Source organism: Phocaeicola vulgatus ATCC 8482, from assembly GCF_000012825.1.
Taxonomy (GTDB): Bacteria; Bacteroidota; Bacteroidia; order Bacteroidales; family Bacteroidaceae; genus Phocaeicola; species Phocaeicola vulgatus.
On sequence record NC_009614.1, the window covers coordinates 1,268,769 to 1,326,439 of the forward strand.

Genomic DNA, 57,671 nt, shown 5'->3' on the forward strand with positions numbered 1-57,671 from the left:
CAAAGGAAACATTACGCCGGCTGATCCGCCGTGAACGTGGGGTGGAATTGGCCGGGGAAGGTGTGCGTCGGGCTGATATTCTGCGCTGGAAAGATGATAATGGAAAGATGGTTGCAGAAACAGTCCTGAATGGTGTTTTGGAAAGGGTTGTCGGAACTGTAAATTATGCCGAGACTGATCCGACGAAACGTGCGGAGATTGACACGAACGCCCCTGCTACTGACAAGAAGATTGAAGACCGTGTATTCAAAGTGCATAATCGATACAATCCAATTCCTCAGGGAGCTATTGATAATAACCCGAATCTTGAGCAAAACCCCGGGTATTAATACAATGACAGTATCGGTCTTTTGTAATTAGAATGGAAATCCAATAAAAAAATGGAAGGTGTGTCGTAATACACGATGCACCTTCTTAATTTTTATTAAGCGCAATACAATTGCAGTGTATTCTCCTATCATTGTATCCGAAATATAACATAAAAAAGAAACTACCATGCCAAATGAAAACAACCTGTTGCCGGAACATGCACAACTTGCAGCAGTTCTGGACAATCCGGACGCAATCCAAAGGATCAAAGAGCCGACAGAAAAAGTACAGATTGCCGCCGTACAGAAAAAGCCGGAACTTGTCCGGCTGTTCACCAACACTACGGAAAAAGTACAGCTTTCCGCCGTAATTGCCTCTCCTGAAAGTGTCCTTCTCATGCAGGCCCCATCCCCCCTGGCCTGCTTCACGGCCGTGGAAAGGATGTTCAAGGCGGACCTGCCGCCCACAACCGGTATTCTGGCCGCAGCCCGGAGGCTGGTATTCCGGATGAAGGGGAACAGGAAACTCGGAGAACCGGATACGGAAGCCGTAAAGGAGTTTTTTGATGAAGTCAAATCCTTTAAACATTGAAAGCCATGCCTACAATCCTGGAACACCTTGCCGCGCTGTTCGACAAGGACATGAGGGCGGTATTGAGCAATCCCCGCGCCATCAGCATGATCGCCAACCCTTCCGCCCGTGTCCAGATGGCCGCGGTCAGAAGGGACAGAAGTGTCATCTGCTTTATTGAGAAACCGACGGAAAAGGTACAGCTGACAGCTGTCAGAAACGCACCGCACAACATCCATTTCATCACTTCGCCAAGTGAGAGGGTACAGCTGACGGTCATAGGCATCAGGCCTTCCTATGTCGGCTTCATCCCAAACCCTACGGAAAAAGTACAGCTGAAAGCCGTCGAGAAGAGACCGGAATGCATCTTCCTGCTGCAGAAGCCCGCAGAAAAGGTACAGCTGACGGCCGTCCTGAAAGATCCCCGGTATCTCTCGGCAATCAGGGAGCCGACAGAAAAAGTACAGCTGGCAGCCGTACAGAAAAATCCGGAATGCATCCGTCATATAGCGGAACCGACGGAGAAGGTGCAGCATATGGCCGTCCAGAGAAGTCCGGATATCTTCCGGCAGATCAGGCAGCCTGAGGAAAGCGTGCGGCTGGCGGCGGTGCAGGCCAAGGGAGAGAACATCAGATACGTGTCCGCCCCGTCCGAGGCTGTACAACTGGCGGCTGTCAGAAACGATCCGATGAATATCCGGTATATAGAAAACCCTACGGAAAAGGTGCAGTCTGTCGTTCTGAACGCAGACCGGGATGCGGCACCGTTTATCAGTTCGCCTACAGAAGAGATCAAAAGACTGGCGATGGAAATGTACGGCCTCAGACTGGAAAATGCCGCCGGCAAGGAGGCGGCAGCGGCCCGGACATCCGAAACCTCCGGAGACTCCGGAAAGAAAGCGGCGGAGGACGTGGCAAAGAAACCTTCGGCAAAGCAGGTCAGAGAGGCGGTGGAAAAACTGGATAGCGAGATCAGGGAAATAAACAGGGAGTACTTCCAGGCCACTTACGAGGCGCAGTACTCGGACAACGCCGCGGAACGGGAAAGCGAGGTCTCGGCTGCCGGGAAAAACAGGGAGAAGAAGCTTGTCAAAGCTTATGAAAAATTCAACTCGGCAGCCGTTCCGGAAAGGAAGGAATGCAATGTGGGGAAGATTGTCAAGGAACTACGCAAGGAAAGGGTGGCCGTGGAAAACATGAAAGCCGGGGAATGGCACTCCCTGATGAAGGGGAAGGCCGTACAGCCGCCCCTTGTTTCCGGCGCATCCGGAGCCGCAGGAAAAGGAAGCGCACTGATGCTTGCCAGAACACCCGCGGGATATGCACTGAAGGCGGCAGGCACCATAAACCAGGCAAGCCGGCAGGCCAATGCGGAAATGTAAGTAACATTTGCATTCTACATATATCACTTGTTTACTTATTTACTTTAAATTTCGGAAATGTAAATAAGTAAACAAGTTTTTTGCTGATAAAACTCTTTATGACTTTATGAACAAGGTATCATATTAAGCCGGCAAACAATGACACATACTTCCGATAAACATGTCACGGACGAAGAACTGGAACTTGTCACACGTGGCAAGGCGGACGGCATATACATGAAAGCTCCGAACGGCAGTCCGACTTCCCTGAATGAGAGGCAGTGGGTCCAAGTGCGCACCAGAGCATTCAAGAACTGGTTTGGAGACTGGGAAAATGTACCGGAGGCAGCTTCAAGGATTGTCGATGAGAATGGCGAGCCTCTGGTTGTCCACCATGGAACACCTTTGCGCAGAGACCAGATTACTCCCGAGAGGGGATGGCAGAGGGACGGGATCACTTATATACCCCAAAAGGCTCCGTTCCACACATTCAAGGGCGGTGAATATTCCGGCCTGATTTTCACCTCCGTCGATGCGGAAAAGGCAAGAGGTATTGCAGAGACGCGTGCAATGAGCATGCCTGATGACAAATATGGCAATGAACAATGGACGGAAGAAGGATACGTGTATGACCTGTATGTAAATTCAAGAAACCCTTTTGACCCGAAAGACGGGCAGGCCGTAAAAAAAATCCTGCAGTCATTGGGCAGCGAGATACCTGTCCTGTCTTTTTATGGAGGAAAAGGAGGTACGGTATCCCCGGAGAAAGCGCTGGAGCTGGCATCAAGCAAAAGAAACTGCTGGATGTTGACGGAAACCCCGGAGTTTTTGTCCAAAATCAGGGAGGCGGGCTATGACGGGCTTGTCGGTTACGACGAGGGAGTGAAATACATAGCCGTGATGTCTCCCGGACAGTTGAAGGACGCTTATGAAAACACGGGCGCGTTTTCCACATCAAATGACAACATCCGCTTCCGTCAGGTCTATCACGGCAGTCCGGCCTCCTTCGGGCATTTCGACCATGCCTTTACCGGAACCGGTGAAGGGGCGCAGGCCTACGGATGGGGGACATACGTGACGGAAGTGAAAGGAATCGCCCGCAAATATGCGGCCATCGGTATAAAGCGGGGAAACCACATCACCTATGACGGGGAGCCTTTATCCCCGGTGCTTGACAACGAATATTATTTTGATGAGGTATGGAGAATATGGAAACGCCAGATCCTTTCTTCCACCGATGTGGACAGTTTGAAACGGAACATTTCTTCCGTGTATATGGACGGGCGTATCGCAAGCGCACACAGCGGACGGAGGAAGGCATTCGAGCGGCAGAAGCAGGAGCTGCTTTCCGACATAGATGCGGGCAGGATACGCATTGAGCCGCCGCGCCACCTCTATACGGTGGAAATTCCGGAAGACAACGGGATGAACTATCTGTACTGGGACAGGCCGGTATCCGCGGAGCAGCAGGGAAAGATATTCCTGCAGCTCCGCAAGGAACGTTTCTTCTTTCCGGAAGCCACGGCGGAGTTCTGGAGCGGCAGGTCGCATGTATGGAACAGCGGGAAAGAGTTCTACGGCTTTTTGGACCATATGTTCATGAATCCGGACCGGGATACCGATTCACAGCGGCTTGCCAGCGGGTTTCTTTCGCGGGCGGGTTTTACCGGGATTGACTATCCGGCGGAGTGTTCAACCGGCGGCCGGGCTGACGGCGCGCGGAACTATGTCATTTTCAGCGAGGCCGACCTGAAGATAACCGCACATGAACGTTTCCGCTTCATCGGAGAGAAAGGGGCCTCCAGACTTGACCGGTCTGAAGGGGCCTCCCTGCGGCTGGAGAACCTCGCCGTCGCCCGCGAAATGGAAAAGTCCGGCAAGGATGCCGGAACAATAAAGGCGGCGACAGGCTGGGAACGCGGGGCTGATAGCAAGTGGCGTTATGAGACGGCGGATTTCGAATACCATCCGGCCGGAGATCTGGGCTATTCACGACTGCTGGAAAAACAGTCCTGGCATGGGGAGCTTGAAAATCTTCTTGACCGGCAGATAGAGGGCGAAACACTCTCTGAAGCGGAGTGGAAACGGTTTGAGGAACTGACGGAGCTGGCAGCCGGACTGAAGGAACAGGACGAGCTGCGTGAACGGATCTATCTTGATGACTATGTGAAAGACGATGAACTGTTCCAGGCCTATCCTGAAATGAAACGGACCCGGCTGGAATTTGTGGACCTGCCGTCGGCCGACTATTGCGGGGGCTACCTCCATCCGGACAACAGAATCGTGATAAACATCTCCCGGACTGATGATGTGAGGTCTGTCCTGGCCCATGAGATACAGCACGCAATACAGACCATGGAGGGCTTTGCGCGGGGAAGCAATCCCGGGGAGTTTAAAAACACGGTGGAGAATGTGATCCTGGACATCGTGCGGGCCACTGACGGAAGGATTCTGGAGGGCGGCGGTTTCGACAATACCCCCAAAGGCATATTTGCCGCACTTGACCGGAAAGTGCCCTACGGGACAATACTGAGACATTATGACTATCCCCTCAGCCTCGTGGCTGAGAAGTACGGATATGAGAACATCTTTGACCTGGTGAATGACATCGGCCGGTTTAAAAGCGGCATACAGGAATACCGTTCCACTGCCGGGGAGGTGGAAGCGCGCAATGTGGAAAGCAGGCTGGATTTTACTTCCGCCCAAAGACGGAACACGCTTGCCGTTTCCACCGAGGATATCGCCCGGGACGGGCAGATATTCCTTTCAAGGGACGTCCGGATGGACGAGCTCGCACGTCATGTGTCTTTTCTGGCCGGGAAACTGCATATTCCGGTGGAAGTGATCCGTCATGCCGACGAGGCAGGCTCTCCCGACATACGCGACCTGCTCTCCTGCGGGAAAGACATCCGGGGCTGGTATGACATCCCCTCGCAACGTATCTGCCTGTATCTTCCACATGCCCGGGGGAAAGCGGACGTCGAGCGTACCCTGCTGCATGAGGGTGTGGCACATTACGGCCTCAGAAAGCTTGCAGGTCCCAAGCATATGGATGCTTTTCTGGATGACATCTTCAACGGATGCGGAGAAAAAGTACGGGATGAGATTCTCCGGATGGCGGCTGCAGACAAGACGGACATACGTGTCGCAACGGAAGAGTATCTGGCCCGGATGGCCGAGGCCGGTACGGACCAATCCTCATGGGACAGGATTGTCACCGCCTTCCGGAATCTCCTCCGAAAGCTGGGCTTCTGCCTGGAAATCGGCACAAGGGAACTGAGGGGCATACTCGCCGCCAGCCGGAAAAATCTCACCGGAATTGCGGAACCGGCCGTAATACAGACGGCAAGAGGAGACCTTGAACTCTCCTGCGGATACGGGCGGGCGGTTCTCAGGCGGCAAGGGGTCGAAACGGATGCGACCTCCCTTCTGGAACGGATGAGAAAAGCGGGGATCAGCCCCGCCTCTCTCGGGCAGGAGGACTGGAAAGCCGTCTTTAACGGCGGCATCATCCTTCCCGACGGCAGGAAGCTCATGGCCGTAAGGGAACCGGCCGGATACGGGATGAGGATATCCGGTGTGTCACCGGGGAGTGCAAGAGAGTCGGGAATGGAAATGTAAAACAGGATACGGAAAAATAAGATATGGACGAGTGCGGTGAAAAAAACACTATAAGCCTTTCATGGGGAAGGCGGGAAATCCGGATTTCCGGAGAAGGGGCCACCCTGTATGTGAACGGTGTCCCCCATGACATGACCATGATGCTGGAGACTATCCGTGGAGCCGGCGCGAGGCCGGAAAGGATATCCCCGGCCAGATGGATCTCCCTGTTGAGGGGACGGCCTACCGTGCTGCCGGGATGTGAAAGCCCCCTGGTCATGGTACGGGTCCCTTCCGGATATACGGTCAGGTGTCTGTTTCCGGCCGGGGAAAAGGGACACTCCTTCCAGGCGGAAATGCAGTAATTGGACCGGATTACTTATAAAGTATGATATTAATAAAGTAAATAGCTGTAAAAACTAAAAAAGTACAATGGAACATTACATTTTCTATTGCAAGCTGTCGCTTCTGGCAGTGCTGTCACTGATAACGGCCTGCTGCATGCTGAGCCGGAGATGGTATGTCAACCTGGTCGCATTTCTTGCATGCCTCTCGGGCGAGACCTTTCTGGCCCACCTGTTCTTCCCCGGATACATGCTGTGTCCGGCGGCCGCCTCGTTCATAATCCTCTTCCTTTCCCGGATATGGGACCTGTCCAGAACCCCGGCAAAGGGGAACGGGGCTGATCCCATCCGGCTGCCGGTCAGGTCAGGAATCCGGGAGTCCCGGCTCGAATTCTATTACCATTACTCCAACTTCCTGGTTTACGGAGGGGCCGGTTCCGGAAAGACGAAAAGTATCGGAAAATGGCTTCTGAGCGAATACATGCGGCTGGGATTCGCCGGATTCATCTATGACTTCAAGGATACGGACTATACCCGTACCGCCTACAACCTCATTAAAAGGCACAGGTATCCGCACAAGTTCTACTATGTCAGTTTCGACAGGCCTGAACGGTCGTACCGGTTCAACCCGCTCAAGGTGGTGAGGGACCGCACGGAACTGATCCAGCTGATGGAGGACGTGCTGCTCGCGCTGCTTCCCAAGAAGGAACAGCAGAACGAATGGGTCGCCGGAGGTCTGGGCATCCTCCGCGGCGTGGCGTTCCGGTTCTGGGACGAGTTCCCCGAGCATTGCACGCTGCCGCATATACTGGCCTTCATCATGACCGCCTCGGCAAGGCAGCTCTCCCTGTTCCTGCAGCAGAACCTCGTGTCGGAAATGCTGGCCGGCGCCTATCTGAAGGCGGAAGGTTCCGAGAAGACCCAGGCATCCTATCTCTCCACGCTGTGTAACAATCTGGCCACCGTTTCACAGAACGAGGAGATCGCCTATGTCCTTTCAGGGGACGATTTCGATTTCAACCTGATCGATCCGGAAAATCCGAAACTTTTTGCCATCAGCAACAACTTCTCCAAGAACTCGGTCTATGCTCCGGTCATCGGCATGCTCATGACCATATCTTCCCGGCAGTTCACCATGCGGAACAAGGTTCCTTTCGTCTATTTCCTGGACGAGATGACGACAGTCAATATCAAAAACTTTGAGACGCTGCCTTCCGTCCTGCGTGAGTATCTTTGCGCCTTTGTTCTTTTAACACAGTCCGGTTCCAAGGTGGAGAACCAGTATGGCAGGCTCGACCGTTCATCCGTGGAAGCCAACTTCGGGAACCAGTTTTTCGGACGGACCAAAGACGTGGAGTCATTGAAATATTATCCCATGATGTTCGGAAAGGAGGAAAAGGAACGGAGATCCCGCAGCGCGGGAAAAAGCGGGGGAAGCACGAACAGGAGCGTGACCGTATCGTCCCAGAAAGAGGACATCTATCAGGGAAAGGATTTTGCGGATCTGGAACCCGGGGAGTTCATCGGTTCCGCCACGCGTGCCAACGTCAGCTACTTCAAGGTAAAGCTGGAGATGTATGACGACAGGAACGAGGAGCCCCTGCCCGATGTTCGGGTCCTTGAGCCGGGAGAGCTGGGCAGGAACTTCGCAAGGATTCTTGAGGAGGTACGGGAGCTGTTCCCGTGTGAGTGAACGGACCGGCCCTCATCTTTCCCTTCCGGTCAGAAGATCGGTCCCCAGCCTTTTCAGTTCCTGGATGATGGCCTTCCTGGGATTCACCACGAACCGGTACAGACGGCAGACATTCATGTACAGCCGCCTTTCCTCCCTGAACTCCCCGTGCAGGATCTCACGCTTGATTCTCGATACAGTCTCGTTCCGCAACTCGTTCCTTACCTTCCATTCCCCGGAATATTCCTTCAGGCCCTCATCCTTGGACCGGCAGTAAGGGAAGTAGCCATACAGCCGGTTGAACCTGGAGGCGCACCGGGCGGACCACTGGGAACGGTCAAAGCCGACCACCACATCCCTGCCGTCGAGAACCTGCCGGTTTCCCCTGCTCTTGGACAGCGGGGAAAGGGACACGGTCTGGGATCTGTCCATGCGGGAGACGATAATATGCACATGCAGCTGCAGTCCCGGCTTCCTTTCACCGGCTTTTGCCTTGCCGGCTTTCACCTCGGGATCATCGCCTTTATAGTGGCGTTCTGTTTCCACACGCCCATACCATACCAGATCGTCACCGGACCTGATCTTCTCCCGGTAAAAATTACGGGCATATTCATCCATGCACTCACGGGTGAGCCGTTTCATTTCAGCCAGGACTTCTTTCTGCTGCTCCGGGGAGAGCTCCGGGAATTCACCGGTCTTTTCCCCGGTCACTTTTTCAATGAGGTGCTGCTGCTCCTCACCGCTGGGATTGATGGTGAGCATATAGAACTTGTCGTCGTTCCGTTTCAGTGTCCTGTGGTTGTTGTCCATATGATGCATGACGGTCAGAGGGGTCACATAGTCCTCTTTCTGTGAAAAAAAATTATCATAATAAGGACGTTCCTCCTTCAGCTCCTTGCTGAGATATTCCACCAGCTGCACGCATTTTCCCTTGTTGTCCGACACGCCCGGAGTATTTACAGGCCGGTGGACTTTACAGTACATATTCCTCGTTGATCTTCTTGATGAGCAGCTGCAGGGTGCTGACGGGAACCTTGACATCATCATTGAATTTCACCTTCGGGAACTTGTCCGGATTGAGCTGGAATTTTATCAGTTCTGCCAGCCTGCGGAGCTTCTCCCGTTCTTTTTCCACATCCGCCGGGGAGCCCTCCCCGTACTCCGCCAGCTGTTGCTGGAGCTTCCTGTTCCTTTCCTGCAGATCATGCATCTCATTCATCAGCCTTGCATAGTCCGGGGATTCATGGAGGCCGCCTCCCATGCCGACCAGTTTATCAAGAATGGGCTTGAAGATGTCACGTTCCTGGGACTTTATGATCTTAATAAGATCCTCAATTCTTTTCTCCACCAAGGCTGTCGGATTTTTGGATGCGTAACGGGGGTTGAATCCCGTTATTTCAAAAAAAGTAATCATTCTGTCCACACAGACACTGACCGTATCGCTTCCCTTAAAGGTGTCCAGACGGGCTTTTACCGTGGGAGTAAGCCTGACCGACTTTATTGAATGTTCTTTCATGTTGTATGCGTTTTAGTTATACATGTAAATAGCTGTCACAAAGCTACTTGTTTTTGTTTTCTCCTGCAAGCGCCACCTGTCGCAGAGAGGTAAAAGTTTTATAACTTGCTGAAAATTAGTAAAATATCGGACACGCATACGGAGATGCCCACAACTTAACCCACTGCGAACCAGAGAGAAAGGAGAAAAGGTGCATACAAATGTATGCGCGACCTGTAACATTGCATATAATTAAACTATTGTATATCAACGCTATGCGTCGATTCATGTTCACGTGTGCGGGAACACCTCTTGCTCTTCCTTATTAGGAATTCACTAAGGGGATGAACCCCTTAGCCCCCCGGTAAGGAAGGGCAGCGTGGCATGTCCGGAACAAGGCGTTTTTAGGGGAGGTCCATCCCATGAAAAGAAATGACATGCAGAAAAGGGGAAAACGTATGGAGGAAATGACGGGCATGTGGAAAAATCCCCATGAAAGAAGGAAAAACGGCTCACAGAAATACCGGATACAACTTTTAGCAGAAGCAAAACAAAGCTAACACGCTGATAAATAGCATGATAAAACTTGGATATTCGAAGAAAAATCATTACCTTTGATATGTGATAATAAAGGAGATAACATCTTATGAATGAACAAATTAGAACCATTTTAGCCGAGGACGGTACAAAGACCTCGAAAATCCGAAAACTTCTGCTGCTCGGACTCACCCACCGTGAAATTGCCGATCTTGTAACCCGTGGAAACCGTGGGTTTGTATGGAATGTCTACAAGAGAATGAGGGACGAGGGGCTGATCGTATCCGCAGGGACTCCCACCGCCACCACCACACCCGAACTTGATTATTCTTTCAGAAGGAAATTCGGTGTCGAGATAGAAGCCTATAACTGCACATGCCAGCGGCTCGTACGCGAGCTGACGGAAGCGGGAATCGAGGTGGCTTCGGAAAGATACAACCATGACCTCCGTCCGCACTGGAAACTGGTAACGGACAGCAGTCTGAACGGGAATGACACATTCGAACTCGTAAGCCCCATACTGGAGGGAGAGGACGGACTGGAGAAGCTGGAGAGGGTCTGCTGGGTGCTGGACTCCTGTAATGTCAAGATTAATGGAAGCTGCGGATTGCATGTGCACATGAATGCGGAGGACTTCAACATCACTACATGGCGGAACCTGCTGCTTTCCTACAAGCATGCCGAAGCGGAAATAGACAAGTTCATGCCAGCCTCGCGCAGGGGCGGCAGCAACACTTACTGTGGCTCCCTCATCCAGTTTCCCGATGAGCGGATACGCTCGGCACGAAACATCAGGGAACTTCAGGGGCTGTTCCCCAGCAGGTATATGAAAGTGAACCTTCAAGCCTATTCACGCCACAGGACGGTAGAGTTCCGCCAGCATTCGGGAACCATCAGTTTTACAAAAATAGAAAATTGGGTGTGTTTTCTCGACAGAATGATTACCTTTGCATCCGTGGGTTCTCTGCCTGCAGGAATCAGACTGGAAGATTTTCCTTTCCTGGGAGAGAAACAAAAGTTGTATTATAAATTAAGAACAAAAAAATTAGCCGTATGAATAATATGAACAAGAAGACATATATGTTGCCTGGTGACGAGCGTATCGTTGCCGGCAACGCCGAAGAGTTTGTGCATGAACTCCGTGTGGGCAGCTGGATGGATTCCGACTGTACCGACGAGCAGTATATGCACAATTTTGCCGAACGTTATGTGGTGCAGGCCGGGGTGAGGATTGCCACCGATACTCCGGAGAAATTCCTATCCGATCTCATACGGACAGGATATGCAAAAGAAATATAACGGACGGCTCTCCTTTATTATTACCGTGTCCCCATTTTCCTTTCAAGGGAAAGTGGGGATTTTTTATAGAAACAAGTAACTTACATATAAAACTTCAGGCAATGATTTACTTTTTCTATTATTATACATATATACTTTTTAAGTAAATTGCAGAATACCGTTCACCTCCCTGCCAAACGTTTTCCCCCGTACATTTCTCAAGGAGGGCGGCATTGTCTTTGGTAAAAAAGGTACGACAGTTCCGGGAATGGCAGTCTGAAGAATAGTACCCGTCCCCGCTACAGTTCACACCCGATAAAAAATAACCTTGTTCTCACTTTTATCCGGAATGAATGTTTTTTCAAGTACGGCCGTTCCGTATATCCCGCCCAATGCGGGGAATTCTTATCCATGCATGTAATTTGTAACTTTACCAGCAGGAAAATGGAAAATGTGAATACAGCACTTTTCCGGGGATGCCTATCTTTGCCGGCTCAAAAAGACAGACATCATTATGATAACAACGAGCCGATTTTTTAAAGAGAAACAGTATATGTGGTACAAGGTTAGAGAGCTTCAGTCAAAAGGATTAAACAAGACACAGATCGGGAAGCACCTGGGAGTGGACAGAAGCACCGTGCGGAGATATCTGCAGATGTCCCGGGAAGATTTTGTAAGGCGGCGGAATTCGCATCGCAAATACACGCTGAAACTGGCAGGATACGAGGAGTATGTGCGGGGGACTCTGGAGGAATATCCGTATATATCGGCCGCAAGGATACATGACTGGCTTAAGGAATGCTATCCGGATTTCCCGGAAGTGTGCGACAAGACCGTATTCAATTTTGTAGAAAAGGTGCGCTGCAAATATGGCATCGGAAAGAAGTCGGAGGCCAGGATACGCAGGGACTATGAGAAACTGCCGGACACCCCCTACGGGGAGTATGCGCAGGCGGATTTCGGGGAGAAATGGATGTCAGCGGGAAACGGCAGAAGCACGAAAGTCTATTTTTTTGCGATCGTCCTGGCACGTTCACGTTACAAGTTCACCTTTTTCGCCCGCCGCCCTTTCGACACGGAACTCGCCATCTATGCACATGAGTGTGCTTTTGAGTATTTCGGAGGGAAACCGGAAAAGATCCTTTATGACCAGGACAGGGTGCTGATCTCCCGGGAGAACCTGGGGGACCTGATGCTGACAAGGAAGTTCCAGACGTTTGTCAGGGAGCAGCATTTCCAGCCGGTGTTCTGCCATAAGGCCGATCCCGAGTCAAAAGGCAAGGTCGAGAACGTAGTGAAATATGTGAAGGAGAACTTCCTGGTGGCACGTGTGTTCCGTGATATTGACAGTCTGAACAGGGAGGCCCTCGAATGGCTTGAAAGGACGGGGAACGGGAAGGTGCACGGGACCACCCGTCTTGTTCCCCGGGAAGATTTTGCCGTGGAGAAAGGCTTTCTCATGCCCTATCATGGGACGCCACAACCACCGCAGGAGGAGATGAGGGAATACCATGTACGCAAGGACAATACAGTGCAGTACAGGGGGAATTATTACAGCCTGCCATGCGGAACTTACCGGAGCGGGCAGACAACCGTCTGGCTGCAGGAAACGGAAGGGAATGTGGAGCTGTACAACAAGGATACGGGGAAACTCATCTGCCGGCATGCGCTCTGTACCAGAAAGGGAAGGACCGTTTATGACGACTCCCACAGAAAACCGAGAAACGCCGGAGTGAAGATAGCCGAACGCATCCTTGTCCATGTGTCGGGCAACAGGGAGGTGGCCATGTGGATGGATAATCTGAAAAGGAGGAAGGAACGTTATTACAGGGATAATCTGGAGGTGATCCTGCGCATAATTCCCGGATATGACAAGAATACACTGATAGAGGCCATACGGATATGTCTGGACAAAGGCATCTATAACGGGGATTCGGTTAAAAGCCTGTGTGAATATGTGTGCAGGGGAAAGGAAAATGGAACAGAAATATACGGACTGGAGGATCGCCTGCCCCGACAAGGCGGATTGATACAGTCTTATAACGAAATACTCAGGGATTATGACAAGACATAAGAAGGAACTCATGGAATGTGCACGTATGCTCAAGCTGGGCAATCTGACCGAACATCTGGAGGAACTGCTGCATCAGGCCCAGGAAAAGCAGCTGACCTATCCGGAGTTTCTACTCGCCTGCCTCAGGGAGGAGGTCCGGACCAGGGAGAACCGGAAATATTTGTGCCGTTTGAAAGCGGCCGGGCTTCCTGCAAGGCATGACCTGGACCGTTACGACTTTACCCGGACGGAAGGAATCGACTCCAGAAAGCTGCGCGAACTGCGCGAGCTGGTATGGGTGGGACAGGCATACAACCTGCTTCTGGCAGGCGGTTCCGGAACAGGAAAGACCTATATTGCCGCCGGACTTGTCCATGAGGCGGTGAAAGCCGGATACAGGGCATATATGGTTACGCTGGAGGACCTTCTGACCTGTCTGAAGACAAGGGATGTTTCCAGGCATGCGATGAAAACCTACAAACGGATCATGAAGGCACAGCTGCTGGCCATTGACAATGCCACACTCTTTCCCTTGAAAAGAGAAGATATCATGTTGCTGTTCAAACTGGTGAATGAGTTTCAGGAAAAGACATCGCTTATCGTTACAGCCAACTACTCCCTTACAGAGTGGCTGGCAATACCGGGAGAGGAAGCTGTCGCAGCGGCATTGCTTGACAGACTGCTCTACTGTTGTGAGATTATACAACTGTCAAGAAGCAGCTATCGGATGGAAAACAGGAAAACAATTTTTAGCAATCGGAGTGAAGATACGGACACTTTAAAAGAGTTAACAACTGTAAAGTAATATCCTGCTAAAAGTGGGATATATTAAATTACATAAAAATGAGGTGTGTAAATTTGCAAGGTACAGTCTATCAACTACTAATGCGCAAAGTTATTTCCGCCAGTGTGGTATCCAACTACTTACCAAACAAAACGGATTGAGCAACAATACATTGACTGGAATTTATCAGGATAAAGCCGGCTTTTTATGGTTAGGAACCGATGTTGGACTAAGTCGCTATGACGGAATACATTTTCATAATTACAATCTGATTGATAAAGAGCCACGTGCCTTAACTCATTTATATGAAACATCAAACAATCTGCTATGGTCTCATATCGCCAATTTAAACCAAATAGCCTGTTTTGACAAGATGCGTGGAATCTATATGCCACTTATCTCACCTACTCCTGAGGTATTGCAAGATATACAGGATATATGTGTACTGCAAGACAAATTATATGCCTTGACCTCCAATGCCATAGTAGAGTTAAATATGGAGAAAAATGCAGATGAAATAAGACTGACTGCCCAACCGCTTATAGATATAAAAACAAAAGTCCTAGGACTTTATAATAACGAAGATATTTTATGCGCACTGACAGCAGAGAATCAAATCTTGCTTTATAACGTTTCCGATAAAAGTAGCGAGCATATAAATGGAACCGATCTAGGTATTGTGAAAGCCGACAACATTGAAAAAATACATATATATAATGATAATGTGTGGATTTGTGACCAAACCGAAGGAATCATCTGTTATAATACAAACACTAAAACATCACGCACACTGAATGATAACAGCCAGTCATCCTTCATTCAAAAAGATATACGCGATATTATCCAAATAGATAAGACCACATTCATTATAGCCACATGGAGTTCACTGTCAGCCATAAGATTTGAAACGGACAACTACCTCCAGTCGCCATTCCACATTGTAGATCTGACCCAACATGATTCTTACTATGCCCCCATCCTCAAAAACAGAATTACCGACATTCATTTTGACAAGTCCAACAATGTGCTTTGGGTAGGAACTTTCGGCAGAGGATTGCTGAAACTGAATCTCAAAGGAAACGATATCAACCGTATCCCGTTGAACGATGAAATAAGATATGTGAATAGTATAGCACAAGATGCCGACGGATACATCTGGCTGGTCACCGAAAAAGATGGCATATATAAAAGTACAGAAAATAAGATCTCTCCTAATCTGCACTTTTCCTTATGGGAGAAAAGTCACAAGAATAATCATTATTGCCTGCACAAAGATCGCAATGGAGGATTATGGTTCGGCGATGACAAAGGAAACATCCTTTGGGTAAATCCTACTACCGGTGAAACGGTGATTCACCAACTAAACCCCGAAACAGCAGACTCTGCTGTAACTGCTTCTATCTTGAAACTATATCTAAACTCACAAAACCATTTATGGATTGCCACCGAAAAAGGAATAATGGTCTATAACCATCAGACACACGAATGCATAGCAGCACAACCTTATACGAAAGAATTCAAAAAAATAACCGCTATATGTGAAGATGGAGATGGAACCATGTGGCTAGGTACTGAAAAAGGAATACACCGTGCCAGCCGTAAAGGAAAACAAATAAAATTCACCGGTGGTTATGAAAAGGCAAGAAACCTGACACCCGGAAAAGTATTGGCACTTTATCTGAACAACTATAACCAATTGCTTATCTCATACACTGATAAAATTATCCAAATAGACGGAAAAGAGAAAACCATATCCTCTATCATGATCTTACAAAAAGACTTGCCTAACGGACACATAAGCTGTATGATAGATGATAAGAACGGAAATACCTGGCTGGGAAGCAATGCTGGTTTTATCACATTGAATAACAAGAACAATGCATCATATACCTACGCATTACCGGAAAGTTATTACGATGTATGTCGGCTGAATGACGGGAAATTGCTATGGGCGAACTCTACAGGATTACTCTATTTTGAACCGCGCACTTTAAAAGAAAGTTCAAGTAACTGCCAATTCCATATCTCCGATATAGATATTAATTACAATAAAGTAGAAATAGGAGAAAAAATAAACGGACAAGTCATTCTGGACAAACCTGCGTACCTGATAGAACATTTATCTTTAGACTACAATAACAACAACCTGATTCTCTATTTAAGTGATCTGAAATACGGAACCTCGCCCAACACAGTGAAATATCGCCTGTTACCCACAGAAGAAAAATGGAATACGAATTATGACGATCATATAAAACTCAGCAATATCCCTCCTGGGAAATATGTACTGGAAATACGCTCGTCTTATCCGTTGGAAGAAAATAAACAAATAACCCGGTTATCTATCAATGTAAATAGATATTGGGCTGCAACCGGATGGGCCATCGCCGCATACATCCTGGCTATTATCATTATTTCTTTGCTTACATGGATGTATTTTAACCGGAAATTACAGAAACGGCAAGTTTACAAGGCCAAAGAAGTGAAACTGAAAGAAAAGCTGGAAGAAGAAACGGAAATAAGAAAAGAAGAAGAGAAAAACCATCAATTGCGTGACCAAATCAGATATATGCTGGCACAGGAATTACGCACCCCGTTATCACTCATCACCGCTCCGTTAAAAGAAATGATTACTAATACGGCCTTCCCGGAATCATTCCTGCAAAAAGCAAAAATGGCCTATCGGAATTCAATCAGCCTGCAAGACATTTGTAACCAGCTATTGAATATTCATCAGCAAGAAAGTTACAGTCCTAAATTGAATGTGGCCCCTTATCCTGCCAGCGTGATAGCCGACACTGTAGTCCGTGCATCTCACGAACTACTGAACGTCAGTCCCATTAACCTGCATTATGACAAAGACAACAAAATAAATACGGAAATATGGATTGACCGGAAAAAGATAATCTTTATTCTAAGCAATATATTATCCAATGCCTACCGGCATATCTCGTATTCCGGTTCCATCCACTTTACTGTAAACACCAGTACTATCAACGGAAAAGATTTCTGCCTTTTTACTATAGAGGATGACGGGAAAGAAATGATAGAAGAGTCCTCTGTCATCTTCCTTGGATCGGACAATTACAATCCTCCAAGCAACCGGCTACATCCCGAATTAGGCATTGAAATTATGAAAACGACAATACTAGCCCACCACGGCGATATCCAAATCACTCAAGAAAAAAACAAAGGAACCCGAGTTGTTCTTTATATCCCTCTAGGTAAACAACATTTGAACAATGATGAAAACGTATGTTTCATCGAACCCGAAACAATAATGGAAGATTCAGATAAAGCAATGATTACTGCAGAGGATAAAAGACAACAGGAAATAGCAAACAGTATAACCGCCAAACCTATTGACAACCCCGAAACCAAATACAAACTACTGGTTGTTGAGGACCATGCAGATATCCGCCTCTATCTGAGAGTATTATTTTCTGCCACCTATAATATTATTATGGCGGAAAATGGGGAAGAAGGAGTAAGAATGGCACGTAAAGAAATACCGGATCTTGTAATAACGGATGTCATGATGCCTGTCATGAACGGTTTTGAATGTTGCCGTATCCTGAAAGAAGATCTAAAAACTTGCCATATCCCTATTATTCTGCTGACAGCTTTGACAGATGATGAAAATATAGTGAAAGGAATAGAATTAGGAGCTGATGACTATATTCTGAAGCCGTTCAATCCGGAGATTCTCCGCACTAAAGTAAAACGTTTAATAAAAAGCCGGACTGAACTGAAACGGATTTATACCAAACTACTAATGCCTTCCATCACCGTCAACGGCTCGCAAGAAGAGAATACGGAAACAATCATCATAGAAGACCCGTTCATCACACAAATTCTGAATATTGTAAATGAGAACCTGCAAAACCCGGAATTCAATGTGAAAAAACTGGCCGAAATGCTGAACATGAGTCAACCTACCCTTTACAGAAAAGTAAAACAACTCACTAATTTCACTATCATAGAATTAGTAAGAGGAGTCCGGTTAAAACGTTCTGCCGAATTACTGAGAAGCCGCAAATACAATGTTCAGGAGGTAGCCGAAATGGTTGGTTATAATGACATCCCCACCTTCAGAAAGCATTTTGTCGATTTCTATGGCACCACTCCCTCTACATTTAATAGTAAAGAAGATACGGAAGATAAAAAATAATCGTTAACAGCCAAATATTTTTTGAATTAAAAATCGTACCTTTGCAGCCAAATATATAGGTATAGTATGCAAGACATTAGAAACATTGCGATCATCGCCCACGTAGACCACGGAAAAACGACTTTGGTGGACAAGATGATGCTGGCGGGACATTTGTTCCGCAACGACCAGACAAATGGTGAACTGGTATTGGATAATAATGACTTGGAACGCGAAAGAGGGATAACTATCCTTTCAAAGAACGTTTCAATTAACTACAAAGGAACAAAAATCAATATTATTGATACTCCGGGACACGCCGACTTCGGTGGCGAAGTAGAACGTGTACTCAATATGGCTGATGGATGTATCTTATTGGTAGACGCATTCGAAGGCCCGATGCCGCAGACACGCTTCGTATTGCAAAAGGCATTACAGATCGGTTTGAAACCTGTAGTTGTAGTGAACAAGGTGGATAAACCCAACTGCCGTCCGGAAGAAGTATACGAAATGGTATTCGACTTGATGTTCAGCCTGAATGCTACAGAAGATCAGTTGGATTTCCCCGTTATCTATGGTTCTGCCAAAAATAATTGGATGAGTACTGATTGGAAGACCCCGACAGAAAACCTGGTTCCGTTGTTGGACGCTATTATTGAGCATATTCCGGCACCGAAGCAGTTGGAGGGAACTCCTCAAATGTTAATCACCTCTTTAGACTATTCAGCATATACAGGTCGTATTGCTGTAGGACGTGTACATCGTGGTACGCTGAAAGAAGGTATGAATATTACACTAGCAAAGCGTGATGGTAGTCTGATAAAGTCTAAAATCAAAGAGCTACATACTTTTGAAGGCTTAGGACGTAAAAAGACAAATGCCGTTTCATCGGGAGACATCTGTGCTGTAGTAGGTGTAGAAGGCTTCGAAATTGGTGATACTATCTGCGATTTCGAAAATCCGGAACCATTGCCCCCCATCGCCATTGACGAACCGACCATGAGTATGTTATTCACTATCAACGATTCTCCTTTCTTCGGCAAAGAAGGTAAGTTTGTGACTTCACGCCACATCCAAGACCGCTTGACCAAAGAATTGGATAAGAACCTGGCATTGCGTGTACGCAAAAGCGAACTGGAGGACGGTAAATGGATTGTTTCAGGACGTGGTGTGCTTCATCTTTCTGTCCTGATTGAAACCATGCGCCGCGAAGGATACGAATTACAAGTGGGCCAGCCTCAGGTTATCTTCAAAGAAATAGACGGAGTAAAATGCGAACCTATCGAAGAATTAACGATCAGCGTACCCGAAGAATATTCCAGTAAAATGATCGATATGGTAACCCGCCGTAAAGGTGATTTAGTTTCTATGGAAACACAGGGTGACCGTGTAAACATTGAGTTTGATATGCCTTCGCGCGGTATTATCGGTCTTCGTACCAATGTACTGACAGCATCGGCCGGAGAAGCGATCATGGCTCACCGTTTTAAATGCTACCAACCATACAAGGGCGAGATAGAACGTCGCAGCAACGGTTCTATGATTGCTATGGAAAGCGGAACAGCTTTTGCATACGCTATTGACAAATTACAGGATCGTGGCAAATTTTTCATTTATCCGCAAGACGAAGTATATGCCGGCCAAGTAGTAGGTGAACATGTTCATGAAAACGACTTGGTTATCAATGTAACTAAATCGAAGAAGCTTACCAATATGCGCGCATCAGGTTCTGATGACAAGGCACGCATCATTCCTCCGGTAGTATTTTCGTTGGAAGAAGCATTGGAATACATTAAGGAAGATGAATATGTAGAAGTTACTCCAAAGAGTATGCGTATGCGTAAAGTGATTCTTGACGAAACAGAACGTAAGAGAGCTAACAAAAGCTAATCAATCTACCTTTAATATAAAAAATCCCGGAGACCATATTATCTTCGGGATTTTTTATATTTAATCTACAAACTTTACTTTACTAACTTCTCTAGGTTTAGCAGCCGGCATTTCATCGGGATAACCGAAAGCAATCGCATAAAGCAACTCATACCCTTCACTGAATCCCAACTGTTTCATATATTCGGCAGCTGCAGGTGATTTCATGAAACGCACAGGCCCTCCCAAACAGCAGGAACCTATTCCCATTGACCAAGCAGACAAAATCATATTCTCACCCAACAGACCACAATCTATCTGTGACATATCATATGCAGGATCGTTAGCAATAAACACTACTGTAGGAGCATTATTGAACATATTCTGAAATCCCGGACGTTCTGCCGCTTTGGGATTTTCTTTTTTGAAAATTTCAGTCAAACCATTGATAAATTCCGGATTATCTACTACACGAACCTCCCATGACTGTTTATTCATTCCATTAGGTGCATTGATTCCACATTCCACTATAGTCTGCATTTTTTCACGTTCCACAGCCTTGGGCTTATACTTCCGTATACTACGGCGGCTCATAATAGTTTCTATTACAGGGTCTACCTGACTCACGGAAACACTATCCGTAACAACTTCCTTCTGTTGAGAACCTTGCGATGTACAGCTGCATAATACGAACATACCTGCACCAACTAACATTAATCTAAATAATTTCATTTGCTATCATATTTGGTTTGCAACAAATCTAGGCATTTTCAAGCATAAAAAAAAGTGGTTCCCGATAGGAACCACTTTTTATATGTTAAATCTGTAAAATTCAGATTACAATTTCGGACCGGCAGCAACCAATTTCTTACCTGCTTCGTTACCAGTGAACTTAGCGAAGTTCTTGATGAAACGACCAGCCAAGTCTTTTGCTTTTTCATCCCACTGAGCAGCGTCAGCGTAAGTGTCACGAGGATCAAGGATCTTCGGATCAACACCCGGCAATTCTGTAGGAACAACGAAATCGAAGTAAGGAATAACCTTAGTAGGAGCCTTATCAATAGAGCCATCCAAAATAGCATCGATGATACCACGAGTATCGCGGATAGAGATACGTTTACCAGTACCGTTCCAACCAGTGTTAACCAAATATGCTTTAGCACCAGTCTTTTCCATCTTCTTAACCAATTCTTCAGCATACTTAGTAGGATGCAATGACAAGAAAGCAGCACCGAAGCAAGCAGAGAATGTCGGAGTCGGTTCAGTAATACCACGTTCTGTACCAGCCAATTTAGCTGTAAATCCAGACAAGAAGTAATACTGAGCTTGTTCAGGGTTCAAGATAGATACCGGAGGCAATACACCGAATGCATCAGCTGACAAGAAAATAACTTGTTGAGCGTGAGGACCTTTAGAGATAGGTTTAACGATGTTTTCGATATGATAGATAGGATAAGAAACACGAGTGTTTTCTGTTACGCTCTTATCAGCGAAATCAATCTTACCGTTAGCATCAACTGTTACGTTTTCCAGCAAAGCGTCACGTTTGATAGCAGCGTAGATATCGGGTTCACTTTCCTTATCCAAGTTGATAACTTTAGCATAGCAACCACCTTCGTAGTTGAATACACCTTCGTCATCCCATCCGTGTTCGTCGTCACCGATCAACTTACGTTTCGGGTCAGTAGACAAAGTAGTCTTACCTGTACCAGACAAACCGAAGAAGATAGCCGAACTAGTTCCTTCCATATTTGTATTAGCAGAGCAGTGCATGGAAGCGATACCACGAAGCGGGTTCATGTAGTTCATGATAGAGAACATACCTTTCTTCATTTCACCACCGTACCAAGTGTTCAGGATAACTTGTTCTTTAGTCTTCAAGTTGAAAACAGTAGCTGTTTCAGAGTTCAAGCCCAGTTCTTTATAGTTATCAACTTTTGCTTTAGATGCATTGAAACATACAAAATCAGGTTCTCCGTAAGCTTCCAGTTCTTCAGCAGTCGGGCGGATGAACATGTTAGTTACGAAATGAGCCTGCCAAGCTACTTCCATGATGAAACGTACTTTCATACGAGTTGCAGCATTAGCACCGCAGAATGTATCAACAACGAACAAACGCTTGCCGCTCAATTGTTTTACAGCTTTAGACTTCAAGTCAGCCCAAGCTTCTTCAGTACAAGGTTTGTTATCGTTTTTATATTCGTCAGAAGTCCACCATACTGAATTTTCAGAAGCTTCATTCTTAACGAAGAATTTATCTTTAGGAGAACGACCTGTGTAAACACCAGTCATTACGTTTACAGCACCCAGTTCAGTAACCTGTCCTTTTTCGAAACCTTCCAATCCCGGTTTAGTTTCTTCAGCGAAAAGCACATCATAAGAAGGATTGTGGAGAACTTCCTTCACGTCGGTAATACCGTACTTGCTTAAATCTAAATTTGCCATTTTTTAATGATTTAATTTGGTTATTGTATAATGTTATTTTTACTCTTTATTTTCTGAAAGAAGATGTTTTTCAACACCCCCTTGTCTAAGGCGCTACAAAATTAGTGCTTTATTTTAAAAAAAAGAAGTTATTAGAGAAAAATTTCCGTAATAATCAAATATTTATATTTGTGTAACAAAAATGCAATTCGTACTTTACAAATCTAGAAATTATTTGTTTCTTTGCAGGTCAAAGTCAACAATATAACAAAAGCATAGATATGAAAATCATCAATCTCAGTGAAGGCAATTCTCTCCTAAACCAATATGTAGCGGAATTGCGCGATGTACATATTCAAAATGATCGTATGCGTTTCCGCAGAAATATTGAAAGAATAGGAGAAATCATGGCATACGAGATGAGTAAAGCACTAACCTATTCCGTAAAGCAAGTACAGACACCCTTGGGAACTGCCACGGCCAGCACACACGATGACAAAATAGTGATCGCAACGGTATTCCGTGCCGGACTGCCGCTGCACACCGGTTTTCTGAACATGTTCGACCATGCCGACAACGCTTTCGTTTCCGCATTCCGTTTTTACAAAGATGATGAACACCGTATTGTAGATGTACACATTGAATACATCGCCGCTCCTTCATTGAATGACAGAACCTTGCTTCTCGTTGATCCCATGCTTGCCACCGGTGAAAGCATGGAACTTGCCTGGAAAGCGTTCCTTACCAAAGGCAAACCAGCTAAATTGCAGATGGCCTGTGTCATTGCCAGCCAACAAGGGGTAGCGCATATGGCAGAACTTTTTCCCGGCGATGATGTCACATTATGGTGTGCCGCCATAGACCCTGTCTTGGACGAGCACAAATACATTGTTCCGGGGTTAGGGGATGCCGGTGATTTATCATTCGGCGAGAAACTCTAAAGCTCAAACTATAAGGACAGTTTCAGGTGTGTTCTCTTACACACTAAAATTCTAAATTAAATGGTTAGTAACCGGCAATTATTCACTGCCTATTACTAACCATTTAATTTTTAGAACAACTCTGTAGATCCGGTTCCTACAGGGAAAATGAAAATATTATTTCACTTCCCAAATATCATTTGTCATCAGTAATTCCTGGAAATTATGATATTTTTTCTTTGCGGCCACTTCTTCAATCTGTGCATTAACGGCGTCATCATAAGTAGGCGCTTCCACATCACGGATCACCCCTAATGCAACCGGAAAATCCGGTCCTTCCATCAATGCCAGTTTCAACTGCAAAGTATTATCCATACAATGAGCATCGTGCACTAAAATGTCTTTTTCCGTCACACCATTCTCGCCAATCTTTACCACTTTCAGCCCGAAACCTTCCTGCATCAGCCCGTATTCTTTATCTACCCCAAACAACATCGGTTTACCGTGTTCCAAATAAATGGCATTCTTTGAACGACCTTCTTTCGTATATACTGATTCGTGTGTTCCATCATTAAAAATGACGCAGTTCTGAAGAATTTCACATACAGCCGCACCTTTATGATTGGCAGCAGCTTTCAGAATCTCCACTGTACCAGGACCATCCGTAGCTACCGCACGGGCAAAGAAACGCCCACGCGCACCAAAACATAATTCAGCCGGATGAAACGGATCTTCCACAGTGCCGTAAGGAGATGATTTGCTAACAAATCCACGGGGAGAGGTCGGAGAATACTGTCCTTTGGTCAAACCATATATACGGTTGTTCAACAAAATCATATTCAAGTCGATATTACGACGAACGGCGTGTATAAAATGATTTCCACCAATAGCCAGCCCATCACCATCCCCTGAAATCTGCCAGACAGTAATCTTCGGATTAGCCACCTTGCAGCCTGTAGAAATAGCAGCCGCACGACCGTGCACAGTCTGCATGGCATATGTATTCATGTAATAAGGCAGACGGCTGGAACATCCGATACCCGAAATAACGGCAGTATCATGAGGAGCCACTCCCAATTCAGCCATCGCTTTGTGCAGCGAAGCCAAGAAAAAATGGTCACCGCAACCCGGACACCAGCGAGGTTGTCCCTTTTTGAAATCTTTTGCTGTATATTCGTTCATAGTCTTTACTTTCTTTACGGTTATTATTTATTTAAAATCTCAGTGAAAGCATCAACTAACTCGCTGACTACGAACGGCTGGCCTTTTACCTCATTAAACTGATAAGGAACAAATCCGTCCACTTTCATACGGAGATATCCGGCAAACTGACCAAGATTCTGCTCAGCCACGACTACCTTCTTATATTTCTTCAGCACTTCTGCCGTATTGTGAGGCAGCGGGTTCAAATGAACAAAATGTGCCAAAGCAACCTTCTTGCCCGCATGGTTCATTTCCTCCATTGCTGAATATAAATGACCGTAAGTTCCACCGAAACCTACTATCAGCAAATCTGCATCCTCTACGCAGCCTTGCACCTTAACATCAGGCACTGGAATTTTAGCAACCTTCTCGGCACGCAAACGGCACATCAAATTATGGTTTTCAGGCTCGGTAGAAATAGCACCTGTATCACTGTCTTTTTCCAAGCCTCCCAAAATATGCATATAACCTTCCTGTCCCGGCAATGCCCAATAACGGACACCTGTTTCGGCGTTACGCTTGTAAGGAGTATAATTATCCTTCATTTCCGGAGTAACATAGGGTGGGTTAATAGCCGGATAGTTCGCCAGATCAGGCAACTTCCATGCACCGGAACCATTTGCTACAAAACCATCAGTCAGCAACACCACCGGGGTCATGTGTTCCAAGGCAATCTTACAAGCATCATAAGCAGCATCAAAACAATGAGTTGGAGAAGCTGCGGCAATGACCGGCATAGGAGATTCACCGTTACGGCCAAACAAAGCCTGCAATAAATCTGTTTGCTCAGACTTAGTAGGCAAACCAGTAGAAGGACCGCCGCGCTGTACATTAATAACCACCAATGGTAATTCTGTAATAACAGCCAGATTCATAGCCTCTGATTTCAGACAAACACCCGGTCCCGAAGTAGAAGTAGCTGCTAACGCACCTGCAAACGAGGCACCGATAGCCGTAGCGCAACCTGAAATTTCATCTTCACATTGAACCGTAGTCACTCCCAATGATTTATGTTTAGAAAGTTCATGCAAGATATCTGTTGCCGGAGTAATGGGATAAGATCCCAGGAACAAACGCAGACCTGCTTTCTCGGCAGCAGCAATTAAGCCATAAGCCGTAGCCTTGTTTCCGCTGATATCCATGTACTTTCCAGGTACTTTAGACTTAGTTTCCACCTTATAAGTATGATCCACAGACGCATGCGTATTGTGCCCATAATCATATCCGGCGTGTATCACTTTAATATTCGCTTCAGCTATTTGCGGCTTCTTTGCAAATTTCTCGCGCAAGAAATTTTCAGCAACCGCCAGGTCACGATTAAACAACCAGCAGACCAATCCCAAAGCAAACATATTACGACATTTCAACATTGACTTGTTGTCCATGCCTGTATCTGCCAGACAATCTTTCACCATCTGCGAAATAGGAGCAGCAATTACATCCTGCTTAATACCCATTTCTTCAATCGGATTGTCTGTTTTGAAAGCCGCCTTGTCCAGATCTGATTTCTGAAAACAATCTGTATCAATAATGATACAAGCTGTGGACTTCGCAAATTTGTATTGTGTTTTCAATGCAGCGGCATTCATTGCGACCAGCACGTCGCATTTGTCACCAGGGGTAAAAACTTTACCCGCACCGATATGCACCTGGAAACCTGACACACCGGTCAACGAACCTTGCGGGGCACGTATATCCGCCGGGTAATCGGGGAATGTACTGATATCATTTCCCACTGTAGCCGAAATATTAGAAAAGATATTTCCGGCCAGCTGCATACCATCGCCTGAGTCGCCTGAGAAACGGACCACCACTTGGTCCAACTCCTTGACTATCATTTCATCTGCCATAACTTATTATTTAGGGTTACAAAATTTCACTGTTTGCAAAGTTCGGAAAGTTCTGTCAAAGGACAAAATATTCCGCTATCAAACTACGTTTGAATATCAAAATGTACAAAATTAAAGGTTTATTTGTTTCCAAGCTAAGAAAAAGCAGAGATAATTACCTGTTTAAAAGCATAAATTCCTATCATTATGACAGCATCAAAAACGATTCATTTTTACAATTTATTATTTTTATCCATGTTTTATGAACAACATGAAAGTTTATAGCAGAATAACAACATTATTAGATTATAAAAAACAGACAAAAAACAACAAAACAACAAAGAAAGGATTATTTTCTTCCCACTTAAGACATTTTTCAATCTTTCATATTGCCATTTTAACAAAAAGAAGTACCTTTGTACCCATAAAGGGGCCTTGTAGTTCAACGGATAGAATAGAAGTTTCCTAAACTTTAGATAGGGGTTCGATTCCCCTCGGGGCTACAAAGAGCAGTAAACAATTGTTATACAACCGTTTACTGCTCTTATTTTACTGGATAGTTTTCAAATCTGCTTATTTAATCACCCCAAGTTCTTTGCCCACTTTAATAAATGCAGCAATTGCCTTATCCAAATGTGCCTTTTCATGCCCGGCAGACAACTGGACACGGATACGTGCCTGTCCTTTCGGAACAACCGGATAATAGAAACCGGTTACATATATGCCCTCTTTCTGCATCTTGGCGGCAAAATCCTGAGACAGTTTCGCATCATAAAGCATCACAGCACAAATCGCGCTCTGAGTTGGTTTGATGTCAAAACCGGCAGCCAGCATCCTGTCACGGAAATAATTCACATTATCCATCAGCTTAGTATGCAAAGCATCACTTTCTTTCAATATCTTAAACATTTCCAGACTAGCACCGATAATGGCAGGAGCTACAGAATTAGAGAATAAATAAGGACGGGAACGCTGGCGCAACATATCAATAATTTCTTTCTTACCGGTGGTAAATCCTCCCATTGCCCCACCAAATGCTTTACCTAATGTACCAGTAAAGATATCCACACGCCCGTATGCATTAAACTGTTCTGCCACGCCATGCCCTGTAGGACCTACTACACCGGCCGAATGAGATTCATCCACCATAACCAACGCGTCATACTTTTCCGCCAGTTCACAAATCTTATCCAATGGAGCCACATTACCATCCATCGAGAATACACCATCTGTAGCAATAATACGATGACGCTGTGCCTGCGCTTCCTGCAAACAACGTTCCAGGTCAGCCATATCAGCATTGGCATAACGATAGCGTTTTGCCTTACACAAGCGTACACCATCTATAATAGATGCATGATTCAACGCATCTGAAATAATAGCGTCTTCTTCTGTAAACAGCGGTTCGAACAAACCACCGTTAGCATCAAAACAAGCTGCATAAAGTATAGTATCTTCTGTTTTAAAATAATCAGAAATGGCAGCTTCCAGCTGTTTGTGCAAATCCTGAGTTCCACAGATAAAGCGTACGGAAGACATACCGAAGCCATGTGTGTCCATCGCCTCTTTGGCAGCATTGATCAAGCGTTGATTATCTGACAAACCTAAATAATTGTTGGCACAAAAGTTCAACACATCTTCTCCGTCATTCACCTTGATGTCCGCACGCTGAGGTGTGGTAATTATACGTTCATTTTTATACAATCCGGCTGCCTTAATATCAGCCAGTTCCTTCGCAAGGAACTCCTTCATTTTACCATACATAGCTTTGTTTTTTTATTAAGTATATAGTTTAAGTTTAAAAATCAGTCTGACTTGACAAAGTTCTTATTTTTTTTTGATATCCGATTAAATTATAGAGAAAATTTTGATAAAATATGCAGTTTTCTATCTATCTTTGCTTCCAAAAGAAAACTTAAAGCAAATAGCAAACTATGAAAAATGTATTAATTATCGGCTCCACCGGTCAGATCGGTTCGGAACTAACCATGAAATTGAGAAGTATTTACAATGGTAATATCGTAGCCGGATATATTCCCGGTGCTGAGCCTAAAGGGGAATTAAAAGAATCAGGCCCTTCTGCCATCGTAGATATCACCAACGAACAACAAATTGCCGAAACTGTATCAAAGTACAACATCGACACCATTTACAACCTGGCAGCCTTACTATCGGCTGTAGCAGAAGCCAAACCTCAACTAGCATGGAAAATAGGCATGGGAGGCCTGTTCAACGTATTGGAAGTAGCACGCGAAATGGGTTGCGCCGTATTTACCCCAAGTTCTATCGGTGTCTTCGGCAACAACACCCCTAAAGACAAGACCCCGCAAGACACTATCCGTAATCCGCGTACCATGTATGGCGTTACAAAAGTATCAGGAGAATTACTGAGCGATTATTACCATATCCGTTTTGGCGTAGATACCCGCTCCGTTCGTTTCCCCGGATTAATTTCGTATGTCACACCTCCGGGTGGCGGGACCACTGATTATGCTGTAGACATCTATTATTCGGCTGTAAAAGGTGAAAAATTTGAATGTCCTATTGCAGCCGGTACATTCATGGATATGATGTATATGCCTGACGGTTTACGTGCAGCCATTGAAATCATGGAAGCGAATCCCGACAAACTAATTCATCGCAATTCGTTCAACATTGCTTCAATGAGTTTTGATCCGGAAATTATTTATAACAATATAAAGAAGTATATGCCCGACTTCCATATGGAGTACAAAGTAGATCCGCTACGTCAAGCTATCGCCGAATCATGGCCGAACTCACTGGACGACACTTGTGCCCGTGAGGAATGGGGATGGAAACCGGAATATGATCTAGACAGCATGACACAGGATATGCTTGCCAAACTAAAAATACGATTCAATAAATAAACCACTAATATTTCTATTACAGGGTCTACCTGACTCACGGAAACACTATCCGTAACAACTTCCTTCTGTTGAGAACCTTGCGATGTACAGCTGCATAATACGAACATACCTGCACCAACTAACATTAATCTAAATAATTTCATTTGCTATCATATTTGGTTTGCAACAAATCTAGGCATTTTCAAGCATAAAAAAAAGTGGTTCCCGATAGGAACCACTTTTTATATGTTAAATCTGTAAAATTCAGATTACAATTTCGGACCGGCAGCAACCAATTTCTTACCTGCTTCGTTACCAGTGAACTTAGCGAAGTTCTTGATGAAACGACCAGCCAAGTCTTTTGCTTTTTCATCCCACTGAGCAGCGTCAGCGTAAGTGTCACGAGGATCAAGGATCTTCGGATCAACACCCGGCAATTCTGTAGGAACAACGAAATCGAAGTAAGGAATAACCTTAGTAGGAGCCTTATCAATAGAGCCATCCAAAATAGCATCGATGATACCACGAGTATCGCGGATAGAGATACGTTTACCAGTACCGTTCCAACCAGTGTTAACCAAATATGCTTTAGCACCAGTCTTTTCCATCTTCTTAACCAATTCTTCAGCATACTTAGTAGGATGCAATGACAAGAAAGCAGCACCGAAGCAAGCAGAGAATGTCGGAGTCGGTTCAGTAATACCACGTTCTGTACCAGCCAATTTAGCTGTAAATCCAGACAAGAAGTAATACTGAGCTTGTTCAGGGTTCAAGATAGATACCGGAGGCAATACACCGAATGCATCAGCTGACAAGAAAATAACTTGTTGAGCGTGAGGACCTTTAGAGATAGGTTTAACGATGTTTTCGATATGATAGATAGGATAAGAAACACGAGTGTTTTCTGTTACGCTCTTATCAGCGAAATCAATCTTACCGTTAGCATCAACTGTTACGTTTTCCAGCAAAGCGTCACGTTTGATAGCAGCGTAGATATCGGGTTCACTTTCCTTATCCAAGTTGATAACTTTAGCATAGCAACCACCTTCGTAGTTGAATACACCTTCGTCATCCCATCCGTGTTCGTCGTCACCGATCAACTTACGTTTCGGGTCAGTAGACAAAGTAGTCTTACCTGTACCAGACAAACCGAAGAAGATAGCCGAACTAGTTCCTTCCATATTTGTATTAGCAGAGCAGTGCATGGAAGCGATACCACGAAGCGGGTTCATGTAGTTCATGATAGAGAACATACCTTTCTTCATTTCACCACCGTACCAAGTGTTCAGGATAACTTGTTCTTTAGTCTTCAAGTTGAAAACAGTAGCTGTTTCAGAGTTCAAGCCCAGTTCTTTATAGTTATCAACTTTTGCTTTAGATGCATTGAAACATACAAAATCAGGTTCTCCGTAAGCTTCCAGTTCTTCAGCAGTCGGGCGGATGAACATGTTAGTTACGAAATGAGCCTGCCAAGCTACTTCCATGATGAAACGTACTTTCATACGAGTTGCAGCATTAGCACCGCAGAATGTATCAACAACGAACAAACGCTTGCCGCTCAATTGTTTTACAGCTTTAGACTTCAAGTCAGCCCAAGCTTCTTCAGTACAAGGTTTGTTATCGTTTTTATATTCGTCAGAAGTCCACCATACTGAATTTTCAGAAGCTTCATTCTTAACGAAGAATTTATCTTTAGGAGAACGACCTGTGTAAACACCAGTCATTACGTTTACAGCACCCAGTTCAGTAACCTGTCCTTTTTCGAAACCTTCCAATCCCGGTTTAGTTTCTTCAGCGAAAAGCACATCATAAGAAGGATTGTGGAGAACTTCCTTCACGTCGGTAATACCGTACTTGCTTAAATCTAAATTTGCCATTTTTTAATGATTTAATTTGGTTATTGTATAATGTTATTTTTACTCTTTATTTTCTGAAAGAAGATGTTTTTCAACACCCCCTTGTCTAAGGCGCTACAAAATTAGTGCTTTATTTTAAAAAAAAGAAGTTATTAGAGAAAAATTTCCGTAATAATCAAATATTTATATTTGTGTAACAAAAATGCAATTCGTACTTTACAAATCTAGAAATTATTTGTTTCTTTGCAGGTCAAAGTCAACAATATAACAAAAGCATAGATATGAAAATCATCAATCTCAGTGAAGGCAATTCTCTCCTAAACCAATATGTAGCGGAATTGCGCGATGTACATATTCAAAATGATCGTATGCGTTTCCGCAGAAATATTGAAAGAATAGGAGAAATCATGGCATACGAGATGAGTAAAGCACTAACCTATTCCGTAAAGCAAGTACAGACACCCTTGGGAACTGCCACGGCCAGCACACACGATGACAAAATAGTGATCGCAACGGTATTCCGTGCCGGACTGCCGCTGCACACCGGTTTTCTGAACATGTTCGACCATGCCGACAACGCTTTCGTTTCCGCATTCCGTTTTTACAAAGATGATGAACACCGTATTGTAGATGTACACATTGAATACATCGCCGCTCCTTCATTGAATGACAGAACCTTGCTTCTCGTTGATCCCATGCTTGCCACCGGTGAAAGCATGGAACTTGCCTGGAAAGCGTTCCTTACCAAAGGCAAACCAGCTAAATTGCAGATGGCCTGTGTCATTGCCAGCCAACAAGGGGTAGCGCATATGGCAGAACTTTTTCCCGGCGATGATGTCACATTATGGTGTGCCGCCATAGACCCTGTCTTGGACGAGCACAAATACATTGTTCCGGGGTTAGGGGATGCCGGTGATTTATCATTCGGCGAGAAACTCTAAAGCTCAAACTATAAGGACAGTTTCAGGTGTGTTCTCTTACACACTAAAATTCTAAATTAAATGGTTAGTAACCGGCAATTATTCACTGCCTATTACTAACCATTTAATTTTTAGAACAACTCTGTAGATCCGGTTCCTACAGGGAAAATGAAAATATTATTTCACTTCCCAAATATCATTTGTCATCAGTAATTCCTGGAAATTATGATATTTTTTCTTTGCGGCCACTTCTTCAATCTGTGCATTAACGGCGTCATCATAAGTAGGCGCTTCCACATCACGGATCACCCCTAATGCAACCGGAAAATCCGGTCCTTCCATCAATGCCAGTTTCAACTGCAAAGTATTATCCATACAATGAGCATCGTGCACTAAAATGTCTTTTTCCGTCACACCATTCTCGCCAATCTTTACCACTTTCAGCCCGAAACCTTCCTGCATCAGCCCGTATTCTTTATCTACCCCAAACAACATCGGTTTACCGTGTTCCAAATAAATGGCATTCTTTGAACGACCTTCTTTCGTATATACTGATTCGTGTGTTCCATCATTAAAAATGACGCAGTTCTGAAGAATTTCACATACAGCCGCACCTTTATGATTGGCAGCAGCTTTCAGAATCTCCACTGTACCAGGACCATCCGTAGCTACCGCACGGGCAAAGAAACGCCCACGCGCACCAAAACATAATTCAGCCGGATGAAACGGATCTTCCACAGTGCCGTAAGGAGATGATTTGCTAACAAATCCACGGGGAGAGGTCGGAGAATACTGTCCTTTGGTCAAACCATATATACGGTTGTTCAACAAAATCATATTCAAGTCGATATTACGACGAACGGCGTGTATAAAATGATTTCCACCAATAGCCAGCCCATCACCATCCCCTGAAATCTGCCAGACAGTAATCTTCGGATTAGCCACCTTGCAGCCTGTAGAAATAGCAGCCGCACGACCGTGCACAGTCTGCATGGCATATGTATTCATGTAATAAGGCAGACGGCTGGAACATCCGATACCCGAAATAACGGCAGTATCATGAGGAGCCACTCCCAATTCAGCCATCGCTTTGTGCAGCGAAGCCAAGAAAAAATGGTCACCGCAACCCGGACACCAGCGAGGTTGTCCCTTTTTGAAATCTTTTGCTGTATATTCGTTCATAGTCTTTACTTTCTTTACGGTTATTATTTATTTAAAATCTCAGTGAAAGCATCAACTAACTCGCTGACTACGAACGGCTGGCCTTTTACCTCATTAAACTGATAAGGAACAAATCCGTCCACTTTCATACGGAGATATCCGGCAAACTGACCAAGATTCTGCTCAGCCACGACTACCTTCTTATATTTCTTCAGCACTTCTGCCGTATTGTGAGGCAGCGGGTTCAAATGAACAAAATGTGCCAAAGCAACCTTCTTGCCCGCATGGTTCATTTCCTCCATTGCTGAATATAAATGACCGTAAGTTCCACCGAAACCTACTATCAGCAAATCTGCATCCTCTACGCAGCCTTGCACCTTAACATCAGGCACTGGAATTTTAGCAACCTTCTCGGCACGCAAACGGCACATCAAATTATGGTTTTCAGGCTCGGTAGAAATAGCACCTGTATCACTGTCTTTTTCCAAGCCTCCCAAAATATGCATATAACCTTCCTGTCCCGGCAATGCCCAATAACGGACACCTGTTTCGGCGTTACGCTTGTAAGGAGTATAATTATCCTTCATTTCCGGAGTAACATAGGGTGGGTTAATAGCCGGATAGTTCGCCAGATCAGGCAACTTCCATGCACCGGAACCATTTGCTACAAAACCATCAGTCAGCAACACCACCGGGGTCATGTGTTCCAAGGCAATCTTACAAGCATCATAAGCAGCATCAAAACAATGAGTTGGAGAAGCTGCGGCAATGACCGGCATAGGAGATTCACCGTTACGGCCAAACAAAGCCTGCAATAAATCTGTTTGCTCAGACTTAGTAGGCAAACCAGTAGAAGGACCGCCGCGCTGTACATTAATAACCACCAATGGTAATTCTGTAATAACAGCCAGATTCATAGCCTCTGATTTCAGACAAACACCCGGTCCCGAAGTAGAAGTAGCTGCTAACGCACCTGCAAACGAGGCACCGATAGCCGTAGCGCAACCTGAAATTTCATCTTCACATTGAACCGTAGTCACTCCCAATGATTTATGTTTAGAAAGTTCATGCAAGATATCTGTTGCCGGAGTAATGGGATAAGATCCCAGGAACAAACGCAGACCTGCTTTCTCGGCAGCAGCAATTAAGCCATAAGCCGTAGCCTTGTTTCCGCTGATATCCATGTACTTTCCAGGTACTTTAGACTTAGTTTCCACCTTATAAGTATGATCCACAGACGCATGCGTATTGTGCCCATAATCATATCCGGCGTGTATCACTTTAATATTCGCTTCAGCTATTTGCGGCTTCTTTGCAAATTTCTCGCGCAAGAAATTTTCAGCAACCGCCAGGTCACGATTAAACAACCAGCAGACCAATCCCAAAGCAAACATATTACGACATTTCAACATTGACTTGTTGTCCATGCCTGTATCTGCCAGACAATCTTTCACCATCTGCGAAATAGGAGCAGCAATTACATCCTGCTTAATACCCATTTCTTCAATCGGATTGTCTGTTTTGAAAGCCGCCTTGTCCAGATCTGATTTCTGAAAACAATCTGTATCAATAATGATACAAGCTGTGGACTTCGCAAATTTGTATTGTGTTTTCAATGCAGCGGCATTCATTGCGACCAGCACGTCGCATTTGTCACCAGGGGTAAAAACTTTACCCGCACCGATATGCACCTGGAAACCTGACACACCGGTCAACGAACCTTGCGGGGCACGTATATCCGCCGGGTAATCGGGGAATGTACTGATATCATTTCCCACTGTAGCCGAAATATTAGAAAAGATATTTCCGGCCAGCTGCATACCATCGCCTGAGTCGCCTGAGAAACGGACCACCACTTGGTCCAACTCCTTGACTATCATTTCATCTGCCATAACTTATTATTTAGGGTTACAAAATTTCACTGTTTGCAAAGTTCGGAAAGTTCTGTCAAAGGACAAAATATTCCGCTATCAAACTACGTTTGAATATCAAAATGTACAAAATTAAAGGTTTATTTGTTTCCAAGCTAAGAAAAAGCAGAGATAATTACCTGTTTAAAAGCATAAATTCCTATCATTATGACAGCATCAAAAACGATTCATTTTTACAATTTATTATTTTTATCCATGTTTTATGAACAACATGAAAGTTTATAGCAGAATAACAACATTATTAGATTATAAAAAACAGACAAAAAACAACAAAACAACAAAGAAAGGATTATTTTCTTCCCACTTAAGACATTTTTCAATCTTTCATATTGCCATTTTAACAAAAAGAAGTACCTTTGTACCCATAAAGGGGCCTTGTAGTTCAACGGATAGAATAGAAGTTTCCTAAACTTTAGATAGGGGTTCGATTCCCCTCGGGGCTACAAAGAGCAGTAAACAATTGTTATACAACCGTTTACTGCTCTTATTTTACTGGATAGTTTTCAAATCTGCTTATTTAATCACCCCAAGTTCTTTGCCCACTTTAATAAATGCAGCAATTGCCTTATCCAAATGTGCCTTTTCATGCCCGGCAGACAACTGGACACGGATACGTGCCTGTCCTTTCGGAACAACCGGATAATAGAAACCGGTTACATATATGCCCTCTTTCTGCATCTTGGCGGCAAAATCCTGAGACAGTTTCGCATCATAAAGCATCACAGCACAAATCGCGCTCTGAGTTGGTTTGATGTCAAAACCGGCAGCCAGCATCCTGTCACGGAAATAATTCACATTATCCATCAGCTTAGTATGCAAAGCATCACTTTCTTTCAATATCTTAAACATTTCCAGACTAGCACCGATAATGGCAGGAGCTACAGAATTAGAGAATAAATAAGGACGGGAACGCTGGCGCAACATATCAATAATTTCTTTCTTACCGGTGGTAAATCCTCCCATTGCCCCACCAAATGCTTTACCTAATGTACCAGTAAAGATATCCACACGCCCGTATGCATTAAACTGTTCTGCCACGCCATGCCCTGTAGGACCTACTACACCGGCCGAATGAGATTCATCCACCATAACCAACGCGTCATACTTTTCCGCCAGTTCACAAATCTTATCCAATGGAGCCACATTACCATCCATCGAGAATACACCATCTGTAGCAATAATACGATGACGCTGTGCCTGCGCTTCCTGCAAACAACGTTCCAGGTCAGCCATATCAGCATTGGCATAACGATAGCGTTTTGCCTTACACAAGCGTACACCATCTATAATAGATGCATGATTCAACGCATCTGAAATAATAGCGTCTTCTTCTGTAAACAGCGGTTCGAACAAACCACCGTTAGCATCAAAACAAGCTGCATAAAGTATAGTATCTTCTGTTTTAAAATAATCAGAAATGGCAGCTTCCAGCTGTTTGTGCAAATCCTGAGTTCCACAGATAAAGCGTACGGAAGACATACCGAAGCCATGTGTGTCCATCGCCTCTTTGGCAGCATTGATCAAGCGTTGATTATCTGACAAACCTAAATAATTGTTGGCACAAAAGTTCAACACATCTTCTCCGTCATTCACCTTGATGTCCGCACGCTGAGGTGTGGTAATTATACGTTCATTTTTATACAATCCGGCTGCCTTAATATCAGCCAGTTCCTTCGCAAGGAACTCCTTCATTTTACCATACATAGCTTTGTTTTTTTATTAAGTATATAGTTTAAGTTTAAAAATCAGTCTGACTTGACAAAGTTCTTATTTTTTTTTGATATCCGATTAAATTATAGAGAAAATTTTGATAAAATATGCAGTTTTCTATCTATCTTTGCTTCCAAAAGAAAACTTAAAGCAAATAGCAAACTATGAAAAATGTATTAATTATCGGCTCCACCGGTCAGATCGGTTCGGAACTAACCATGAAATTGAGAAGTATTTACAATGGTAATATCGTAGCCGGATATATTCCCGGTGCTGAGCCTAAAGGGGAATTAAAAGAATCAGGCCCTTCTGCCATCGTAGATATCACCAACGAACAACAAATTGCCGAAACTGTATCAAAGTACAACATCGACACCATTTACAACCTGGCAGCCTTACTATCGGCTGTAGCAGAAGCCAAACCTCAACTAGCATGGAAAATAGGCATGGGAGGCCTGTTCAACGTATTGGAAGTAGCACGCGAAATGGGTTGCGCCGTATTTACCCCAAGTTCTATCGGTGTCTTCGGCAACAACACCCCTAAAGACAAGACCCCGCAAGACACTATCCGTAATCCGCGTACCATGTATGGCGTTACAAAAGTATCAGGAGAATTACTGAGCGATTATTACCATATCCGTTTTGGCGTAGATACCCGCTCCGTTCGTTTCCCCGGATTAATTTCGTATGTCACACCTCCGGGTGGCGGGACCACTGATTATGCTGTAGACATCTATTATTCGGCTGTAAAAGGTGAAAAATTTGAATGTCCTATTGCAGCCGGTACATTCATGGATATGATGTATATGCCTGACGGTTTACGTGCAGCCATTGAAATCATGGAAGCGAATCCCGACAAACTAATTCATCGCAATTCGTTCAACATTGCTTCAATGAGTTTTGATCCGGAAATTATTTATAACAATATAAAGAAGTATATGCCCGACTTCCATATGGAGTACAAAGTAGATCCGCTACGTCAAGCTATCGCCGAATCATGGCCGAACTCACTGGACGACACTTGTGCCCGTGAGGAATGGGGATGGAAACCGGAATATGATCTAGACAGCATGACACAGGATATGCTTGCCAAACTAAAAATACGATTCAATAAATAAACCACTAATATTGAATAAATAAAATAGCCTTCTCTATTCTATATGGAAAAGATAGAGAAGGCTATTTTTATACATTTCTTGCACTTATATAAAATTTTGATCGTATCTTCGTGCAAATTAACATACTGATTAAAAACATACTATGAATACAAGAGCTATTACCCAGAACAAGAAAGTCGTTACATTCGGAGAAGTAATGCTAAGGCTGACCGCCCCCAAATTCCAGCGCTTTTCCCAAACAAACGAGTTTATTGCTACTTATGGAGGAAGTGAAGCGAATGTAGCCATATCACTGGTCAACTTCGGCATCCCCACAGAATTCGTTACCAGACTTCCCGAGAATGCAATGGCACAAGCCTGCGTAAACTCACTCCAAGCTTACGGATTAGGTACAGACGGCATTATTTATGGTGGGAAACGCATGGGATTATACTTTCTGGAAAGCGGTGCAGCATTTCGTAACTCCAATGTAGTATATGACCGTGAAGGCTCTTCCTTTGCCACTTTACGTCCCGGCATGATAGACTGGGAAAAGATTCTTTCCGATGCAGGCTGGTTCCACTGGTCGGGTATAGCAGCGTCCCTGTCACAGGAAGGAGCAGATGCCTGCCTGGAAGCACTGCAAACAGCAGACCGCCTGGGATTAACAATCTCATGCGACTTAAATTTCCGCAAAAAATTATGGAATTACGGTAAATCCGCATCAGAGGTAATGCTCCCCCTTGTTCAATATAGTGATGTCATTTTTGGTGCAGAACCCGAATACAAAGAAATTTTCGGCATTCCCCCGGTAGGTTTTAAAGCTGTAGACACCTCATATCCATTAGATTTGTCCGGTTTCAAAGTATTCGGTCAAAAAGTATCAGAACAAGCTCCCCGATGCCAGAAAATGTTTCTGGAGTTGCGTAATACCATCACTTCCAATCACAATCTGCTGGCAGCCATACTTTATTCTAAAGGAACATTAAGGCATACCGGCATTTACGATATTGTCCATGAAGTAGACCGTGTGGGTGCAGGAGATGCATTTGTAGGCGGCATGATTTATGGTTTGCTGACCTACCCCGACAATGACCAAAAAACATTGGAATTCGCCCTTGCCGCATCTGCATTGAAAAATACCATATATGGAGATTTCAATCAAGTAACAGTAGAAGAAGTGGAAGAGTTAATGCAAGGAAACACTTCAGGAAGAGTAGTCAGATAACTATTTTCACGATTATAGCCAAACAGAATTGATCTGCAAGATACTGCGTAAAAAAGCAAGTTAACTTCATGGGACAAGCAAGTTAAGTTGAAATGCCAAGTAAGCTAAGTTACTTACCCAATGTACTTAAGTTAATTTTTGAAGCCACAGAAGATTCATCTACCCTTTTTCCACAAACCAATTCCAATCGACCTTATAAAAAGAGGAGGATGCTCATGATATGAGCATCCTCCTCTTTTTATTTATTTCTTAAAAGAAACCTTCTTATGCCTTTGTTTCTTCCGGCATCTTGTTACCCATAGTCAGGTAAGCGATAGGAGCAGCAATGAAGATAGAAGACAATGTACCGATCACAACGCCCAAAATCATTGCAAAGGCGAAGCTGCGGATACTGTCACCACCCAGCACGAAGATACACAACAATACGATCAATGTACTTAATGAAGTATTGATGGTACGAGCCAAAGTAGTATTCAATGAATCATTAAACAACTGCATACGGTTACGTTTCGGATACAGACCGAAGAACTCACGGATACGGTCAAAGATAACCACCTTGTCATTGATAGAATAACCGATAGCGGTCAAAATAGCGCCAATAAAAGTCTGGTCAATTTCCAATGAGAACGGAACCCATCCATAACATAACGAGTATGCACCGATGATCAAAATAGTATCGACAGCCAATGCAACAGTCGCACCCACACTATAAGCTACATTGCGGAAACGCAGCAAGATATACAAACCGATAGCCACCAATGCAAACAATACAGACCAGACAGCCGAAGTCTTGATATCATCAGCGATACTAGGACCTACTTTCTGAGAACTGATGATAGAACCACCGACACGATTATCACGGTCAATAAAGATTTCCAATGTAGTACCTTCGCCCAGCAAGTTACCATCTTTCAAAGACTGATACAAGAACTCTTCAATTTCAGAGTCGATAGTAGGAGAATCTTCATTAATACGGTAATTGGTTGTAATACGGATTGTCTTCTTGTCTGTACCCAAAGCAATAGCCTGTACATTATCTTCTGTGATTTTCTTCTTCAACAGGTCACGCACTGTTTCAGGTTCAACCTGCTGTTCAAACTGAACTACGAAGTTACGTCCACCGGTAAAGTCAATACTCTGCGCCAAACCACGGATAAAGAATGAAATGATACAGATAACGATAATCGCTCCGAATACCGTGAATGAACGTTTCATCATTCCCATAAAGTTGTAATTCACGTTCTGCATCAGATTCTTGGAGATCCCTGTAGTGAATGTCAAGTTCAACCACTTGTCTTTATTCATGAAGTGCTCATAAACAATACGGGTCAAGAATACTGCTGTAAAGAATGAGCAGAGGATACCGATAATCAACGTAGTGGCAAAACCACGAATCGGACCCGTACCGAAATAGAACAGAATGATACCAGTGATAATTGATGTCAAGTTTGAGTCAAAAATAGCAGAGAATGCGTTAGAATAACCGTCTGCTAAAGCAGCCTTAACAGTTTTACCGGCTCTCAATTCTTCTTTTGTACGTTCATAAATCAACACGTTAGCATCTACAGCCATACCCAATGACAACACCATACCGGCAATACCAGACATGGTCAGTGCAGCTTGGAACGAGGTAAGGATTCCTAATGTGAAGAAGAAGTTAACAACCAATGCGCAGTTGGCAACCATACCCGGAATCAATCCGTACATAGCGCACATATAGATCATCAACAGAATCAACGCAACAACAAATGAAATAATACCTTGATTGATAGATTCCTGACCCAATGACGGACCAACAATATCCTCCTGAACGATACGTGCAGGAGCAGGCATCTTACCAGACTTCAATACGTTAGCCAAGTCTTTTGTCACCTCCGGAGTAAAGTTACCGGTAATCTGAGAGTGTCCCCCCGTAATTTCACCGTTTACATTCGGAGCGCTGTATACGTAACCATCCAGTACGATAGCGATAGCCTTGCCTACATTGTTCTTTGTCAGAACAGCCCAGCGGCGTGCGCCGTCAGTGTTCATAGACATACTGACACAAGGCTTGTTGAACTGGTCATATTCATCTTTAGCATCAGTGATCACATCACCTTCCAACGGAGCACGTCCGTTACGTTCAGTAGACTTGATAGCATACAATTCAAAGATACGTCCCTGCTTGTCAAAGTCAGCAGCCTTTACACCCCATTTCAAACGAAGATCTTTCGGCAACATTTCTTTCACTTCTTTCATAGCAAGGTACTGGTTTACCTGAGCAGTATCTTTATAATCGGCATAACCTACCACCGACCCGTAACCATTCGGATTTAATTGAAGAACAGAAGCCAACGGATGTTCTTTCTTCATCTGCTCCATTGCGGCAGAGTTACTTGCCGTTTCGCCTTTCAATGCGGCTGCAAGACTGTCGGCAGCAGAAATTGCAGAAGCCTGTGCAACAGCAACAGTATCAGTAGCTACAGAATCAGCAGAAGCAGCACCACTTTCAACGGCAAGAATATCACGCAGTCTGTTATCTACAGAAGAAAGATAAGGAACTATTTCTTTTGCGTCGAAAGTTTCCCAGAATTCCAAGTTAGCAGATCCCTGCAACAGTTTTCTGACACGTTCCGGTTCTTTGATACCCGGCAGTTCCACCATGATACGGCCCATCTTTCCTTCCAACGCCTGAATGTTAGGCTGTGCCACACCAAAACGGTCAATACGTGTACGTAATACATTATAAGAGTTGTCGATAGCAGCCTTTACCTCTTCGCGCAATACTTTTTCAACTTCACTGTCGGAACTGCGGGTGGTTACTTTGTCTTTCAACTGCTGAGTAGCAAATAATTCAGCCAATTTGCCATTGGGAGCTTGTTTCTTATACTCTTTTACAAAAAGAGTGATAAAGTCATCCTGACTAGTGATAGATTGTTTTGATGCTTCTGCAACCGCTTTGTTAAAAGCTTCATCAGTCTTGTTGTCAGCCAAAGCCTTCACTACATCCGGTACAGAAACTTCAAGGATAACGTTCATACCACCTTTCAGGTCCAGACCCAGACCAATCTCCATCTCGCGACACTGTTTCAGCGTATAACTACCCAAATAAACTTTTTCATTCTGCATAGAATCAAGGTAATGTGCTTCACCTTTCGGGTCTTGTGCCGCTTTGTCCATGTGATAGCGGGTCACAAAAGAGAAAGAAAGATAAAACACACATACAAGGGTGAGTAATACCGCAAAAACCTTTACAAATCCTTTGTTTTGCATGTTACTTTGAAATTTATTATTTTTACTTTTTGATTAATTCTTAGTTTATACAAGGTTGCAAATATAGTTTTTTTTTCACATTCCCACGGTATCAAACACAAATATTTAGATTCCAAAAGAGAAAAAAGGCTGCAAAAGCATTTTTTGCAGCCTAAATTATTCTATCTCACAGTCTATTTTATTTCAAACCCCTGTTTTTAAGCAAGGGTTCCAAGCTGGGATCAGCCCCACGAAAACCTCTGTAAAGGGTCATAGGATCTTCCGTTCCACCTTTCTCTAGAATATTTTTACGGAAAGAATCTGCGGTATTTTTATCGAACACTCCATGTTCTTTAAACGCTTCAAAAGCATCCGTGTCAAGAACTTCTGCCCATAGATAGCTGTAATACCCAGCAGCATATCCACCTATAATATGACTAAAATAAGTGGCGCGATACCGAGGAGCTATTTCAGGAATCAGCCCCAGCTTGTCCATCGTTTCTTTTTCAAAAGCAACGACATTCAGATTGTCTGTATCAGTCAGGTTATGCAGTTCCATATCAAGCAAAGCGGCTGCCAATAATTCCGTAGTCATAAAACCTTGATTAAAAGTACCCTGATTTTGGATTTTCGTAATCAGCTCATCCGGAATCACTTCTCTTGTTTCATAATGCTTGGCATAGAGTTTCAGCACTTCAGGTTCTACAGCCCAATGTTCCATAATCTGTGAAGGAAGTTCTACAAAATCCTGCGCCACACTGGTACCGGACACTCCTTTGTAGTTACACTTGGTCAGCATACCGTGCAATGCATGTCCAAACTCATGAAACATGGTTTCCACCTCATCCAAAGTCAGTAAAGAAGGCATATTTCCTGCAGGTTTAGTAAAACTTGCCACATTATAAATTAAAGGACGTACTTCACCGGCCTGTTCACGAAAATTACTCATCCATGCGCCACCACGCTTACCTGCGCGTGGAAAGTAATCCGCATAGAACAATCCCAAAAATGAGCCATCGGCATCCTTTACTTCATACACTTTCACATCCGGCTCATATACGGGCACATCATTCAGTTCGGTCAATGTAATGCCATACAGCTTGTTGGCCACGGTATACAATCCGCTACGCACATCTTCCAAACTGAAATAGGGCTTGATTTCATCTTCATTCAAATCATACTTTTCCTGACGCAATTTTTCGGCATAATACCACCAGTCCCATGCAGCCAGCTTCTCTCCCTTACCTTCCTTATCCATTATTTTCTGCAACTCGGCGGCCTCTTTCTTTGCATTTTCCAGTGAGTATCCCCACAGGTTGTTCAAGAAATCCATGACTGTCTGCGAATTCTTAGCCATGTTCTCATCCAGTACAAAATTGGAATAACAATCGAATCCTAATAATTTTGCCTGTTCCAAACGCAATGCCATGATCTTTCCCAATATCTCTTTATTGTCATTCGCATCATCATGATTCCCCCGGTTGATATAAGCTTCATAAATATTTTTTCTTAGCTCACGGTTTTCAGCATATTGCAAAAAAGGCAAGCGACTGGAGTTTTGCAAAGTGAATAGCCATTTCCCTTCTTTTCCAGCAGCTTTCGCTTCCTCTGCGGCCCCCGCTTTCACCCATTCGGGTAACCCGGCCAAATCAGCCTCATTCTCGATAACCAACTGATAAGCGTTATTCTCATTTAAGATATGATTGTCGAAAGCAATCCCCAAAGTCGACAATTCTTTATTGATCTCCCTCAAACGGGATTGTTTTCCGGCATCCAGTCCGGCACCCGAACGGACAAAAGCTTTATAATACTTGTCCAACAGCCGGTGTTGCTCAGTCGTAAGAGTTATCTTACCTTCCTGTTCCTGTTGATGCACATCAGCCACCCGTTTATACAAATCCTGATTCAAATAAATATTATCACTATGTTCTGAAAGTACAGGAGCCATCTTTTCATTCAAGGCCGTCAACGAATCATTTGTATCCGCTTCGGTCAATGCAAAAAACACCCCACTTACTCTCGCCAGAATCCCGCCACTTTTATCCAGCGCCACAATGGTATTTTCAAAAGTAGGTTCCTCGGGATTATCAACTATTGCCTTAATTTCCGCATTCTGCTCCTCTATTCCTTTCAAGAAAGCAGGTTCATAATGCTCCAGTCTGATCTTAGTAAAATCGGGAGCACCGTACTCGGTCTGGAATTCCGTAAAGAACGGATTCATTTCTGTTTTCTGTTCACATGCACACATTACACAACACGTCGCTAACGTAAATAATAGTCTTTTCATAATCTGTCAATTAAAGGTATGTAAAATCACTTCTCCGCCACATAACACCAAATGGGGTAATGATCCGAACTCTTTATCGTATTATCCACCGTACAACGGTAAGATTTTAAATTCTTGCTCAATAAAATATTGTCTATTCTGAAATAAAAATGATTTTGATTATAAGATATGCCAAAGCCGTTTCCCGACTCCACAAAAGCATCATTCAGACCTTCCCCTACCACCCTGTGAGTGTATGATATAGGAGAATCATTGAAGTCACCGCATACAATTATGCCTCCCCCTTTGTAACCGGCCACCAAACGAGCTATGGAATCAGCCTGAACGGCACGTATAGCCGATGCTTCCGCCAGTTTTCCGATCAGCAAACGAGACCCTTGCGATACCTTTTGCTTATCAGGATCCTTCATCATTTCGCGATAGACTTCTTTATCCTTCTCAGTCAGCTTATTGGATTCCAGATGATTATTAACAATCAGCAAGGTATCACCATTCACTTTGATTTTATAAGCGATGGAACCATTGTTAAGGCTGGCATATTTCACCGGATGTGCCGACAAAATAGGAAAACGGGAATAACAACCCAAACCGTTGGCCCCCGATATCTTATGATAATTTTTATAAGGATAATCTCTTAAAGCATAATCCACCTCTTTCTTGGTTAACCGTCCGCCTACAATATATTCCTGCAGGCAGATTATATCCGCATTGCTGTTTCTTAAATATTCCAGCACAGGGTTCGGATTATCCTTGGTGTTCGCACGGTTCTTTTCAAAGGCCATCGTATTGTAGGATAAGAATTTGATTGCCCCTTCCGGTACATCAGATACAAATACATTGACTGGGAAATAAGTACGGATAGCACCAATGGAACATACCAGGCCTAAAAATGAAAGCAACGCATATTTACGATAAATCACCAACCAGAAGACCAGAAACAAAAGATTAACAATCAAAAAAGCGGGAAAAGCCAAACCGGCACATGACCATACCGGATGAGCCACAGGATCAATATAAGGGCTGTAAGCACATACCAGTAACAATACCACCATACACAAGTTTATGCCCAGTAGTATCCATCCCAAAAAACGACCAATATATTTCATATATCACTTTTTGCTCGCATCAAACAAGCTTTTCTTCTCTTCGGTAGTCAGACTGTTATAACCGGATTTCTTTAATTTATCCAATATACGGTCTATCTCCTCGCTTTGCTGTTTTTTACGGGCATTATAATCGTAATCTTTTGCCTTATCACCATAATGAACTTTCATCTTCGGTCTTTTCGATTGACGACGAAACGAAAGACCTTCCGAGAAGCAATCCAAGCATCGGTTTATCCATGACGTAGCATCATGTCCGCGGGACAATCCGGAAGCAAACCACCATCCGGCCAAAGCACCTCCTAAATGAGCGATATGGCCACCGGCATTGCCCGATGTCATAAACAGCAAATCGGTCACAACCATAAACAGAGCCACATACTTCAATCTAACAGTCCCAATAAACATAAAGTTTACTCTATATTCCGGTGCACGTACCGCAGTGGCCACAACGATAGCAAGTACGGAAGCTGATGCTCCCAACAAATAAGAATAATACAAAGAATCACTGAAATAAGGGAAAACATTGTAAGCGATCATATACAACAAACCGCCACAAATACCTCCCAACAGATAGAGCCCGCGGAAATGCTTTGCCGAGAAAAGAGACAGAAACATCTGCCCGAACCAATAAAGCCACAGCATATTAAACAGCAAATGCAAAATACCTGCGTGCATGAACATATAAGTCAGCAAAGACCAAGGCTGCTTGACAAACTGCAACGTCCAGGCCGGCAGTTCCAAATATTGAAGCACAAATGCTCCATTCCGGTTGAACAGCATCCATAAAATTCCCAATAAGGAAGTTACAATGAATACCCCTACATTAATATATATAAACTGGATATATATGTTCCCTTTGTTGAAACTATTTTTCAAATCAGTAATAAAACTGCCCATTGTTATTCTTTTTTCTCCAATACATTATCAATATAAAGCCAAAAATCATACCTCCCAAGTGTGCAAAGTGGGCAACGCCATCGGTCGAAGCACCCAAGCCCAAAAATATCTCCAAAGCAGCATATCCCATCACAAAATATTTAGCCTTGACAGGAAATGGGATAGGGAATACAAACATCTGACTATTGGGGAACAGCATACCGAATGCCAACAAAATGCCATATATCGCTCCCGAAGCGCCAACTGTAGTCATCAGATTCAAGTACTCCGCCATCGGGATCACGGCAATCCCCGTATTCACACTGTCATACTGCGATAATTCAGTCACATATTGTATATATTGCACCAGCTCCTGCACCAGTCCCGCACCTATACCACATACCATATAATAGGATAAGAAACGTTTCGGTCCCCAGACCTGTTCAAGCGTACGGCCAAACATCCACAAAGCAAACATGTTAAAAAAGATATGCTGGAAACCGCCATGCATAAACATATAAGTAATCAACTGGGCAGGATTAAAATCAGATGCCATAAAAAAGTGCAGTCCCAGCAGGTCGTTCAAGTCAATTCCATACTTCATGGCTACCACGCCGCCAAAGAAACACAACACATTTATTATCAATAAATTCTTGGTTACTGTAGGTATACTGTTCATAAATATTCTTCGTCTTATAAAACATTGATTGCGCGCAAATTTACAATTTTATTCTGTTATATAACAGAAAACAAGAGTTCTCTTACGTTTTTTTGATTTTTGGAGCATCTTTTTTAGGCTATCTGTTTGATTTCTAATTTTGAAAGCATATATTTGTCACTGATTTCGGTAAAATTTTTGTGTTACATTTAATAATTAATCATTTTCGTTATGAATAAGGCAGATCTTATCAGCGCAGTCGCCGCTGAAGCCGGCTTGAGCAAAGTCGACGCAAAAAAAGCAGTTGAAGCTTTCGTTTCAACTGTAACAAAAGCCCTCCAAGAAGGGGACAAAGTATCATTAATCGGATTCGGAACATTCTCTGTTGCTGAAAGAAGTGCAAGAACAGGTATCAACCCATCCACAAAAGCAACGATTACTATTCCTGCTAAAAAAGTAACCAAGTTCAAACCAGGTGCTGAACTGGCAGACGCAATTAAATAATTGCTATTTTACATAAAAGGACTTAAGGAAAGGGGCGCCGGTACTAGCGCCCTTTCTTCTTCATTTTTCTATTTGAACCTATGAAACCTAAAATGACAACCTTATTTAAATTCCTGATCAGCGCTGCTGTATGCGCATATTCAACACAAGTTCTTCATGCGGAAGATACAAAACTACCTTATTGGAAAGATATTCAGACCGTAGCCGTCAACAAGGAATATCCACGCACAGCTTTCATGACTTACGACAACCGGAACCAGGCACTGACCGGCGAGTATGAGAACAGCCCTTATTACAAACTACTAAACGGTACATGGAACTTTTATTATGCAGATGCATACAAAGATCTGCCTGCCAACATTGAGCAACCGGATGCCAACATAGCCTGGAAGGAGATTAAAGTACCCGGCAACTGGGAAGTACAGGGCTACGGAGTGGCCATCTACACCAATCATGGATACGAATTCAAACCCAGAAATCCACAACCGCCGCAGTTACCCGAAACCAATCCGGTCGGTGTGTATCAGCGTGATATCGAAATTCCCGCCGATTGGGATGGACGCGACATATTCCTCCGTTTGGAAGGAGCAAAATCCGGTGTATACGTGTATGTCAACGGACAGGAAGTGGGATACAGCGAAGACTCCAAGAATCCGGCAGAATTCTTAATCAACAACTACCTGAAACCCGGCAAAAACTCGCTGGTCATCAAAATATTCCGCTGGAGTACCGGTTCTTATCTGGAATGCCAGGACTTCTGGCGCATGAGCGGTATTGAACGTGATGTATTCCTGTTCTCACAGCCCAAAACCCACATCAAAGATTTCAATGTGGTGTCTACACTGGACGACACTTATAAGAATGGTATCTTCAAACTGAATGTGGACGTAACCAACCATACAGCAGCCAACAAAGAGGTAACCGTAGCATACGAATTGCTGGATGCCGCAAAGAAAGTGGTTGCAGAAGGTAACACCCCCTGTCCTGTTACAGCAGACGGGCAGAAGAGCATCTCTTTTGAAGCCGCCCTCAGCAACGTCAAGACCTGGACATCAGAACACCCTAACCTGTATCGGTTACTGATATCTCTGAAAGACGGAGAAAAAACAAGCGAAATCATTCCTTATACGGTAGGTTTCCGCCGTTTCGAGATCAAACCAACCGATCAGATAGCCGAAAACGGCAAACCATACGTTTGCTTGTTCGTCAACGGCCAACCCATCAAGCTGAAAGGTGTAAACATACACGAACATAATCCCGAAACAGGACATTATGTTCCCGAAGAGCTGATGCGCAAGGACTTCACCCTGATGAAACAGAACAACATCAACAGCGTGCGCCTCTGCCACTATCCGCAAGACCGCAAGTTCTATGAATTGTGTGATGAATATGGTATCTATGTATATGATGAAGCCAACATCGAAAGCCACGGTATGTATTATAACTTAAGCCGGGGCGGAACATTGGGCAACCATCCCGAATGGCTGAAGCCGCACATGGACCGTACCATTAATATGTACGAGCGTAACAAAAACCATCCCTCTGTAGCCATCTGGTCATTAGGAAACGAAGCCGGAAACGGTTATAATTTCTATCAGACCTATTTATGGCTGAAAGAACGCGAAGTAAAAGGCATGAACCGTCCTGTAAATTATGAACGCGCCCTTTGGGAATGGAACACAGATATGTATGTACCCCAATACCCCAGTGCCGCCTGGCTGGAAGAAATAGGCAAGAAAGGCAGCGACCGTCCCATCGCACCATCCGAATATTCACACGCTATGGGCAATTCCAATGGTAATCTGGCAGCACAATGGAGAGCAATCTACAAGTACCCGAACCTGCAAGGCGGTTACATTTGGGACTGGGTAGACCAAGGTATTCTGGAAACAGACGAAAATGGACGTACCTACTGGGCCTACGGAGGTGATTACGGGACCAATGCACCCAGCGACGGAAACTTCCTATGCAATGGAATCGTAGCTCCGGACCGCACTCCGCATCCGGCCATGACAGAAGTGAAATATGCACATCAGAATGTAGGTTTCGAAGCCATCGACCCGGCTGCCGGCAAATTCCTGGTAAAAAACCGTTTCTACTTCACCAACTTGAAAAAGTATATGATCAGTTATACCGTAAAGGCAAACGGAAAAACAATCAAAGGCGGAAAAGTATCATTAGATATCGAACCGCAAGGTTCCAAAGAACTGAACATCAACCTCAACGGATTGAAACCCAAGGCCGGCACAGAATATTTTGTAGATTTTGTAGTTACCACCACAGAACCGGAGCCCTTGATTCCTGCAGGACACGATATTGCTTCCGAACAATTCCGCCTGCCCATAGAACCATTGGCTATGACCGGACATAAAGCAAGCGGCAAGACTACCGTCAGCACGGATGGTGACATCATCACCGTATTATCACCACGTATGCAGTTCGTTTTCAACAAGAAAAGCGGACTCGTGACTTCATACAAAGTAAACGGTACAGAATATTTCGCTGAAGGTTTTGGTATTCAGCCTAACTTCTGGCGCGCACCGACGGACAATGATTATGGTAACGGTGGCCCTAAGCGCGAGCAAATATGGAAACAGTCCAGCAAGAATTTCAATGTAGCAGATGTTACCACAACAACAGACGGCAACAAGACCGTATTAACAGTCAATTACCTACTGGCGGCAGGCAATCTGTACATCATGAAATATACCATCTATCCCGACGGTGTGGTTCATGCAGGCATCACCTTTACTTCTACCGATATGAAGGCTGCCGACACGGAAGTATCAGAAGCTACCTTAATGGCCACTTTCACACCGGGACAGGATGCTCAACGCCTTGCCTCTTCCAAACTGAACGTACCACGTATCGGTGTACGTTTCCATTTGCCATCCGATATGAACCAGGTAGAATACTTCGGACGCGGACCGGGTGAAAACTACATCGACCGTAATGCAAGCAGCTTCGTTGATCTCTACCGCACTACAGCCGACCAGATGTACACCAACAACTATGTCCGTCCGCAAGAAAACGGACACCGCACCGACACCCGTTGGGTAGAACTGACCCGCAAAGGCGGAAAAGGATTGTTAATACGTGCCGACAGCACTATCGGATTCAATGCCCTGCGCAACTCCGTAGAGGACTTTGACTCGGAAGAAGCTATCAGCCGTCCCCGTCAGTGGACTAACTTCACTCCCGAAGAAGTTGCTAACCATAATGAGGAAAAAGCTAAAAATGTAATACGCCGCATGACACATGTCAATGATATCACCCCACGTAATTTTGTGGAAGTATGTATTGATATGAAGCAACAAGGTGTAGCCGGTTATGACAGCTGGGGAGACCGCCCTCTGCCGGAACATACCCTACCCGCCAATAAGGAATATCATTGGGGATTCACATTGATGCCGGTAAAATAAAAACATAGCAAGCATTCCTTCCTTAATAAGAAGAGTATGTCAGAACTCCGATGGCACTATCATATAGATTGTCATCGGAGTTTCATTTCCCATCCTACATTTCAATTATAACCTGAAAACAAGATCAGTCTGATTTATATTTGCTAGCTTTGTACTCAAAAAATCGAACACATGGAACAACAAGGAGAAATCATACTCTACCAGCCGGATGAATCAGTGAGGATGGAAGTGCGCATTGAAGATGAAACAGTGTGGCTGACCCAGGCACAAATAGTAGAACTATTCCAATCCAGCAAAGCCAATATAAGCGAGCATCTAAAGAACATTTATAAATCAGAAGAACTAATCCAAAGTTCAACCGTTCGGAATTTCCGAACAGTTCGCCAAGAAGGCAACAGACAGATTACCCGTAACTTAGAATATTATAATTTAGATGTGATTATATCAGTAGGATACCGTGTAAATACGAAACGAGGAATCCAATTCCGCCAATGGGCTAATAGCCAGGCACATGACCGTTTTCTTATTATAGACCAATCCGACGTATATCACATCGGAGCCTCTTTGAAAGATTTGGGAAAGAAACTGTTTGCCTTCTCCAAAATGGATATTCCGGCATCTATCCTCACAAAACTGCTATAAAGATGAGAGAAACAGAATCCAATAATAAAGTCCTACTAGGCATGAGCGGAGGAACAGACAGTTCCGTAGCCGCCCTTCTATTGCAGGATGCAGGATACGAAGTAACCGGCATCACCTTCCGCTTTTATGAAAAAGAAAATGATACTGAGTATCTGGAGGACGCCCGCGCTTTATGTGAACGTCTGAACATTCCCCATCTCACATACGATGTTCGTGACACCTTCCGGAAAACCATCATTGACTATTTCATCAACGAATATATGGCAGGTCATACCCCGGTTCCCTGTACCTTGTGCAACAACTACCTGAAATGGCCTCTTTTGAAGAAAATATCCGATGAAATGGGAATTTATCACTTCGCTACAGGACATTATGTACGCCGGCGCTTCATCAATGGATGCTATCACATCACTACCGGTGTCGACCCGGATAAAGACCAATCCTTTTTCCTATGGGGGCTGCCACAAGAAATCCTGCAACGTATGCTTCTCCCTATGGGCAACCTGACTAAAGCCCGTGTCCGTGAAATCGCGGCAGAGCGTGGTTTTCTGAAAGCCGCCCATAAACGGGACAGTCTGGGAGTATGCTTCTGCCCCATGGACTACCGCACATTCCTGCATAAGGAATTACCTGAAGGAAGTATCCTACCGGGTAAATTCTTCGATGAAATGGGGAATTTTATCGCACGGCACAAAGGTTATCCTTTCTATACCATCGGCCAGCGGAGAGGATTGGGCATAGATCTTAACCGGGCTGTCTTTGTCAAAGAAATCATTCCGGCAGAAAACAAAGTCATACTGAGCGACTTGAAAGCACTGGAAAAAACAGAAATGAGACTGAAAGAATGGCACATCACCAATCCCGCTTTATTACTAAACAAGGACGACATCATCGTCAAAATACGCTATCGGAAACAAGCCAACCGCTGCACAGTAACCCTGCAACCGGATAACACCCTGCATGTACAACTGCACGAGCCGCTGACAGCCATTGCTCCGGGACAGGCAGCCGCTTTCTATAGGGATGATGTAGTACTGGGTGGGGGCATTATCATCTAATTCCAGACACTTTCAAATCATATTTCGGCCCTCTTTTTTGCTGCTTCAAGATTTTCTTGATAACTTTCCGTCGTTCTTCACCTTCAGGTCGAGAAACCGGAAAGTGAAAATAGACATGTATCCGGATCAAACCTTAAATAAATAGAGATGAAAAGTAGAAATTATGCAGGCATATCCTTACTTGCCTCATTAGCCGCCTGTACCTCTGCAACAGCAGAAACCGTTCAAAAAAACAGTACGCAGGCCCCCAAAAAGCCCAATGTTATCGTTATTCTGGCAGATGACCTAGGATATGGAGATTTAAAATGTTACGGAGCCAAGAATGTAGAAACTCCCCATGTTGACAAACTGGCATCGGAAGGCATTCGTTTTACTAATGCACATACCGTAGCCGCTACCAGCACCCCATCCCGCTACTCCTTGCTGACAGGAGAATATGCATGGCGCAGACCGGACACGGACATTGCCGCAGGAGATGTAAAAATGATTATCCGTCCCGAACAATACACCATGGCAGACATGTTTAAAAGTGCCGGATATGCTACAGCCGCCATCGGCAAATGGCATCTGGGCCTGGGAGACAAGACAGGCGGACAGGATTGGAATGCTCCTTTACCAGCCGCTTTAGGTGACTTAGGCTTTGACTATCACTATATCATGGCCGCTACAGCCGACCGTGTACCTTGTGTATTTATAGAAAACGGCAAGGTAGCCAACTATGATCCGTCCGATCCCATAGAAGTGAGTTACACCAAGAACTTTCCGGGAGAACCGACCGGCAAAGATAATCCCGAATTACTGTATAACCTACATCCCAGCAACGGACATGACATGTCCATCGTCAATGGTATCAGCCGCATCGGATTTATGAAAGGGGGCGGAAAAGCACTTTGGAAAGACGAGAACATTGCCGATTCCATCACCGTTCATGCCATCGACTTTATCAAACAGCATAAAGACGAGCCTTTCTTTATGTATTTTGCAACCAATGATGTACACGTTCCTCGTTTTCCCCATGACCGCTTCCGTGGAAAGAATCCTATGGGACTACGCGGAGACGCAATCGCCCAATTCGACTGGACGGTAGGCCAGCTGATGGAAACATTGGACCAACTTGGACTAACTGAAAACACGCTGATTATTCTATCCAGCGACAATGGTCCGGTTGTAGACGACGGATATAAGGACAAGGCAGAAGAGTTGTTGAACGGACATACACCTTCCGGTCCGTGGAGAGGAAACAAATACAGCGCTTTCGAGGGTGGAACAGCCGTTCCGGTCATTGTCCGCTGGCCACAGAAGATAAAACAGACAGGAGACTCGGACGTATTAATGTCACAGATTGACTGGCTAGCCTCTTTAGGAGCTTTGATCAACGCCAGATTACCTAAAGGCAGCGCTCCGGACAGTTATGACCGTTTAGGGAATCTGATAGGAACCGACAAGACAGACCGCCCCTGGATTGTGGAACAATCCATGAACCACACGTTGTCCGTCCGTACCAAAGACTGGAAATACATTGAACCGAATGATGATCCCACTACCTTTATGAAAGCAGAAAAAATAGAAACCGGAAACCTGAACGTTCCCCAGTTATATGAAATGGAAAAGGTGAGCGAACAAGAGAATGTAGCAGAAAAGTATCCTGAGAAAGTATTTGAGTTGCAGACCATTCTGAGGCAAGTACGCAATAAGAGAATAAAGATGTAAACAGGACTCATCCAATAAGAGGATATTTCAAAAATTCGAAATAACCATCAAATGTTCCACCGTATGGGCAGGCCCATGAGCCCGCCCATACAACATAACGACAACAAAAATCACTTTTGACTCATTTACATAAAACACAAAAGCATTCCATCACAACAACTCACTCATTACCAATAACTTCCCGTGCAACAGTCTTTCAAAACCTCCTCAATCGGTATGCCGGTGGCGAAATACATCTGCTTCGGGGATGCTCTCGGACAGAATGTAAAATCAGCCCCTCGTTACCTCCCGGTAGCTCGTAGGCATCAGAAGAACCTATTCTCATCATACCTTCACCTCACTCCATTTGATATTTCACCCAGGTGAAGCAGTTATTCCACTTGGGTGAAAGCGGCTGTTCACCTAAGCGAAGCTGCCTCTTCACCTTAGTGAAGCAATGAACGCACCCGAACAAAAATACGCCTTATGACGCTCCCCTGCAATGGAACAACCGTAGCTATGACACAGGAATCAGAACAACCGATATCCGTCAAACCAAATTTGGCAGCGGAGAATGGCAAACCATTTCGGGGGGATTTAGAATGTATTTTCACGGTACATTACTGATTTACAGCAAAATACCGTGAAAAATCCAAGATGACAATATACGTATAATCAAAAAAACTCCCTTGGTACAACCAAGGGAGACAGGTATACATTTCCTTTAAAAGTTCCGGATGCAATTGGGATTATAAAGCAGCCCTTCGGCTGCTTTATGTTTCTCTATCCTCTGTGTTAGCATTTAAAGGAATGATTCATCTTTTACTTATTACTTGCCTTAACAAACTTATAAAGCACGAAAGTCTTGGGCGCCATCTCTACATTCAGTACATTACCCTCAATCGTAACATCACTTTCTTTCGGAGTAATGACATTCGGATGCTCTACCGTGTTATCTTTATCCAAATCGGCAGACTGGAGCGTGATGCATTTACCTTCCACAAGTTTATCACTCTTCTTCAATCCGTTGAAAGTCACTGATACCGGTTGTGCCTTATCCGAAGTATTGGCAATTTTCACGATACAAGCCTTTTCATCCTTATCCCATACGGCACTGGCAAACAGACCATCCTGTCCTTCCTGACCGCTCACAGCTTTTTTATCCATTGTCAACGGCAATACATGCGTGCCTTTATTATGACTGTACAACTGTTGTACATAGTAACTGCAAGTACGGACGGAATTCAGATTATCAAACCAAATCAAATCCGGACGCCACTGCCACCCTTCCACATGAGCAAACAAAGGCGCATAAGTAGCCATGTGTACCACATCGGCATTGCGTTCCAGTCCGGTCATGAACGCAGCTTCCATTAAAGCAGCATTAAAATGGTTCCATTTCTTGCCTTTTCCATGACAAGCATATTCTCCGGCAAAGACCTTCGGACCTTTGCGGTCGTAATTATCATAACGGTTACCTTGTGCCAGGAACCAGCTTTCGGGACGATAGAAATGCTCATCCACCAAATCCACTTTCAGATTTTTCATTTCCGGCCATAAGTAATCAAAGTCTTTACCTTCAGACTGAGGTCCCGAACTGCCGACAATCTTGATTTCGGGATGCGCCTTACGAAGCACCTCGACAAACTGTTTCAGACGTTCCGGATATTCCGGTCCCCATTGTTCGTTACCAATACCCAAGAACTTCAAGTTGAAGGGAGCAGGGTGTCCCATATCCGCACGAACTTTTCCCCAAGTAGTCGTAACATCACCATTGGCAAATTCAATCAGATCCAATGCATCCTGTATATACGAATCAAGTTTGGACAAGCTGACCTGCTGGTCGGGGTCATTCTGATACTGGCATACCAGCCCGCAGTTCAGAATAGGCAACGGTTCGGCGCCTATATCCTCCGACAACTGGAAATACTCAAAGAAGCCCAGTCCGTAAGTCTGGAAATAATCGGGGAAGAAACGATGCTTGAACGTATAATGCCAGCGGTTTTCATTCAACGGACGATTCTCTACCGCACCTACTGTTTTTTTCCATTCGTAACGGGTAGCCTCATCCGTACCTTCCACAATACAGCCACCGGGAAAACGGAAAACACCGGGTTTGATATCATATAAAGCCTGCACCAAGTCCTTGCGAAGACCGTTCTTACGCTCTTTCCAAGTATCCACAGGGAAAAGAGAAACATGTTCCAGATCCACCGTTCCCGCACTTTCAAGGAAAATACGGAGATGAGCCTTGGGTTCCGTTCTCGGCGATTTCAATATCACCTCATATTGTTTCCAATCCTTCGAGTTCACTGTCAGTTCTTTTGACTCAAAAGCCTGACGTTCCTCCATCGTATCATTCTTGATCAATTCAATGCGAAGTTTCTGGTTCTCACCACGTGCCCATACGGAAAAACGGTACTCGGCTCCTTCCTTGACACCTATACCGAAGAAACCTTCGTTTTCAATCCCTGTATGTTTTTCCCTGTGCCCGGAATTACCCAGACGGACATAATGCGGATTTCGTTCAAACGGCCCGTCATCCATCAAGGTCACGTTACCGAAAACATTCCACCCCATAAAACGTTGCGGGAATTCGAATGAACGGTTCTTTACCAGTTCGGCATACAATCCTCCGTCGGCTCCATAATTAATGTCCTCAAAAAACAAACCATACATGGTTGGTTGTATTTCCGCACCAAGTTTATTGGTCTGCACGACCATGTTGTGCGCATTCTGTGCATGTAGCGCTACTCCGGCAGCAAATACCCATGCCGTGAATAGAGTTCGGTGTAATTTCATGATAGTAATATTATTAATTTTTATTAGTTAATTCTCTTTCCCCATACAGAATGCCCTTGAGCATCCAGACCAGTAAAGAGAATGGTTTCTGTCTCATTTTCCCAATCGTGTCCGGCAAAGATAATCAAATTGTTAATATCTTCTGTCGCTGTTTTTATAGTAAGAAGCTGTTTTTTAGCATTAAACCCCCATACTGCATCTCCCGCACTGCCATCTGCTTCCAAAACG

37 protein-coding genes, 2 tRNA genes and 3 pseudogenes (2 of these 42 cut by a window edge) are annotated in these 57,671 nt (G+C 44.5%); 23 read left to right on the top strand and 19 right to left on the bottom strand.

All coding sequences use genetic code 11. The features are described from left to right. The 5 genes from BVU_RS04875 to BVU_RS04900 form a co-directional block, all read left to right on the top strand. Positions 1-329: the end of a RagB/SusD family nutrient uptake outer membrane protein gene (locus tag BVU_RS04875; protein ID WP_011964979.1), read on the top strand. It extends 1,309 nt beyond the left edge of the window; only the last 329 of its 1,638 coding nucleotides appear in the window; its start codon lies off the left edge, out of view; its stop codon occupies positions 327-329. A 166-nt stretch (positions 330-495) separates the two neighbouring features. After that, positions 496-900, top strand: coding sequence for a hypothetical protein (locus tag BVU_RS04880; RefSeq protein WP_011964980.1), 405 nt, complete (start codon positions 496-498; stop codon positions 898-900). A 5-nt stretch (positions 901-905) separates the two neighbouring features. After that, positions 906-2,261, top strand: a complete 1,356-nt coding sequence (locus BVU_RS04885; RefSeq protein WP_011964981.1) for a hypothetical protein — start codon at positions 906-908, stop codon at positions 2,259-2,261. A 138-nt stretch (positions 2,262-2,399) separates the two neighbouring features. Further along, positions 2,400-5,861 (top strand): LPD23 domain-containing protein, encoded by a 3,462-nt coding sequence (locus BVU_RS04890; RefSeq protein ID WP_011964982.1) that lies wholly within the window; start codon positions 2,400-2,402, stop codon positions 5,859-5,861. A gap of 411 nt (positions 5,862-6,272) precedes the next feature. Continuing rightward, positions 6,273-7,877 carry a type IV secretory system conjugative DNA transfer family protein gene (locus BVU_RS04900; protein WP_011964984.1) on the top strand — a complete coding sequence of 535 codons (1,605 nt, stop codon included), beginning with the start codon at positions 6,273-6,275 and terminating at the stop codon, positions 7,875-7,877. 12 nt (positions 7,878-7,889) lie between these two features. On the opposite strand, the gene BVU_RS04905 is transcribed toward BVU_RS04900, so the two are convergent. Both BVU_RS04905 and BVU_RS04910 read right to left on the bottom strand, forming a co-directional pair. Continuing rightward, positions 7,890-8,840: a DUF5712 family protein gene (locus tag BVU_RS04905; protein WP_041174412.1), complete on the bottom strand. Its 951-nt coding sequence runs from the start codon at positions 8,838-8,840 to the stop codon at positions 7,890-7,892. Continuing rightward, a complete protein-coding gene (locus BVU_RS04910; protein WP_011964986.1) occupies positions 8,830-9,372 on the bottom strand; it encodes a BfmA/BtgA family mobilization protein in 543 nt (180 codons plus the stop codon). The genes BVU_RS04905 and BVU_RS04910 overlap by 11 nt, the downstream gene beginning before the upstream one ends. Positions 9,373-9,997: 625 nt before the next feature. Here BVU_RS04910 and BVU_RS04915 point away from each other — a divergent pair. The 6 genes and pseudogenes from BVU_RS04915 to typA all read left to right on the top strand — a co-directional run bounded on the left by BVU_RS04915 (position 9,998) and on the right by typA (position 20,043). Continuing rightward, positions 9,998-10,945, top strand: coding sequence for an amidoligase family protein (locus tag BVU_RS04915; RefSeq protein WP_011964988.1), 948 nt, complete (start codon positions 9,998-10,000; stop codon positions 10,943-10,945). Beyond that, complete coding sequence (locus tag BVU_RS04920; protein ID WP_008670776.1) at positions 10,942-11,187, top strand: hypothetical protein; 246 nt, start codon at positions 10,942-10,944, stop codon at positions 11,185-11,187. Before BVU_RS04915 ends, BVU_RS04920 begins: the two co-directional genes overlap by 4 nt. Before the next feature lie 390 nt (positions 11,188-11,577). After that, positions 11,578-13,240 (top strand): annotated as a pseudogene (istA, locus tag BVU_RS04925) (IS21 family transposase). After that, on the top strand, positions 13,227-14,024 hold the full coding sequence (gene istB / locus BVU_RS04930) for an IS21-like element helper ATPase IstB (protein WP_011964990.1): 798 nt from the start codon (positions 13,227-13,229) through the stop codon (positions 14,022-14,024). Before istA ends, istB begins: the two are co-directional and overlap by 14 nt. Before the next feature lie 43 nt (positions 14,025-14,067). Continuing rightward, positions 14,068-18,174 (top strand): hybrid sensor histidine kinase/response regulator transcription factor, encoded by a 4,107-nt coding sequence (locus BVU_RS04935; RefSeq protein WP_041174517.1) that lies wholly within the window; start codon positions 14,068-14,070, stop codon positions 18,172-18,174. A gap of 66 nt (positions 18,175-18,240) precedes the next feature. Beyond that, positions 18,241-20,043 carry a translational GTPase TypA gene (gene typA / locus BVU_RS04940; protein WP_005844415.1) on the top strand — a complete coding sequence of 601 codons (1,803 nt, stop codon included), beginning with the start codon at positions 18,241-18,243 and terminating at the stop codon, positions 20,041-20,043. A 60-nt stretch (positions 20,044-20,103) separates the two neighbouring features. Here typA and BVU_RS04945 read toward each other — a convergent pair whose 3' ends face one another. Both BVU_RS04945 and pckA (BVU_RS04950) read right to left on the bottom strand, forming a co-directional pair. After that, positions 20,104-20,754: a nitroreductase family protein gene (locus BVU_RS04945; RefSeq protein ID WP_011964992.1), complete on the bottom strand. Its 651-nt coding sequence runs from the start codon at positions 20,752-20,754 to the stop codon at positions 20,104-20,106. Positions 20,755-20,859: 105 nt separating this feature from the next. After that, positions 20,860-22,467: a phosphoenolpyruvate carboxykinase (ATP) gene (gene pckA / locus BVU_RS04950; RefSeq protein ID WP_005844412.1), complete on the bottom strand. Its 1,608-nt coding sequence runs from the start codon at positions 22,465-22,467 to the stop codon at positions 20,860-20,862. Positions 22,468-22,727: 260 nt separating this feature from the next. Here pckA (BVU_RS04950) and upp (BVU_RS04955) point away from each other — a divergent pair, with 260 nt between their 5' ends. Further along, positions 22,728-23,387, top strand: a complete 660-nt coding sequence (gene upp / locus BVU_RS04955) for a uracil phosphoribosyltransferase (RefSeq protein ID WP_005844410.1) — start codon at positions 22,728-22,730, stop codon at positions 23,385-23,387. A gap of 156 nt (positions 23,388-23,543) precedes the next feature. On the opposite strand, the gene BVU_RS04960 is transcribed toward upp (BVU_RS04955), so the two are convergent. Further along, a complete protein-coding gene (locus tag BVU_RS04960; RefSeq protein WP_005844408.1) occupies positions 23,544-24,548 on the bottom strand; it encodes a 2-oxoacid:ferredoxin oxidoreductase subunit beta in 1,005 nt (334 codons plus the stop codon). 23 nt (positions 24,549-24,571) lie between these two features. Beyond that, positions 24,572-26,419, bottom strand: a complete 1,848-nt coding sequence (locus BVU_RS04965; protein WP_005844406.1) for a 2-oxoacid:acceptor oxidoreductase subunit alpha — start codon at positions 26,417-26,419, stop codon at positions 24,572-24,574. Positions 26,420-26,829: 410 nt separating this feature from the next. On the opposite strand from BVU_RS04965, the gene BVU_RS04970 reads away from it, so the two are divergent. Further along, positions 26,830-26,901: transfer RNA gene (locus BVU_RS04970), tRNA-Arg, on the top strand. Positions 26,902-26,971: 70 nt separating this feature from the next. Here the strand turns inward: BVU_RS04970 and kbl (BVU_RS04975) are convergent. Next, positions 26,972-28,162 carry a glycine C-acetyltransferase gene (kbl, locus tag BVU_RS04975; protein WP_005844404.1) on the bottom strand — a complete coding sequence of 397 codons (1,191 nt, stop codon included), beginning with the start codon at positions 28,160-28,162 and terminating at the stop codon, positions 26,972-26,974. A 170-nt stretch (positions 28,163-28,332) separates the two neighbouring features. Here kbl (BVU_RS04975) and BVU_RS04980 point away from each other — a divergent pair, with 170 nt between their 5' ends. Further along, positions 28,333-29,286, top strand: coding sequence for an NAD-dependent epimerase/dehydratase family protein (locus BVU_RS04980; RefSeq protein WP_005844402.1), 954 nt, complete (start codon positions 28,333-28,335; stop codon positions 29,284-29,286). Positions 29,287-29,288: 2 nt separating this feature from the next. On the opposite strand, the pseudogene BVU_RS23000 reads toward BVU_RS04980, so the two are convergent. Together BVU_RS23000 and pckA (BVU_RS04985) are read right to left on the bottom strand one after the other, a co-directional pair. After that, positions 29,289-29,411: pseudogene (locus tag BVU_RS23000) on the bottom strand (proton-conducting membrane transporter); the annotation flags it as partial. A gap of 123 nt (positions 29,412-29,534) precedes the next feature. After that, positions 29,535-31,142 carry a phosphoenolpyruvate carboxykinase (ATP) gene (pckA, locus tag BVU_RS04985; protein WP_005844412.1) on the bottom strand — a complete coding sequence of 536 codons (1,608 nt, stop codon included), beginning with the start codon at positions 31,140-31,142 and terminating at the stop codon, positions 29,535-29,537. A 260-nt stretch (positions 31,143-31,402) separates the two neighbouring features. On the opposite strand from pckA (BVU_RS04985), the gene upp (BVU_RS04990) reads away from it, so the two are divergent. Next, positions 31,403-32,062 (top strand): uracil phosphoribosyltransferase, encoded by a 660-nt coding sequence (gene upp, locus BVU_RS04990; protein ID WP_005844410.1) that lies wholly within the window; start codon positions 31,403-31,405, stop codon positions 32,060-32,062. A gap of 156 nt (positions 32,063-32,218) precedes the next feature. Here the strand turns inward: upp (BVU_RS04990) and BVU_RS04995 are convergent, their stop codons facing one another. Both BVU_RS04995 and BVU_RS05000 read right to left on the bottom strand, forming a co-directional pair. Next, positions 32,219-33,223 carry a 2-oxoacid:ferredoxin oxidoreductase subunit beta gene (locus BVU_RS04995; RefSeq protein WP_005844408.1) on the bottom strand — a complete coding sequence of 335 codons (1,005 nt, stop codon included), beginning with the start codon at positions 33,221-33,223 and terminating at the stop codon, positions 32,219-32,221. A gap of 23 nt (positions 33,224-33,246) precedes the next feature. After that, positions 33,247-35,094, bottom strand: coding sequence for a 2-oxoacid:acceptor oxidoreductase subunit alpha (locus BVU_RS05000; RefSeq protein WP_005844406.1), 1,848 nt, complete (start codon positions 35,092-35,094; stop codon positions 33,247-33,249). Between the two features lie 410 nt (positions 35,095-35,504). Between BVU_RS05000 and BVU_RS05005 the strand changes: the two genes are divergently transcribed. Beyond that, positions 35,505-35,576, top strand: a tRNA-Arg gene (locus BVU_RS05005). 70 nt (positions 35,577-35,646) lie between these two features. Here the strand turns inward: BVU_RS05005 and kbl (BVU_RS05010) are convergent. After that, entirely contained in the window at positions 35,647-36,837 is a 1,191-nt protein-coding gene (gene kbl / locus BVU_RS05010; RefSeq protein WP_005844404.1) for a glycine C-acetyltransferase, read from the bottom strand. Between the two features lie 170 nt (positions 36,838-37,007). Between kbl (BVU_RS05010) and BVU_RS05015 the strand changes: the two genes are divergently transcribed. After that, entirely contained in the window at positions 37,008-37,961 is a 954-nt protein-coding gene (locus BVU_RS05015) for an NAD-dependent epimerase/dehydratase family protein (protein WP_005844402.1), read from the top strand. A 142-nt stretch (positions 37,962-38,103) separates the two neighbouring features. After that, entirely contained in the window at positions 38,104-39,168 is a 1,065-nt protein-coding gene (locus tag BVU_RS05020) for a sugar kinase (RefSeq protein ID WP_011964993.1), read from the top strand. Positions 39,169-39,432: 264 nt separating this feature from the next. On the opposite strand, the gene secDF is transcribed toward BVU_RS05020, so the two are convergent. From secDF to BVU_RS05045, 5 genes are all read right to left on the bottom strand, one after another. Beyond that, complete coding sequence (gene secDF, locus BVU_RS05025; RefSeq protein ID WP_005844398.1) at positions 39,433-42,420, bottom strand: protein translocase subunit SecDF; 2,988 nt, start codon at positions 42,418-42,420, stop codon at positions 39,433-39,435. A 178-nt stretch (positions 42,421-42,598) separates the two neighbouring features. Beyond that, positions 42,599-44,686: a M3 family metallopeptidase gene (locus tag BVU_RS05030; RefSeq protein ID WP_008666673.1), complete on the bottom strand. Its 2,088-nt coding sequence runs from the start codon at positions 44,684-44,686 to the stop codon at positions 42,599-42,601. 26 nt (positions 44,687-44,712) lie between these two features. Next, positions 44,713-45,792: an endonuclease/exonuclease/phosphatase family protein gene (locus tag BVU_RS05035; RefSeq protein ID WP_011964994.1), complete on the bottom strand. Its 1,080-nt coding sequence runs from the start codon at positions 45,790-45,792 to the stop codon at positions 44,713-44,715. Positions 45,793-45,795: 3 nt separating this feature from the next. Then, positions 45,796-46,689, bottom strand: a complete 894-nt coding sequence (locus BVU_RS05040; RefSeq protein ID WP_005850230.1) for a rhomboid family intramembrane serine protease — start codon at positions 46,687-46,689, stop codon at positions 45,796-45,798. Further along, entirely contained in the window at positions 46,670-47,347 is a 678-nt protein-coding gene (locus BVU_RS05045; protein WP_005850228.1) for a rhomboid family intramembrane serine protease, read from the bottom strand. Before BVU_RS05045 ends, BVU_RS05040 begins: the two co-directional genes overlap by 20 nt. Before the next feature lie 210 nt (positions 47,348-47,557). Between BVU_RS05045 and BVU_RS05050 the strand changes: the two genes are divergently transcribed. From BVU_RS05050 to BVU_RS05070, 5 genes and pseudogenes are all read left to right on the top strand, one after another. Further along, complete coding sequence (locus tag BVU_RS05050; protein ID WP_005844385.1) at positions 47,558-47,830, top strand: HU family DNA-binding protein; 273 nt, start codon at positions 47,558-47,560, stop codon at positions 47,828-47,830. A gap of 173 nt (positions 47,831-48,003) precedes the next feature. Beyond that, positions 48,004-51,252 (top strand): annotated as a pseudogene (locus BVU_RS05055) (glycoside hydrolase family 2 TIM barrel-domain containing protein); the annotation flags it as partial. 171 nt (positions 51,253-51,423) lie between these two features. Continuing rightward, positions 51,424-51,894: a virulence RhuM family protein gene (locus BVU_RS05060; protein WP_005844381.1), complete on the top strand. Its 471-nt coding sequence runs from the start codon at positions 51,424-51,426 to the stop codon at positions 51,892-51,894. A gap of 2 nt (positions 51,895-51,896) precedes the next feature. Continuing rightward, entirely contained in the window at positions 51,897-52,952 is a 1,056-nt protein-coding gene (gene mnmA, locus BVU_RS05065) for a tRNA 2-thiouridine(34) synthase MnmA (protein ID WP_011964996.1), read from the top strand. Between the two features lie 147 nt (positions 52,953-53,099). Then, entirely contained in the window at positions 53,100-54,662 is a 1,563-nt protein-coding gene (locus BVU_RS05070) for a sulfatase family protein (RefSeq protein WP_011964997.1), read from the top strand. An 801-nt stretch (positions 54,663-55,463) separates the two neighbouring features. Here BVU_RS05070 and BVU_RS05075 read toward each other — a convergent pair. Together BVU_RS05075 and BVU_RS05080 are read right to left on the bottom strand one after the other, a co-directional pair. After that, entirely contained in the window at positions 55,464-57,443 is a 1,980-nt protein-coding gene (locus BVU_RS05075) for an alpha-L-arabinofuranosidase C-terminal domain-containing protein (RefSeq protein WP_005844374.1), read from the bottom strand. A gap of 23 nt (positions 57,444-57,466) precedes the next feature. Then, a protein-coding gene (locus BVU_RS05080; RefSeq protein WP_008666664.1) for an arabinan endo-1,5-alpha-L-arabinosidase crosses the window boundary here: on the bottom strand, positions 57,467-57,671 show its 3' end. It continues 1,331 nt past the right edge of the window; only the last 205 of its 1,536 coding nucleotides appear in the window; its start codon lies beyond the right edge, outside the window; its stop codon occupies positions 57,467-57,469.

What these genes read in the sequence shown, in the direction of transcription:
- BVU_RS04880 (WP_011964980.1), top strand. Translation starts at nt 496, where the DNA reads ATGCCAAATGAAAACAACCTGTTGCCGGAACATGCACAACTTGCAGCA.
- BVU_RS05015 (WP_005844402.1), top strand. Translation starts at nt 37,008, where the DNA reads ATGAAAAATGTATTAATTATCGGCTCCACCGGTCAGATCGGTTCGGAA.
- BVU_RS04910 (WP_011964986.1), bottom strand. Translation starts at nt 9,372, where the DNA reads ATGAAAGAACATTCAATAAAGTCGGTCAGGCTTACTCCCACGGTAAAA.
- BVU_RS04885 (WP_011964981.1), top strand. Translation starts at nt 906, where the DNA reads ATGCCTACAATCCTGGAACACCTTGCCGCGCTGTTCGACAAGGACATG.
- BVU_RS04890 (WP_011964982.1), top strand. Translation starts at nt 2,400, where the DNA reads ATGACACATACTTCCGATAAACATGTCACGGACGAAGAACTGGAACTT.
- BVU_RS04920 (WP_008670776.1), top strand. Translation starts at nt 10,942, where the DNA reads ATGAATAATATGAACAAGAAGACATATATGTTGCCTGGTGACGAGCGT.
- BVU_RS05030 (WP_008666673.1), bottom strand. Translation starts at nt 44,686, where the DNA reads ATGAAAAGACTATTATTTACGTTAGCGACGTGTTGTGTAATGTGTGCA.
- BVU_RS05040 (WP_005850230.1), bottom strand. Translation starts at nt 46,689, where the DNA reads ATGGGCAGTTTTATTACTGATTTGAAAAATAGTTTCAACAAAGGGAAC.
- typA (WP_005844415.1), top strand. Translation starts at nt 18,241, where the DNA reads ATGCAAGACATTAGAAACATTGCGATCATCGCCCACGTAGACCACGGA.
- kbl (WP_005844404.1), bottom strand. Translation starts at nt 36,837, where the DNA reads ATGTATGGTAAAATGAAGGAGTTCCTTGCGAAGGAACTGGCTGATATT.
- BVU_RS05020 (WP_011964993.1), top strand. Translation starts at nt 38,104, where the DNA reads ATGAATACAAGAGCTATTACCCAGAACAAGAAAGTCGTTACATTCGGA.
- BVU_RS05035 (WP_011964994.1), bottom strand. Translation starts at nt 45,792, where the DNA reads ATGAAATATATTGGTCGTTTTTTGGGATGGATACTACTGGGCATAAAC.
- BVU_RS04945 (WP_011964992.1), bottom strand. Translation starts at nt 20,754, where the DNA reads ATGAAATTATTTAGATTAATGTTAGTTGGTGCAGGTATGTTCGTATTA.
- pckA (WP_005844412.1), bottom strand. Translation starts at nt 22,467, where the DNA reads ATGGCAAATTTAGATTTAAGCAAGTACGGTATTACCGACGTGAAGGAA.
- mnmA (WP_011964996.1), top strand. Translation starts at nt 51,897, where the DNA reads ATGAGAGAAACAGAATCCAATAATAAAGTCCTACTAGGCATGAGCGGA.
- pckA (WP_005844412.1), bottom strand. Translation starts at nt 31,142, where the DNA reads ATGGCAAATTTAGATTTAAGCAAGTACGGTATTACCGACGTGAAGGAA.
- BVU_RS05050 (WP_005844385.1), top strand. Translation starts at nt 47,558, where the DNA reads ATGAATAAGGCAGATCTTATCAGCGCAGTCGCCGCTGAAGCCGGCTTG.
- BVU_RS04905 (WP_041174412.1), bottom strand. Translation starts at nt 8,840, where the DNA reads ATGTACTGTAAAGTCCACCGGCCTGTAAATACTCCGGGCGTGTCGGAC.
- kbl (WP_005844404.1), bottom strand. Translation starts at nt 28,162, where the DNA reads ATGTATGGTAAAATGAAGGAGTTCCTTGCGAAGGAACTGGCTGATATT.
- upp (WP_005844410.1), top strand. Translation starts at nt 31,403, where the DNA reads ATGAAAATCATCAATCTCAGTGAAGGCAATTCTCTCCTAAACCAATAT.
- BVU_RS05000 (WP_005844406.1), bottom strand. Translation starts at nt 35,094, where the DNA reads ATGGCAGATGAAATGATAGTCAAGGAGTTGGACCAAGTGGTGGTCCGT.
- BVU_RS05060 (WP_005844381.1), top strand. Translation starts at nt 51,424, where the DNA reads ATGGAACAACAAGGAGAAATCATACTCTACCAGCCGGATGAATCAGTG.
- BVU_RS04960 (WP_005844408.1), bottom strand. Translation starts at nt 24,548, where the DNA reads ATGAACGAATATACAGCAAAAGATTTCAAAAAGGGACAACCTCGCTGG.
- secDF (WP_005844398.1), bottom strand. Translation starts at nt 42,420, where the DNA reads ATGCAAAACAAAGGATTTGTAAAGGTTTTTGCGGTATTACTCACCCTT.
- BVU_RS04900 (WP_011964984.1), top strand. Translation starts at nt 6,273, where the DNA reads ATGGAACATTACATTTTCTATTGCAAGCTGTCGCTTCTGGCAGTGCTG.
- BVU_RS05070 (WP_011964997.1), top strand. Translation starts at nt 53,100, where the DNA reads ATGAAAAGTAGAAATTATGCAGGCATATCCTTACTTGCCTCATTAGCC.
- upp (WP_005844410.1), top strand. Translation starts at nt 22,728, where the DNA reads ATGAAAATCATCAATCTCAGTGAAGGCAATTCTCTCCTAAACCAATAT.
- BVU_RS04980 (WP_005844402.1), top strand. Translation starts at nt 28,333, where the DNA reads ATGAAAAATGTATTAATTATCGGCTCCACCGGTCAGATCGGTTCGGAA.
- BVU_RS04965 (WP_005844406.1), bottom strand. Translation starts at nt 26,419, where the DNA reads ATGGCAGATGAAATGATAGTCAAGGAGTTGGACCAAGTGGTGGTCCGT.
- BVU_RS05075 (WP_005844374.1), bottom strand. Translation starts at nt 57,443, where the DNA reads ATGAAATTACACCGAACTCTATTCACGGCATGGGTATTTGCTGCCGGA.
- istB (WP_011964990.1), top strand. Translation starts at nt 13,227, where the DNA reads ATGACAAGACATAAGAAGGAACTCATGGAATGTGCACGTATGCTCAAG.
- BVU_RS04995 (WP_005844408.1), bottom strand. Translation starts at nt 33,223, where the DNA reads ATGAACGAATATACAGCAAAAGATTTCAAAAAGGGACAACCTCGCTGG.
- BVU_RS05045 (WP_005850228.1), bottom strand. Translation starts at nt 47,347, where the DNA reads ATGAACAGTATACCTACAGTAACCAAGAATTTATTGATAATAAATGTG.
- BVU_RS04915 (WP_011964988.1), top strand. Translation starts at nt 9,998, where the DNA reads ATGAATGAACAAATTAGAACCATTTTAGCCGAGGACGGTACAAAGACC.